54 protein-coding genes, 1 other RNA gene and 1 riboswitch (2 of these 56 cut by a window edge) are annotated in these 55,268 nt (G+C 71.1%); of the genes, 47 read left to right on the top strand and 8 right to left on the bottom strand.

Going from position 1 to position 55,268, the window contains the following annotated elements:
• The 18 genes from HNQ58_RS01890 to HNQ58_RS01975 all read left to right on the top strand — a co-directional run.
• Nucleotides 1-117 carry the end of a hypothetical protein gene (locus HNQ58_RS01890; RefSeq protein ID WP_183947085.1) on the top strand. Its footprint begins 873 nt before the window's first position, so only the last 117 of its 990 coding nucleotides appear in the window; its start codon lies off the left edge, out of view; its stop codon occupies nt 115-117.
• Between the two features lie 104 nt (nt 118-221).
• Nucleotides 222-674, top strand: a complete 453-nt coding sequence (locus HNQ58_RS01895; RefSeq protein WP_183947086.1) for a hypothetical protein — start codon at nt 222-224, stop codon at nt 672-674.
• A 250-nt stretch (nt 675-924) separates the two neighbouring features.
• Complete coding sequence (locus HNQ58_RS01900) at nt 925-1,692, top strand: hypothetical protein (protein WP_183947087.1); 768 nt, start codon at nt 925-927, stop codon at nt 1,690-1,692.
• Between the two features lie 201 nt (nt 1,693-1,893).
• Nucleotides 1,894-3,111: a type II secretion system protein XpsF gene (gene xpsF, locus HNQ58_RS01905; RefSeq protein WP_183947088.1), complete on the top strand. Its 1,218-nt coding sequence runs from the start codon at nt 1,894-1,896 to the stop codon at nt 3,109-3,111.
• 5 nt (nt 3,112-3,116) lie between these two features.
• A complete protein-coding gene (locus tag HNQ58_RS01910; RefSeq protein ID WP_246416826.1) occupies nt 3,117-3,557 on the top strand; it encodes a type II secretion system protein GspG in 441 nt (146 codons plus the stop codon).
• A 12-nt stretch (nt 3,558-3,569) separates the two neighbouring features.
• Complete coding sequence (xpsH, locus tag HNQ58_RS01915) at nt 3,570-4,025, top strand: type II secretion system protein XpsH (RefSeq protein ID WP_183947089.1); 456 nt, start codon at nt 3,570-3,572, stop codon at nt 4,023-4,025.
• Nucleotides 4,022-4,453, top strand: a complete 432-nt coding sequence (locus tag HNQ58_RS01920; RefSeq protein ID WP_183947090.1) for a prepilin-type N-terminal cleavage/methylation domain-containing protein — start codon at nt 4,022-4,024, stop codon at nt 4,451-4,453. Before xpsH ends, HNQ58_RS01920 begins: the two co-directional genes overlap by 4 nt.
• A gap of 5 nt (nt 4,454-4,458) precedes the next feature.
• Nucleotides 4,459-5,130, top strand: coding sequence for a prepilin-type N-terminal cleavage/methylation domain-containing protein (locus HNQ58_RS01925; RefSeq protein WP_183947091.1), 672 nt, complete (start codon nt 4,459-4,461; stop codon nt 5,128-5,130).
• A gap of 83 nt (nt 5,131-5,213) precedes the next feature.
• The gene (locus HNQ58_RS01930) at nt 5,214-6,113 is read left to right on the top strand and encodes a type II secretion system protein GspK (protein ID WP_183947092.1); all 900 of its coding nucleotides are present in this window, start codon (nt 5,214-5,216) and stop codon (nt 6,111-6,113) included.
• The gene (locus HNQ58_RS01935; RefSeq protein ID WP_183947093.1) at nt 6,113-7,246 is read left to right on the top strand and encodes a PilN domain-containing protein; all 1,134 of its coding nucleotides are present in this window, start codon (nt 6,113-6,115) and stop codon (nt 7,244-7,246) included. Before HNQ58_RS01930 ends, HNQ58_RS01935 begins: the two co-directional genes overlap by 1 nt.
• A complete protein-coding gene (gene gspM, locus HNQ58_RS01940) occupies nt 7,224-7,832 on the top strand; it encodes a type II secretion system protein GspM (protein WP_246416812.1) in 609 nt (202 codons plus the stop codon). Before HNQ58_RS01935 ends, gspM begins: the two co-directional genes overlap by 23 nt.
• A complete protein-coding gene (locus HNQ58_RS01945) occupies nt 7,829-8,554 on the top strand; it encodes a general secretion pathway protein GspN (protein WP_183947094.1) in 726 nt (241 codons plus the stop codon). The genes gspM and HNQ58_RS01945 overlap by 4 nt, the downstream gene beginning before the upstream one ends.
• A 7-nt stretch (nt 8,555-8,561) precedes the next feature.
• Nucleotides 8,562-10,700 (top strand): type II secretion system secretin GspD, encoded by a 2,139-nt coding sequence (gene gspD / locus HNQ58_RS01950; RefSeq protein ID WP_183947095.1) that lies wholly within the window; start codon nt 8,562-8,564, stop codon nt 10,698-10,700.
• A gap of 198 nt (nt 10,701-10,898) precedes the next feature.
• On the top strand, nt 10,899-11,660 hold the full coding sequence (locus HNQ58_RS01955) for an ABC transporter permease (RefSeq protein ID WP_183947096.1): 762 nt from the start codon (nt 10,899-10,901) through the stop codon (nt 11,658-11,660).
• On the top strand, nt 11,657-12,847 hold the full coding sequence (locus HNQ58_RS01960; protein ID WP_183947097.1) for an ATP-binding cassette domain-containing protein: 1,191 nt from the start codon (nt 11,657-11,659) through the stop codon (nt 12,845-12,847). Before HNQ58_RS01955 ends, HNQ58_RS01960 begins: the two co-directional genes overlap by 4 nt.
• The gene (locus tag HNQ58_RS01965; RefSeq protein WP_183947098.1) at nt 12,844-13,707 is read left to right on the top strand and encodes a glycosyltransferase; all 864 of its coding nucleotides are present in this window, start codon (nt 12,844-12,846) and stop codon (nt 13,705-13,707) included. The genes HNQ58_RS01960 and HNQ58_RS01965 overlap by 4 nt, the downstream gene beginning before the upstream one ends.
• Nucleotides 13,704-14,555, top strand: coding sequence for a class I SAM-dependent methyltransferase (locus HNQ58_RS01970; protein ID WP_183947099.1), 852 nt, complete (start codon nt 13,704-13,706; stop codon nt 14,553-14,555). Before HNQ58_RS01965 ends, HNQ58_RS01970 begins: the two co-directional genes overlap by 4 nt.
• Nucleotides 14,552-15,406, top strand: coding sequence for a glycosyltransferase (locus HNQ58_RS01975; RefSeq protein WP_183947100.1), 855 nt, complete (start codon nt 14,552-14,554; stop codon nt 15,404-15,406). The genes HNQ58_RS01970 and HNQ58_RS01975 overlap by 4 nt, the downstream gene beginning before the upstream one ends.
• 15 nt (nt 15,407-15,421) lie before the next feature.
• On the opposite strand, the gene pyrF is transcribed toward HNQ58_RS01975, so the two are convergent.
• Nucleotides 15,422-16,234 carry an orotidine-5'-phosphate decarboxylase gene (pyrF, locus tag HNQ58_RS01980; RefSeq protein ID WP_183947101.1) on the bottom strand — a complete coding sequence of 271 codons (813 nt, stop codon included), beginning with the start codon at nt 16,232-16,234 and terminating at the stop codon, nt 15,422-15,424.
• 95 nt (nt 16,235-16,329) lie between these two features.
• On the bottom strand, nt 16,330-17,991 hold the full coding sequence (gene ettA, locus HNQ58_RS01985) for an energy-dependent translational throttle protein EttA (RefSeq protein ID WP_183947102.1): 1,662 nt from the start codon (nt 17,989-17,991) through the stop codon (nt 16,330-16,332).
• Nucleotides 17,992-18,195: 204 nt separating this feature from the next.
• Between ettA and HNQ58_RS01990 the strand changes: the two genes are divergently transcribed.
• The 10 genes from HNQ58_RS01990 (at nt 18,196) to HNQ58_RS02035 (ending at nt 26,849) form a co-directional block, all read left to right on the top strand.
• Nucleotides 18,196-19,104 (top strand): DUF817 domain-containing protein, encoded by a 909-nt coding sequence (locus HNQ58_RS01990; protein WP_183947103.1) that lies wholly within the window; start codon nt 18,196-18,198, stop codon nt 19,102-19,104.
• A gap of 54 nt (nt 19,105-19,158) precedes the next feature.
• Nucleotides 19,159-20,427 (top strand): serine hydroxymethyltransferase, encoded by a 1,269-nt coding sequence (glyA, locus tag HNQ58_RS01995; RefSeq protein WP_183947104.1) that lies wholly within the window; start codon nt 19,159-19,161, stop codon nt 20,425-20,427.
• A gap of 21 nt (nt 20,428-20,448) precedes the next feature.
• Nucleotides 20,449-20,982 (top strand): transcriptional regulator NrdR, encoded by a 534-nt coding sequence (gene nrdR, locus HNQ58_RS02000; RefSeq protein ID WP_183947105.1) that lies wholly within the window; start codon nt 20,449-20,451, stop codon nt 20,980-20,982.
• Nucleotides 20,979-22,079: a bifunctional diaminohydroxyphosphoribosylaminopyrimidine deaminase/5-amino-6-(5-phosphoribosylamino)uracil reductase RibD gene (gene ribD, locus HNQ58_RS02005; RefSeq protein WP_183947106.1), complete on the top strand. Its 1,101-nt coding sequence runs from the start codon at nt 20,979-20,981 to the stop codon at nt 22,077-22,079. The genes nrdR and ribD overlap by 4 nt, the downstream gene beginning before the upstream one ends.
• Before the next feature lie 91 nt (nt 22,080-22,170).
• Nucleotides 22,171-22,320, top strand: a riboswitch (FMN riboswitch).
• Nucleotides 22,321-22,451: 131 nt separating this feature from the next.
• Nucleotides 22,452-23,078 carry a riboflavin synthase gene (locus HNQ58_RS02010; RefSeq protein ID WP_183947107.1) on the top strand — a complete coding sequence of 209 codons (627 nt, stop codon included), beginning with the start codon at nt 22,452-22,454 and terminating at the stop codon, nt 23,076-23,078.
• Between the two features lie 87 nt (nt 23,079-23,165).
• The gene (gene ribB / locus HNQ58_RS02015) at nt 23,166-24,269 is read left to right on the top strand and encodes a 3,4-dihydroxy-2-butanone-4-phosphate synthase (protein ID WP_183947108.1); all 1,104 of its coding nucleotides are present in this window, start codon (nt 23,166-23,168) and stop codon (nt 24,267-24,269) included.
• A 65-nt stretch (nt 24,270-24,334) separates the two neighbouring features.
• On the top strand, nt 24,335-24,808 hold the full coding sequence (gene ribH / locus HNQ58_RS02020) for a 6,7-dimethyl-8-ribityllumazine synthase (RefSeq protein ID WP_183947109.1): 474 nt from the start codon (nt 24,335-24,337) through the stop codon (nt 24,806-24,808).
• 7 nt (nt 24,809-24,815) lie between these two features.
• Nucleotides 24,816-25,277: a transcription antitermination factor NusB gene (gene nusB, locus HNQ58_RS02025; protein WP_183947110.1), complete on the top strand. Its 462-nt coding sequence runs from the start codon at nt 24,816-24,818 to the stop codon at nt 25,275-25,277.
• A gap of 10 nt (nt 25,278-25,287) precedes the next feature.
• Entirely contained in the window at nt 25,288-26,373 is a 1,086-nt protein-coding gene (gene thiL / locus HNQ58_RS02030) for a thiamine-phosphate kinase (RefSeq protein WP_343057134.1), read from the top strand.
• Complete coding sequence (locus tag HNQ58_RS02035; RefSeq protein WP_183947111.1) at nt 26,370-26,849, top strand: phosphatidylglycerophosphatase A family protein; 480 nt, start codon at nt 26,370-26,372, stop codon at nt 26,847-26,849. The genes thiL and HNQ58_RS02035 overlap by 4 nt, the downstream gene beginning before the upstream one ends.
• Before the next feature lie 23 nt (nt 26,850-26,872).
• Here HNQ58_RS02035 and HNQ58_RS02040 read toward each other — a convergent pair whose 3' ends face one another.
• The 5 genes from HNQ58_RS02040 to HNQ58_RS02060 form a co-directional block, all read right to left on the bottom strand.
• Nucleotides 26,873-27,460, bottom strand: a complete 588-nt coding sequence (locus tag HNQ58_RS02040; RefSeq protein ID WP_183947112.1) for a uracil-DNA glycosylase family protein — start codon at nt 27,458-27,460, stop codon at nt 26,873-26,875.
• 118 nt (nt 27,461-27,578) lie between these two features.
• Nucleotides 27,579-28,973 (bottom strand): FAD-linked oxidase C-terminal domain-containing protein, encoded by a 1,395-nt coding sequence (locus HNQ58_RS02045; protein ID WP_183947113.1) that lies wholly within the window; start codon nt 28,971-28,973, stop codon nt 27,579-27,581.
• Nucleotides 28,974-29,031: 58 nt separating this feature from the next.
• A complete protein-coding gene (locus HNQ58_RS02050) occupies nt 29,032-29,868 on the bottom strand; it encodes a UDP-2,3-diacylglucosamine diphosphatase (RefSeq protein WP_183947114.1) in 837 nt (278 codons plus the stop codon).
• 88 nt (nt 29,869-29,956) lie between these two features.
• The gene (locus HNQ58_RS02055) at nt 29,957-30,337 is read right to left on the bottom strand and encodes a YraN family protein (RefSeq protein WP_183947115.1); all 381 of its coding nucleotides are present in this window, start codon (nt 30,335-30,337) and stop codon (nt 29,957-29,959) included.
• The gene (locus HNQ58_RS02060; RefSeq protein ID WP_183947116.1) at nt 30,321-32,081 is read right to left on the bottom strand and encodes a penicillin-binding protein activator; all 1,761 of its coding nucleotides are present in this window, start codon (nt 32,079-32,081) and stop codon (nt 30,321-30,323) included. The genes HNQ58_RS02055 and HNQ58_RS02060 overlap by 17 nt, the downstream gene beginning before the upstream one ends.
• 63 nt (nt 32,082-32,144) lie before the next feature.
• Here HNQ58_RS02060 and rsmI point away from each other — a divergent pair, with 63 nt between their 5' ends.
• From rsmI to lpxC, 17 genes are all read left to right on the top strand, one after another.
• Nucleotides 32,145-32,993 (top strand): 16S rRNA (cytidine(1402)-2'-O)-methyltransferase, encoded by an 849-nt coding sequence (rsmI, locus tag HNQ58_RS02065; protein ID WP_183947117.1) that lies wholly within the window; start codon nt 32,145-32,147, stop codon nt 32,991-32,993.
• 261 nt (nt 32,994-33,254) lie between these two features.
• Nucleotides 33,255-33,610, top strand: an RNA gene (gene rnpB, locus HNQ58_RS02070) — RNase P RNA component class A.
• 514 nt (nt 33,611-34,124) lie between these two features.
• A complete protein-coding gene (gene mraZ / locus HNQ58_RS02075) occupies nt 34,125-34,571 on the top strand; it encodes a division/cell wall cluster transcriptional repressor MraZ (RefSeq protein WP_183947118.1) in 447 nt (148 codons plus the stop codon).
• Between the two features lie 19 nt (nt 34,572-34,590).
• Complete coding sequence (gene rsmH / locus HNQ58_RS02080; RefSeq protein WP_183947119.1) at nt 34,591-35,526, top strand: 16S rRNA (cytosine(1402)-N(4))-methyltransferase RsmH; 936 nt, start codon at nt 34,591-34,593, stop codon at nt 35,524-35,526.
• Nucleotides 35,523-35,792 (top strand): cell division protein FtsL, encoded by a 270-nt coding sequence (gene ftsL, locus HNQ58_RS02085; RefSeq protein WP_183947120.1) that lies wholly within the window; start codon nt 35,523-35,525, stop codon nt 35,790-35,792. The genes rsmH and ftsL overlap by 4 nt, the downstream gene beginning before the upstream one ends.
• Nucleotides 35,789-37,561 (top strand): peptidoglycan D,D-transpeptidase FtsI family protein, encoded by a 1,773-nt coding sequence (locus tag HNQ58_RS02090; RefSeq protein ID WP_183947121.1) that lies wholly within the window; start codon nt 35,789-35,791, stop codon nt 37,559-37,561. Before ftsL ends, HNQ58_RS02090 begins: the two co-directional genes overlap by 4 nt.
• Complete coding sequence (locus HNQ58_RS02095) at nt 37,558-39,030, top strand: UDP-N-acetylmuramoyl-L-alanyl-D-glutamate--2,6-diaminopimelate ligase (protein ID WP_183947122.1); 1,473 nt, start codon at nt 37,558-37,560, stop codon at nt 39,028-39,030. Before HNQ58_RS02090 ends, HNQ58_RS02095 begins: the two co-directional genes overlap by 4 nt.
• Complete coding sequence (locus HNQ58_RS02100) at nt 39,027-40,457, top strand: UDP-N-acetylmuramoyl-tripeptide--D-alanyl-D-alanine ligase (protein WP_183947123.1); 1,431 nt, start codon at nt 39,027-39,029, stop codon at nt 40,455-40,457. The genes HNQ58_RS02095 and HNQ58_RS02100 overlap by 4 nt, the downstream gene beginning before the upstream one ends.
• Entirely contained in the window at nt 40,447-41,532 is a 1,086-nt protein-coding gene (gene mraY / locus HNQ58_RS02105; protein ID WP_183947124.1) for a phospho-N-acetylmuramoyl-pentapeptide-transferase, read from the top strand. The genes HNQ58_RS02100 and mraY overlap by 11 nt, the downstream gene beginning before the upstream one ends.
• Nucleotides 41,533-41,534: 2 nt before the next feature.
• Entirely contained in the window at nt 41,535-42,827 is a 1,293-nt protein-coding gene (ftsW, locus tag HNQ58_RS02110) for a putative lipid II flippase FtsW (protein WP_343057135.1), read from the top strand.
• Nucleotides 42,824-43,906 (top strand): undecaprenyldiphospho-muramoylpentapeptide beta-N-acetylglucosaminyltransferase, encoded by a 1,083-nt coding sequence (murG, locus tag HNQ58_RS02115; protein ID WP_183947125.1) that lies wholly within the window; start codon nt 42,824-42,826, stop codon nt 43,904-43,906. Before ftsW ends, murG begins: the two co-directional genes overlap by 4 nt.
• Nucleotides 43,903-45,336 (top strand): UDP-N-acetylmuramate--L-alanine ligase, encoded by a 1,434-nt coding sequence (murC, locus tag HNQ58_RS02120; protein WP_183947126.1) that lies wholly within the window; start codon nt 43,903-43,905, stop codon nt 45,334-45,336. Before murG ends, murC begins: the two co-directional genes overlap by 4 nt.
• Complete coding sequence (locus HNQ58_RS02125; protein ID WP_183947127.1) at nt 45,333-46,289, top strand: D-alanine--D-alanine ligase; 957 nt, start codon at nt 45,333-45,335, stop codon at nt 46,287-46,289. The genes murC and HNQ58_RS02125 overlap by 4 nt, the downstream gene beginning before the upstream one ends.
• Entirely contained in the window at nt 46,286-47,188 is a 903-nt protein-coding gene (locus HNQ58_RS02130; RefSeq protein ID WP_183947128.1) for a cell division protein FtsQ/DivIB, read from the top strand. Before HNQ58_RS02125 ends, HNQ58_RS02130 begins: the two co-directional genes overlap by 4 nt.
• Entirely contained in the window at nt 47,185-48,420 is a 1,236-nt protein-coding gene (gene ftsA / locus HNQ58_RS02135; RefSeq protein ID WP_183947129.1) for a cell division protein FtsA, read from the top strand. The genes HNQ58_RS02130 and ftsA overlap by 4 nt, the downstream gene beginning before the upstream one ends.
• 162 nt (nt 48,421-48,582) lie before the next feature.
• Nucleotides 48,583-49,779 carry a cell division protein FtsZ gene (gene ftsZ / locus HNQ58_RS02140; RefSeq protein WP_183947130.1) on the top strand — a complete coding sequence of 399 codons (1,197 nt, stop codon included), beginning with the start codon at nt 48,583-48,585 and terminating at the stop codon, nt 49,777-49,779.
• A 279-nt stretch (nt 49,780-50,058) separates the two neighbouring features.
• Nucleotides 50,059-50,970, top strand: a complete 912-nt coding sequence (lpxC, locus tag HNQ58_RS02145) for a UDP-3-O-acyl-N-acetylglucosamine deacetylase (RefSeq protein ID WP_183947131.1) — start codon at nt 50,059-50,061, stop codon at nt 50,968-50,970.
• Between the two features lie 328 nt (nt 50,971-51,298).
• On the opposite strand, the gene HNQ58_RS02150 is transcribed toward lpxC, so the two are convergent.
• Entirely contained in the window at nt 51,299-51,775 is a 477-nt protein-coding gene (locus HNQ58_RS02150) for a DciA family protein (protein ID WP_183947132.1), read from the bottom strand.
• Between HNQ58_RS02150 and HNQ58_RS02155 the strand changes: the two genes are divergently transcribed.
• Both HNQ58_RS02155 and secA read left to right on the top strand, forming a co-directional pair.
• Nucleotides 51,762-52,676, top strand: coding sequence for a M23 family metallopeptidase (locus tag HNQ58_RS02155; protein WP_183947133.1), 915 nt, complete (start codon nt 51,762-51,764; stop codon nt 52,674-52,676). The two genes, HNQ58_RS02150 and HNQ58_RS02155, sit on opposite strands and share 14 nt — an antisense overlap.
• A gap of 399 nt (nt 52,677-53,075) precedes the next feature.
• Nucleotides 53,076-55,268, top strand: the 5' portion of a protein-coding gene (secA, locus tag HNQ58_RS02160; protein ID WP_183947134.1) for a preprotein translocase subunit SecA. Its footprint extends 537 nt past the window's final position; the window shows 2,193 of its 2,730 coding nt (coding positions 1-2,193); it begins with the start codon at nt 53,076-53,078; the stop codon falls past the right edge of the window.

The raw sequence follows: 55,268 nt of genomic DNA on the forward strand, positions 1-55,268 counted from the left end.
ACCAATATCCGTCAGCGCGAGCTGTCGGGCCGGCAGTTCGAGCTGATGCAGAAATACCTCGCGGCGCTGGATGCGCGGCTGGCGGAGCAAGGCATCCGGCTGGGTGGTGGGCGCTGAGACGAGGTGCCGGTCGGCGACTCGGAGCGCAGTCTTGACAATGCGGGGGGGGGGGGTAGCGTGCGCGGCGCACCCGATCCGGGTGCTTGGCATAAGGAGATGTCATGCTGCGTCGTACGCTTTTTTTCGTTGTGCTCGCGCTGTGCTCGCAGGACGCACTCCCCACCACGCTGCCCACGGTGACGGTGGTCGGGTATCGTGTCAGTGGCTGGACCACGCTGTGCGAAGGCTCCGGCTGCAATGCCTATTTCACGCCCTCGACCAGCGAACCGCTGCCGGGGGAGGCGTCGCTGGAGCCGGAGGACCCGGGTGCCGCCAGCGTCGAAATGGTTTGCAGTGGTGATGTAATCACGCGGGAGTCGCAGATGTGGTTGGCGTACAGGGCGATCATGTTGGTCCGATACGGGGCACGGGCTGCGAGGGAAGACCTCAACAACATCCACCGCGAGTTCCTGATCCTGTTCAGCAATGGCTCGATTGGGAGGTACCAGCGGTCGGATTCGGAATTTCGGAGCAGTCACGGGATGGACGAGATAGAGGCGCCGAACTGTGGGTGAAAAGATCATGAAACGCTCTGGCTGGCTGGCGGGGTTTGCGGCGTTGATGGTCGTGGCAGTAACGGTGTTCTATGTGTTGTGGCGGACGGAAGGGAGCCCTGCCCCGCCGAAAGCGAGTGGCGCGATCGACACGGACTTGCTGGCCCGGTCAGACTCGGTAACTGGGGCCATGCCAACTTCTGCGGCTGAGCGGGCAGAGCTTGGGTCCAGTCGGGATGGCAGGATATGGGAGGCGGTGGACAGCTCTACCATGGACAGACTTGATCGGGTCTGGCACACCAGTCAACTGGATTTCGATTTGTTGTTGCTCCGTGCGCAGGGTGGCGACACGCAAGCCATGGCCGCGGTAATTGCGCTCGCAGGGCGCTGTGGGCCGTTCTGGCCGATCCGTGGGGATCGATACCATGCGCGGCACGCTGTAGAACAAGCGGCAGTGGGGACTGCCGAGCGCGCAGCACGCGAGACGGCTGTCGAACTGCTCGCATCCTACTGCGATGTGCCGTATCCGCAAGGTGAGCTGTCTGAGGGTCGTATACCCAAGTTCTCGTCTGCGCTGCGGGAAAGAGCCGAACAGGGTGATTTGCTGGCCAGAGCGCATCATACGTTCGAGGAGGAGAGTGAAGCCGATGTGCTGGCGGTGCTGTCAGCGTCCCATGAGCCGTGGCTGATCGAGCGAGCTCTGCAAGCCTTCGCTGAGGGCAGAGGAGAGGTCGCAAGGCAACTGGATCGGGAGATTTTTCCTCCAGAGCTTTCCCTGCAGCGAAGCGAGGTCGAGCGCATCAAATGGATGGCGGCACGCTGGCGTGCCTGCGAGCTGGGCGCCGCCTGCGGGCCGAATCAGTACCACGAACTGAGCCAGTGCCTGTATCTGGGCAACTGCGGTCTGGGGATGGATGTCCGCACCTACATCCAGCAGCGCGAGCTGTCGGGCTGGCAGTTCGAGCTGATGCAGAAATACCTCGCGGCGCTGGATGCGCGGCTGGCGGAGCAGGGCATCCGGCTGGGTGGTGGGCGCTGAGACGAGGTGCCGGTCGGCGACTCGGAGCGTGGGGCTGACAACACAGCACGCGCGGCGCCATTCATTCGGTGTGCTTGGCATAGACAGATGCATTCTGCACGGCGGTACCGTGCCCTCTGAGCGGCTGCTGCCCCCGTCGAGTGCAGCTGCCCTCATGCTGAAATACAATCGCGCGGACATCCGCTGCCTCATCGGTGGTTCGTGCCCCTGTTCCGCTACAAAGCCCTGAGCACTGCCGGTGATGCGCTGGAAGGCCAGATGGAGGCGGACAGCGCCGAGGAGGTGATCGCCCGTCTGCAGGATGCCGGGCATCTGCCGGTGGAGGCGCGGCGGGCCGATGAGGTGGCCGAGACGGGGTCGCTGGCCTCGCTGTTCCGGCGCCAGGATCTGGATGCCAGGCAGGTGCTGCAGTTCACCCAGCAGCTGGCGACCCTGCTCGGCGCCGGCCAGCCGCTGGACCGTGCGCTCGGCATCCTGATGGACCTGCCCGAGTCGGCGCCGGCGCGACGGGTGCTGGCGCGGGTGCGCGAGGCGGTGCGCGGCGGCGCGCCGCTGTCGACGGCGCTGGAGCAGCAGCACGGCGTGTTCTCGCGGCTGTACGTGAACATGGTGCGCGCCGGCGAGGCCGGCGGCAGCCTGCACGAGACGCTGGCGCGGCTGGCCGACTACCTCGAACGCAGCCAGAGCCTGCGCGGACGGGTGATCAATGCGCTGATCTACCCCGCCATCCTGGTGGCGATGATCGGCCTGGCGCTGATGTTCCTGCTCGGCTACGTGGTGCCGCAGTTCGAGCTGATGTACCAGGGCCTGGACGCCGAACTGCCGCTGCTCACGCGCATCGTGCTGGCCTTCGGCGCGGCGGTGCGTGATTACTGGCTGCTGATGCTGGTCGCGCTGGCGGCGTTGGTGGTCTGGTTCGACCGCAAGCGCCGCGACCCGGCATTCCGGCACGCCCTGGATGGCTGGCTGTTGCGGCGGCGGCTGTTCGGCCCGCTGATCGCGCGACTGGAAACCGCGCGGCTGGCGCGCACGCTGGGCACGCTGGTGCGCAACGGCGTGCCGCTGCTGTCGGCGCTGGCGATCGCCCGCAACGTGCTCGGGAACCGGGTGCTGGCCGAGGCGGTCGAATCCGCCAGCGAGGCGGTCAAGACCGGCGGGGGGCTGGCGCATGCGCTCGCGGCGCATCCGGAGTTTCCGCGGCTGGCGCTGCAGATGATCCAGGTCGGCGAGGAGTCCGGCGAGCTGGACACGATGCTGATCAAGGTCGCCGATGCCTTCGACCAGGAGACGGCGCACGCCATCGAGCGCATGCTGTCCGCGCTGGTGCCCGCCCTGACCGTGCTGATGAGCGTGGTCGTGGGCCTGGTCATCCTCGCCATCCTCACGCCGCTCTACGATCTGACCACGACGATAGGTTGATGCCCATGCGTTCCACCGTTTCCCGTTTCACCGCCTCCCCGGCCGCCGCCCGCGCGCGCGGCATGAGCCTGATCGAGATCATCATCGTGATCGTGTTGATCGGCGCGGTGCTCACCTTCGTCGGCAGTCGCGTGCTCGGCGGCTCGGACCGGGCCAAGTTCAACCTCGCCAAGTCGCAGGTCGAGACGCTGGCGCGCAAGGTCGAGAACTTCGAGCTCGATGTCGGCCGCCTGCCGCGCCAGCTCGACGAGCTGGTGAGCAACCCCGGCGAGACCGGCTGGCTCGGGCCCTACGCCAGGGCTGAAGAGCTCAAGGACCCCTGGGGCAACCCGTTCGAATACAGCCCGACCGGCGGGCAGGGGGCGGCCCGCTTCACCCTGGTCAGCTATGGTGCCGACGGCAAGCCCGGCGGCGACAGCGTGAACCAGGACATCCGCTACGAGTAAGGGAGCGCCGCCATGGCCGCCCGTGCCGCGCGCGGCGTCTCGCTGATCGAGGTGCTGGTGGTGGTGGCGCTGGTCGCGGCACTGGCCGCCGGCCTGGCCGCCACGCTCGGCGGCGGCATGGCCGGCCTGCAGCTGCGCGGCACGGCGCGCGAGATGGCGGCGCAGATCAGGCACACCCGCGGCCTGGCCATCGTCCGCGGCGAGCCGCAGTTCTTCGAGATCGACGTGACCGAGCGCCGCTGGACCGCCCCGGACGGCAGGGGCGGCACCCTGCCGCACGCGCTCGAGTTGCGCGTGCTCGGCGCCGCCGAGGAGCAGATCGAGGACGACGTGGCGCGGATCCGCTTCTTCCCCGACGGCTCGTCCAGCGGCGGCGTGGTGCGGCTGCGCCGCGACGGCGCCGAGTGGCGCATCGATGTCGCCTGGCTCACCGGCGAGGTGCGCGTGCGGCGCGGGGAGGCGCCATGAGGCGGGCGCGCGGCTATACCCTGATCGAGGTGGTCGCCGCCTTCGCCCTGCTGGCGATGGGGCTGGGCCTGCTGCTGGGCATCCTCGGCGGCGGCGTCGGCCAGGCGCGTTGGTCGGCTGAGGCCAGCGAGGCGGCGCAACACGCACAGACGCTGCTCGACACCGTGGGCGTGGGCGCGCCGATCGAGCCCGGCAGCCTGGAGGGGGAGAGCGGGGATGGCCGTTTCCGCTGGACCCTGGCCGTCGAGGAATACGAGCACGAGTACGGCGACGAGGAGCAGGGCGTCGCGCCGGCCGGCGAGCCCGCGCGCGGCGTGCAGGTGCTGAAGCTCTACAAGGTCGAGCTGGCCATGCGCTGGGGGGCGGAAGGCCCGCGCGAGCGTGCGGTGTTCCGCACCCTCAGGCTGCGCCAGGTGGCGATGGAGTGACCGCCATGGCCCGCTCCCGCGGCTTCACCCTGATCGAGCTGCTGCTGGCGACCGCCATCCTGGCCACCGGGCTGGCGATCGCCTTCGCCGCCTTGCGCACCGCCGGCGCCACGGTGAGCAGCGCCGAGGCGATGATCGAGCGCACCGAGCGGGTGCGGATCGTGCAGCAGTTCCTGCGCCGGCAGTTCGGCAACGTGCTGCCGCTGGCGTTCGCGCGTGACGAGCGGACCGGGCAGGGCATCGTCTTCGAGGGCGGGCGCGACGGGCTGCGTTTCGTCGCACCGATGCCCGGCTACCTCTCACGCGGTGGTCCGCACCTGCAGTCGCTGCGCCTGGCGCCCGGCGCGGACGGCCAGCGGCTCGAGTTCGAGCATGTGCTGCTGGTCGGCGACGAACTGATCGAACCGGACGAGCCGCGGCCGCCGGTGGTGCTGCTGGACGGCATCGCCGAGGCGCGCTTCGCCTACCGCACGCTCGACGAGCGCGGCGAGCTGGCCGACTGGACCGACACGTGGGAAGACGCCGGTCAGTTGCCGCTGCTGGTGCGCATCGAGCTGCGTTTCACGGATGAGCGGATGCGTTGGGCGACGTTGGAGACGCCGCTGCCCCTGGGCTTCGGCCGGGTCGCCGCGCCGGCCGTGGTCGCGCCGCCACCGCGGCGGGGAGGACAGCGGTGATTTTTCACGCAGAGCGGGGATCGGGAAGCGGGAGCCAGCGCGTTGGCGTGGGCGGCGCGCGGATTGACGGCCGTGCCCGTGGCGTGCCCGGGCGATCACTCCGATCCCCGCCTCCCCACGACGGCATCGCCCTGGTCCTGGTCCTGTGGCTGCTCGCCCTGCTCACCGCACTGGTCGCCACCTTCGCGGTCACCGCGCGCAGCGAGCAGATGCAGGCGCGGCATCTGCGCTTCGGCATCGAGGCGCGCTACGCCGCGCTGGCGGGGATGGAGCTGGCGGTGGCGCGGATGATGGACCCGGACCCGCGGCGACGCTGGATACCCGATGGCCGCGAGTACCTCACCGTCTTCGAGGGCGCCGAGCTGCTGCTGCGGGTACAGGACGAGTCGGGCAAGCTCGACATCAACGTGGCCGATGACCTGAGCCTGGCGCGTTTCTTCGAGGCGATAGGGGAGGACAGCGAGCGTGCGCTGCGCCTGGCCGGCGCGATCGTCGACTGGCGCGACATGGACGATTTCGTCCACCTGCACGGCGCCGAAGGTCCGGAATATGCGGCCGCCGGTCTGCCCTACGGGCCGAAGAACCGCGCCTTCGATACGCTGGGCGAACTGCAGCAGGTACTGGGCATGGACTACGACACCTTCGAACGCGCCGCCCCTTACCTGACCGTGTTCACCGGCCGGCCGCCCGATCCGGCGCTGGCCGAGGGGCCGGTGCTCGCCGCCTACGGTTACCCGAACGAACTGATCGAAGCCTGGCTACAGACGCGCCAGGCCTGGTCGCCGGACAGCGGCGAGCCGCCGCCGTCGACGCCGGACGGGCAGCCTTACATGGTGTCGCCGGGGAGCGGCACGTATAGTATCGCCAGCCTGGCGACGCTCGCCGATGGCAGCCGGGCATCGACGCATGCCGTGGTGCGTGTCGGCAGCGCCGCTCCGCATGGCCCGCCGTACGCACTGCTGCACTGGCGCGAAGGGAACTGATGCCGCTCGCCGACACGCTCGCACTGCCGTTCGAACGCCTTCGCTCCCGCTACGCGCGCAGCCCGCTGTCGGGTTTCCTGCGCTGGTGGGGGCGCGAGCTGCTGGCCTGCGTGCCGGCCTCGTGGCAGCACTGGCTGCGCAGCGAGGAGCCGCGGCTGTGGCTGTCGCCGCAGGACGACGAGCTGCAGGTGGCGGCCTGGCACGACGGGGGGTGGCAGACCCTGGCCAGCGTGCCGCTGGGTGAGGCCGCCACGCTGCCCGGCCTGCTCGGCGAGGCCCGCGCCGAGCGCGCGTTCTGGCTGCTGCTGCCGGCCCGGCAGGTGCTGCGCCGCCCGCTGGTGCTGCCGCTGGCCGCCGGCCAGCGTCTGCGCGATGTGCTCGCGCACGAGATCGAGCGGCAGACGCCGTTCCGTGCCGACCAGGCGGTGTACGACTGGCGGCTGCGGCCGGACGCGGCCGGACAGGGCCAGTTGCAGGTCGAGCTGGTGGTGGCGCCCAAGGCGGCCTTCGATGCCGTGCTGGCGCGGTTGGGCCCGCTGGCCGCGCGGCTGGAAGGCGTCGACGCGGCCGATGCCGATGGCGTGCCGCTGGGCGTGAACCTGCTGCCCCCGGAGCGTCGGTTGCGGCGGCGCGATCCGGTGCGATGGATCGACCTGGCGCTGGTCGCTTTCACCGCCCTCGCGCTCGGCTACGCTCTCTGGCAGTCGCTGGAGAACCGTCGCGATGCCGTCGCCGCGCTGCAGGCCGAGGTCGAGGCGCGCCGCGTCGAGGCGCGCCGCGTGTCGGCGCTGCGCGAGCGGCTGGTCGACGCCGCCGAGGGCGCCAACTTCCTCGCCCGTACCCGCGCGCAGCGGCCGGCGATGATCGAGATCCTCGACGACCTCAGCCGCCGCCTGCCGGATGGTACCTGGCTGGAGCGTCTGAACGTGCAGGAGAACCGGCTGGTCCTGACCGGCTACAGCAACGAGGCCTCGGCCACGGTCGGCCGGCTGCAGGGCTCGCCCTGGCTGGCCTCGGCCGCGCTGGCCGGCAGCGTGCAGGCCGATCCGCGTACCGGGCGCGACCGCTTCACCCTGACCGCCGAGGTGGTCGCTGCAGCGGAGGTCGCCGATGGCGCTGCGCCTGCCCGCTGAGCGTTCACGCTGGGCCGCGCTGGGCCTGCTGGCCCTGGTCCTGGCGCTGCTGTACTTCGTCGGCCTGCACTGGTGGTGGACGGCACCGCAACTGGCTCTGCGCGCCGAGCTGGCCGAGCTGCGCGACCAGGAACTGCGGCTGCGCATGCACGCCGCCCAGGCGCCGCTGATCCAGCAGAAGCTGGCCGAGGTGCAGGCCTTCGAGGCCGGCAACCCCGGGTTCCTGCCCGAGGCCACCGTCGAGCTGGCCACCGCCGGGCTGGTGCAGCGGCTGGAAACCGTGGTCCAGCAGGTCAGCCCGACCCGCGAGCGTTGCCAGCTCACCGGCCGCACCCCCAGTGCGGCGCGCACGCAGGAGCGCTACCCGCGCGTGGTGGTGCAGGTGCGGCTGCGCTGCGGCATGGAGGAGTTCGTCGCCGTGCTGCACGCGCTGGAAAGCGGCCGGCCGGAGCTGTTCATCGACAACCTCGCCGTGCTGTCGCGTCGCAGCCTGCTCGCGCAGGGCGGCGCGGCGACCAGCGCACTCGACATCAGCTTCGACCTGTACGGTTACCTGCACGCGCGCCAGACGGGAGGGCAGCGATGATCGACCGCCTTCCGCCGCGCACCCTGCTGCTGGCCGTACTGGCCGGCTGGTCCTTCGTCGTCGCGCTCGCGGTGGCGACCGGGCTGGGCGGACGCTACACCTTGCACGATGACGATCCTTCGCTGGCGCCGCCGCTGCCGGAGCTGTCGCTGGCCGCCAGCGCGCAGCGTCTGGGCGGGCTGTCCGACTACGCCGAGGCGGCCGCCCGGCCGCTGTTCTCGCCCGATCGCCGGCCGGCGGCGGTGGTGATCGCCGACAGCGAGGGCGGCGACGCGCCGCTCAACGTCACCCTGACCAGTGTCGTGCTCACCGGCGACCTGTCCCTGGCGCTGCTGCGCGACAACGACAGCGGCCGCACCCTGCGCGCCAAGCTCGGTGAATCGCTGGAAGGCCACCCCGGTTGGCGCCTGACCGAGCTGCAGCCGCGCTTCGCGGTGCTCGAAGGTCCGACCGGCCGGATGAACGCCGAGCTGCGCGTGTTCGACGGCAGCGGCGGCGAGGCGCCGACCCAGGTCAGCCCGCCGGCGCAGTCGCAGGCCGCGCCGCGTGCGCCGACCGGCGCGATCGTCGCCGGTGCGCGCGGCAACGGCGGCCAGCCAGAAACGGCCGCGGCCGAGCAGACCCCGGAACAGCAGGCGGAAGCGATCCGTCAACGCATCGAGGCCCGCCGCGCGCAGCTGCGCGAGCAGGCGGCCCGCCGACAACAGCGACAGGAAGAGTGACGCGACCATGACCCTTCGACGCCGCATTGCGCTCGCCGCCCCGCTGGCCGCCCTCACTGCGCTGGCCGGCTGCGCCAGCGTGCCGCACCCGCAGATCCAGCGCGCCCCGGTGGTGATCCAGGGCGCCACGCCGGCCGATGACGGCCCGATCGACGCCGCCACCCCCGGCACGGCCGCCGGCGCGGCCACGCTCCGGCCCGGCACCGGCGAGCTGATCGACCGTGCCGCGGCGGCCGCCCCGCCTCCGGCCGTCTCCGCGGCCGGCGAGGCCACCTTCAACTTCGAGGGCGAGTCGCTGCACGCCGTGGTCAAGGCCATCCTCGGCGACCTGCTGCAGCACAACTACGTCATCGCCCCGGGCGTGCAGGGCACGGTGACGCTGGCCACGCCGCGGCCGGTCAGCCCGACCCAGGCGCTGGGCCTGCTGGAGATGGTGCTGGGCTGGAACAACGCGCGCATGGTCTGGGCCGACGGCCGTTACAACATCGTCGCCGACGACCGCGCCATCGCCGGCCAGCTGGCGCCGCGGGTCGGGCCGGCCAGCGCCGCGCGCGGCTACGAGCTGCGCGCGGTGCCGCTGCGCTTCATTTCCGCGGTGGAGATGGAGAAACTGCTCAAGCCCTATGCCCGCGAGCGCGCCGTGGTCAGCGTCGACACCGCGCGCAACCTGATCGTGCTGGCCGGCACCCGTGCCGAGCTGGAGAACTACCTGCGCACCGTCGAGGTGTTCGACGTCGACTGGCTGGCCGGCATGTCGGTCGGCATCTTTCCGCTGCAGTCGGCCGAGGCCGAGAAGGTGGTGCGGCAGCTGGAGACGCTGTTCGGTACCGACGGTGGCACGCCGCTGGCCGGCATGTTCCGCTTCATGCCGCTGGAGGGCATCAACGCGGTGCTGGTGATCACCCCGCAGCCCAAGTACCTGCGCGACATCGAGGAGTGGCTGGAGCGCATCGACCAGGGCGGGCAGGGCACGCGGCTGTACGTCTACGACGTGATGCATTCCAAGGCGGTGGACCTGGCCCAGCAGCTGTCCAGCGTGTTCGGTGGCAGCGCCGGTGGCGCGGCCCGCCGCACCGACCGCAGCCAGCTGGCACCGGGGCTGACCCCGCGCGAACTGACCACCATCGGCGAGGCGCAGCGCCCGGCCGCCCCCGCGGCGCCGGCGCGCGCCGGCGGCGAAGGCATCGCCCTGGGCGACACCGCCGACGTCTCGATCACCGCCATCGAGGAGAACAACTCGATCGTGGTGCGCGCCACGCCCTCGCAGTGGGAATCGATCCGCCGCACCATCGAGCGGCTCGACGTGATGCCGCTGCAGGTGCACATCGAGGCGCAGATCGTCGAGGTCAACCTCACCGGCGAACTGGCCTACGGCGTGAGCTGGTTCTTCGGCAACTCCATCGCCGGCGCGCCGGTGCGCGACCCGGCCGGCATCCGCGCCGAGGCACGGAACAGCACCGGCACCAAGGCTTTCGCCGGCAGCATCGCCGACGGCGGCTTCAACTGGCAGATCCTGCGCCCCAACTCGCTGGCGATCCTGGACGTGCTCGACTCGGTGACCGACGTGCGGGTGCTGTCGGCGCCGTCGGTGGTGGTGCGCAACAACGTCGAGGCGCAGCTCAGCTCCGGCACCAAGATCCCGGTCGCCAGCACCAGCTTCAACCCGATCAGCGGCGATCCTGGCACCGGCGGCGGCACCTTCGCCAACATCCAGTACCTGGACACCGGCGTGAACCTGAAGGTGACGCCGCGGGTGAGCCGCAACGGCATGGTGTTCATGCAGATCGACCAGTCGGTGAGCTCGCCCAGCGCCACCGGCCCGACCGTGCGCGAGAACGTCAGCGTCGATGACCGCTCGCTGGTCACCGAGGTGGCCGTGCAGAGCGGGGAAACCATCCTGATCGCCGGCCTGATCCGCGACGACGCCGCCAAAGGCAGCGCCGGCGTGCCCGGTCTGAGCCGGATCCCGGTGCTCGGCGGCCTGTTCGGCAGCCAGAGCCAGCGCAGCTCGCGGCAGGAGATCATCGTGCTGATCACGCCGACCGTCCTGAGCGATGCCCAGGATGCGCGCCGCCTCACCGACGAGTACGGGCGCCGCTTCCGCGCGCTGGAGCCGCTGCGTACAGACGGGAGCGGACAGCGCTGAGTTGCGGTGCCGCGGCGACCGGCGTCGCGACCGTGAGGCGAGACAACGACTGAAGAAGAAGGAATGGGGGAGAGGCTGGCCTCGACACGCCGACGCCTTCCCTGGTTTCTCCCTCCCGCGCACTCATTCCTCCGCACTTCCGGTCGCGGCTTGCGCTGCGCCTACAATGACCACCCGCGCCGTGCGCGCACTCTGCCCATGACCCACGCCCTCTTCCGCGAACTGCTGCGGCGCGAACTCGGCGAGCGCTACCAGGGCAGCCTGCTCGGCCCGCTCTGGGCCCTGCTGCTGCCGCTGGCGCAGCTGACGGTGCTGAGTCTGGTGTTCACCTTCCTGCTGCCGGCGCGGGCGCATGGCGGGCAGTGGCCGTATGCGGCCTTCCTCGCGCTCGGGCTGTGGCCGTGGCAGCTGTTCGCCAACCAGGTGCAGCGCGGTTGCACCGCGCTCACCGACAACGCCGCACTGATCGGCAAGGTGGCCTTGCCGCACGGCCTGTTCGTGCTGGCGCGTGCGGCCGGCGCAGCGCTGCCGGATCTGCTCGGCTTCATGCTGGTGCTGGCGGTGGTTGCCGCCTTCGGCCTGCCGCTCGCGCCCGCCGGGCTGCCGGTGGTGGTACTGGCACTGGCGGTGATCCTCGCTCTCGGCCTGGCCGCGGCTTTCGCGCTGTCGGCGCTGCAGGTGTTCCTGCGCGACACCGCGCAGGTCGCCGCGCAACTGGTGATGCTCGGCTTCTTCCTCAGTCCGGTGCTGTACGACCGCGCGCAGTTGCCGGCGCCGCTGGCGCGGGCGCTGGGCTTGAACCCGCTGGCGCCGCCGATCGAGGCGATCCGCATGGCGCTGGCCGGCGGCGAGGTGGCCTGGGCGGCGCTCGGCGCCTCGGCCGCCGCGGCCGTGGTCGCCCTGTGGCTCGCGCATGGCCTGTTCCGGCGCACCCGGCCACACGTCGAGGATTTCCTGTGAGCGTCGCGCCGCTGGTCGAGGTGGTCGGCCTGTGCAAGCGTTACCCGGTGGTCGGCCATCGCGGTGACCGCCTGCGCGCACTGTGGGACGTGCTGCGCGGCCGTCCGCCACGACGGGTGGCCACGGTGCTCGATCAGGTCAGCTTCGAGGTACGGCCCGGCGAGTCGCTGGCGATCATCGGCGAGAACGGGGCCGGCAAGTCCACCCTGCTCAAGCTCATCACCGGCGTGCTCACGCCTTCGTCAGGCATCGCGCGCACGCGCGGCCGGGTCGGCGCTCTGCTGGAGCTGGGCGCCGGCTTCCACCCCGAGTACAGCGGCCGCGAGAACGTGCGCATGGCGGCCGCGCTGTACGGCCTGCACGGTCGCGCGCTGGAGGAGAAGCTGCCCGAGATCGCGGCCTTCGCCGACCTCGGCGACTACCTCGACGAGCCGGTCAAGCACTACAGCTCGGGCATGGTGGTGCGGCTGGGCTTCGCGGTGATCGCCGCGGTGCGTCCCGAGCTGCTGATCACCGACGAGGTGCTGGCGGTCGGCGACGAGAGCTTCCAGAAAAAGTGCATCCGCTGGCTGGACGAGTATCTCGCCGGCGGCGGCACCCTGCTGCTGGTCTCGCACAGCATGTACCACGTGCAGAAGCTGTGCCGGCGTGCGTTGTGGCTGCACCGCGGGCGTGTCGAGGCCATCGGCGAGGTGTTCGACGTGACGCAACGCTACCTGGCCTGGCATGAGCGCCGTCAGGCGAAGGAAGCATCCCCGGGGATCGTCCGCGGCGACCTGGAGTATTCGATCCGCGCGCTGGCGCTCAACGGCGATGGCGGCGACGCGCCGCTGGCGTTGCGCTGCGGCGACGCGCTGGTGGTGGACGTGACGATGGGGTCGCGCGACGACCGCGCGCCGGCGTTGCTGGTCGGCATCGTCCGTGCCGACGGCACGCCGGTCTACGGCGTGTCCACCGACATGGACGGCGTGGCGGTGCGGCGCGGCGGCGTGGGCGAGTACCATGCGCGGCTGGTGTTCGATCCGCTCGACCTGTTGCCCGGCAGCTACCGGCTGCGCGCGCATCCGCTCGATCCCGAGGGGCTGCGTCTGTTCGACACCGCCGAACGCGCCATCGAGATCCGTGGCGAGTCGCGCGAACTGGGCTTGGTGCGGCTGCCGCACCGCTGGGAAAACCACACCGCGTGAACGCCGCCTTGCCCACCGTCGTCGTGCCCGTGTTCAACGCCGTCGCGGCGCTGGACGCCTGCCTGGCCGCGCTCGACCGCACCCTGCCGGCCGGCGCGAAGGTGCATGTCTGCGACGACGCCTCCACCGACCCGCGCGTGGCCGATGTGCTGGATGGCTGGCGCGCGCGCACCCGGCTCGATGCGCGCATCGTCCGCCGCGAATGCAACCTCGGCTTCACCGCCAACGTCAACCTCGCCTTCGCCGAGACCGCGCCCGACGACGTGGTGCTGCTCAACAGCGACACGCTGCCGACACGCGGCTGGCTGCAGCGGCTGGCCGAATGCGCGGCATCCGATCCGCGCATCGCCACCGCCACGCCGTGGTCGAACAACGCCGAGATCGCCAGTTTTCCGCGCTTCATCGAGCCCAACCCGGTGCCGGACGACCCGGACCGGATCGCCGACGCCGCGGCCAGTGCCGGCGCGCCGGAGTATCCCGAGCTCCCGACCGCCGTCGGGTTCTGCATGTACGTGCGCCGTGCGGCACTCGACCAGTGCGGCGCTTTCGACGCCGCCACCTTCGGCCGCGGCTACGGCGAGGAGAACGACTTCTCGCTGCGCGTGGCCGGCCTGGGCTGGCGCAACGTGCTGTGCGACAACGCCTACGTGGTGCACCTGGGCAACGCCAGCTTCGGGCCGCTGGGCGAGTGGCCGGGCGGCGAGAACCTGCGCCGGCTCAATGCCCGCTGGCCGGGCTACAACGAGCGCATCGCCCGCTACATCCTCGCCGACCCGCTGCGGCCGCTGCGCGACCGACTGCAACGCCGGCTCGATACCATGGATCATCCGGCCGGACAGCGCGATCTTTTCGACCCATGAACCACGACGACGCCCCGATCCTGCCCTTCACCGGCGAACGCTTCACGCCCGAATGCGTGCGCGAGATCGCCTATGAGCACTGGCACCGCTACGCCTTCGCGCGTCCGCTGGCCGCCGGCCGGCGTGTGCTCGACGCCGCCTGCGGCGAGGGTTACGGCAGCGCGCTGCTGGCGACCACCGCGCGCGACGTGCTCGGCGTCGACGTGGCGGACGAGGCGGTGGCGCATGCACGCCAGCGTTACGGCGATATCGCCAACCTGCGCTTCGAGCGGGGCGACGCGACCGCGCTGGACCACCTGCCAGACGCCACCTTCGACCTGATCGTCAGCTTCGAGACGCTGGAGCACGTGCAGGCGCAGGCGCGCATGCTCGACGGCTTCGTCCGGCTGCTGGCCGACGACGGCCTGCTGCTGGTGTCCACGCCCGACAAGCGCACCTACAGCGAGCTCACCGGCGAAGTGAACCCCTACCACGTGCGTGAGCTGTACCGCGACGAGTTCGAGGCGCTGCTCTCGGCGCGCTTCCCGGCGTACCGCCTGTACGGACAGAAGCTGCTGTTCCAGTCGGCGCTGTGGGCGCTGGATGGGCAAGGCGGCGGCGTCGATGCGGCGACCGCGCACGGCGAGCGTGTCGAGCCGGGGCTGGACTACGCGCCGCTGTACTACGTCGCCGTGTGCGCCAAGCGCCCCGGGGCGCTGCAGGGCCTGCCGGCGCTGTCGCTGTTCGGCGATGCCGGCGAGAGCGTGTATGCCGACTACCGCGACGAGGTGCGCCGCAACCGCGCCGCCGCCGCGCACATCGCCCATCTCGAAGCCGAGCTGGCGCGGCTGAAGGGTGAGACCAAATGACTGCGGCCATCGGTGTCGTCGTCGTCAGCCACTACAGCGAAGAGACGATCGAGGACTGTCTGCAGCGACTGCTTGCCGCCGAGGACGTGGCCGCGGTCGTGGTCGTGGACAACGGCTCTGGCGACGACACCCTGCCGATCGTGCGCCGCCTCGCCTCGCGCGATGCGCGCCTGCGCTTCATCGCCAATCCGCACAATCCGGGCTTCGCGGCGGCCTGCAACCAGGGCGCGGCGCAGCTCGATGCGCCGTGGCTGGCGTTCGTGAACCCCGACCTGCTGGTCACGCCGGACACGCTCGCCCGTCTGCGTCGCCTGGCCGAGACCGTACCCAACGCCGGTCTGCTCGGCGCCGATCTGGTGGACGAGGACGGCCGGCGCGACCTGTCGGCGCGGCGGCGCGACCCCGCCCTGCGCACCATGCTCGCCGGCCTGGGCCGGCGCGGGAGCGTGGCGGTGCCGGCCAACGACGCGCTCGACCTGCAGCCGGTGGATGCCGTCTCCGGGGCGCTGATGCTGCTGCCACGCGGCCTGTTCCTGCAGCTGCACGGCTTCGACGAGGGCTACCGGCTGCACGCCGAGGACCTGGACCTGTGCCGGCGCGTGCGCCAGGCCGGACACGGTGTGTTCGTCGCCAACCACGTGCGCGTGGTGCACATCCGCGGCGTGTCCAGCCGGCGCCGGCCGGTCTGGGTGGAGTGGCAGAAGCACCGCGGCATGTGGCGCTACTTCGGCAAGTTCGAGGGCGCCGGCGCGGGCGTCATCGCCCGCACGTTCGTGTTCGCCGCGCTGTGGGCGCACTTCCTGCTGGCCGCGCCGCGCGCGTGGCTGGCGGCGCGCCGCCAGCCATGCTAGGAGCGAAAAATCCGCTCAGCGGTGCCGGTTGATCTCGTCGCGCAATGCCTGTGCGGCGGCGCGGGCGGCATCGGCGAAGTCCGGGCCGTTGCCGGCGTAGAGGATCGCCCGCGAGGACGAGATCAGCAGGCCGGTGCCGTCGGCGGTGGCGCCGTGGCGCACCACCTCGCCGGCATCGCCGCCCTGCGCGCCCACGCCGGGGACGAGGAAAGGCACCTCGCCGACGAGCGTGCGCAGCTCGGCGAGCTGCCTGGGCCAGGTCGCGCCGACCACCAGCAGGCAGTTGCCGTGCGTGTTCCAGTCGCGGGCGATGGTGGCGGCGAGGTGCTGGTACAGCGGCTTGCCGCCGACGTCGAGATCCTGCAGGTCGGTCGCGCCCGGGTTGGAGGTGCGGCACAGGATCACCACGCCCTTGTCGGCGCGGTCGAGGAAGGGCTGCACCGAGTCGCGGCCCAGGTACGGATTCACCGTCACCGCGTCGGCGCGGTAACGCGCGAAGGCCTCGGCGACGTAATGCTGCGCGGTGCTGCCGATGTCGCCGCGCTTGGCGTCGAGGATCACCGGCACGCCGGGATGGTTGGCATGGATGTGCGCGATCAGCCGTTCGAGCGCGCCCTCCGCGCCGAGCGCGGCGAAGTGGGCGATCTGCGGCTTGAAGGCGCAGACCAGGTCGGCGGTGGCGTCGACGATGGCGCGACAGAAGCCGAACACCGCATCGGCGTCGCCGTGGAACCGCGCCGGGAACTTCGCCGGCTCCGGGTCCAGGCCCACGCACACCAGCGTGTTCGCGTCGTGCCAGCGGCGGCGCAACTGCTGCATGAAGCCCATCGCCAATCCCCCCATCGGTTTCAGCCACGGATCGACGCGGATGGGCGCGGGTCGGAAAGCAGGCAAGGATCCGCGTCCATCCGTGGCCAATTCCGCTACTTGAGCGCCTTGAAGCGGATGCGGTGCGGCCTGGCGCCTTCCTCGCCGAGCCGGCGCTTCTTGTCTTCCTCGTACTCGCGGTAGTTGCCCTGGAAGAACTCCACGTGCGAGTCGCCCTCGAAGGCGAGGATGTGCGTCGCGATGCGGTCGAGGAACCAGCGGTCGTGGCTGATCACCAGCACGCAGCCGGGGAACTCCAGCAGCGCGTCTTCCAGCGCGCGCAGGGTTTCCACGTCGAGGTCGTTGCTGGGCTCGTCGAGCAGCAGCACGTTGCCGCCCTGGAGCAGGGTCTTGGCCAGGTGCAGACGGCCGCGCTCGCCGCCGGACAGGGTGCCGACCAGCTTCTGCTGGTCCTGGCCCTTGAAGTTGAAGCGGCCGATGTAGGCGCGCGACTGGATCTCCACGCCGTTGATGTTGAGGATGTCGCTGCCGCCGGAAATTTCCTGGAAGACGTTGTGGTTGCCTTCCAGCTTGTCGCGGCTCTGGTCGACGTAGGCCAGTTTCACGGTCGGGCCGATCACGATCTCGCCCGAGTCCGGCTTCTCCTGGCCGGTGATCATCTTGAACAGGGTCGACTTGCCGGCGCCGTTGGGGCCGATGATGCCGACGATGGCGCCCGGCGGGATCACCAGGCTCAGGTCGTCGATCAGCAGACGGTCGCCGAAGCTCTTGCGGACGTTGCGGAACTCGATCACCGAGTTGCCCAGCCGCTCGCCCGGCGGGATGAAGATTTCGTTGGTCTCCTGGCGCTTCTGGTACTCGACCGACTGCAACTCCTCCAGCCGGGCCAGGCGCGCCTTGCCCTTGGAGCGGCCGCCCTTGGCGTTCTGCCGGGCCCACTCCAGCTCGCGGGCGATCGCCTTCTGGCGCGCCTTCTCCTGCATCTCCTCCTGCTTCAGGCGCTGTTCCTTCTGCACCAGCCACTCGGTGTAGTTGCCCTTCCAGGGGATGCCGCGGCCGCGGTCGAGTTCGAGGATCCACTCGGCGGCGTTGTCGAGGAAGTAGCGGTCGTGGGTGACCGCCACCACGGTGCCCGGGTAGCGCTGCAGGAACTGCTCCAGCCACTCCACCGACTCGGCGTCCAGGTGGTTGGTGGGCTCGTCGAGCAGCAGCATGTCGGGCTTGGACAGCAGCAGGCGGCACAGCGCCACGCGGCGCTTCTCGCCGCCGGACAGATGGCCGATCTTCGCGTCCCAGGGCGGCAGGCGCAGGGCGTCGGCGGCGACTTCGAGCTGCTGTTCGAGCATGTGCGCGTCGCCCGAGGCCAGGATCGCCTCCAGGCGCTCCTGCTCCTTGGCCAGGGCGTCGAAGTCGGCGCCTTCCTCGGCGTAGGCGGCGTAGACCTCCTCCAGCCGCTTCTGCGCCTGCAGGATCTCGCCCACGCCTTCCTCCACCGCCTCGCGCACGGTCTGCTCGGGGTCGAGCTGCGGCTCCTGCGGCAGGTAGCCGACCTTGATGCCCGGCTGCGGACGCGCCTCGCCGGTGAAGTCGGTGTCCACGCCGGCCATGATCCGCAGCACGGTGGACTTGCCGGCGCCGTTCAGGCCCAGCAGGCCGATCTTGGCGCCGGGGAAGAAGCTCAGCGAGATGTCCTTGAGGATCTGGCGCTTGGGCGGAACGGTCTTGCTGACACCGTTCATCGTGTAGATGTACTGCATGGATGCTCCGGTAGGGGGCGCGGGGCCGCCGGGCGCCGCGTGCAGGAGGTACGCGCGCTCGCAGGGCCTTGGGAAAGGGCGCGATTATCGCCGATCCGGGCCGTGGGCGTCACCCGCCGCGCCCGCCCGCCGGCGGCCACGCGGCGCCCGCATTCCGCCTTTTGCCGCGACGACACTGCGGCCGGGCCGAACCGGAGCGGGCGGATGGGTGGAGCGTCGGGCGGGCAGGTCGAGCCGGAGCGGGTCGCGGACGGTTGGCCGCGCCGCTGGCGTGCACGCGAACGCAGGCTCGCCAGCGCCGTGGCGGTGCGCGGGCGGCTCGCCGCCGGGTTCTACGAATTTCTCTGGTTCGGCCTCAAGCAGGCCTGGGCCAGCCTGTTCGGCGGCCTGCTGCTGGCGCTGATCCTGGCCAGCTGGCTGTGGTACCCGCGCGAGAGCTGGCTGAACCGCTACGACGCGCTCACCCTGGCCGCGTTCGCACTGCAGCTGGCGCTGCTGCGCAGCGGGCTGGAAACCGTGCAGGAGGCCCGCGTCATCTTCGTCTTCCATGCCGTGGGCACGGTGATGGAGGTGTTCAAGACGGCCGTCGGATCCTGGGCCTACCCGGAAGCCGCGGTGCTGCGCATCGGCGGGGTGCCGCTGTTCACCGGCTTCATGTACGCGGCGGTGGGCAGCTACATCGCCCGGGCCTGGCGCCTGTTCGACCTGCGCTACCAGGCACACCCGCCGCTGTGGCAGGCGCAACTGCTGGCGGTGCTGATCTATGCGAACTTCTTCGCCCACCACTTCCTGCCCGACCTCCGGCCGGCCCTGTTCCTGGCCGTGGGCTGGTGCTTCCGCCGTACCCTGGTGCGCTTGCGCGTGCGTGACCGGGACCGGCGCATGCCCTTGCTGGTGGGCTTCGCGCTGATCGCGCTGTTCATCTGGATCGCCGAAAACGTCGGCACCTTCGCGGGCGCCTGGGTCTATCCCCACCAGCAGCGGGGCTGGTCGTTGGTCGCGCCGGGCAAGCTGGGCGCCTGGTTCCTGCTGATGATCGTCAGTCATGCCCTGGTGGCCTCGCTGCACGGGGCGGCGCGGGGCGAGCCGGGCGGTTCGCGAACTGGCCGCTGATCCCGGGCCGCCGCTACACTTGACGGCCCCTGCCGCCACCCCGGAGCTCCCAGGATGTTTCCCCGTGACATGCGCATCGCCGGCTATGACGACGAGCTGGCCCAGGCCATCGCCGCCGAGCGCCGGCGCCAGGAAGACCACGTCGAGCTGATCGCCTCCGAGAACTACGCCAGCCCGCGCGTGCTGGAGGCCCAGGGGAGCGTGCTGACCAACAAGTACGCCGAAGGTTACCCCGGCAAGCGCTACTACGGCGGTTGCGACTACGTGGACGTCGCCGAGCAGCTCGCCATCGAGCGCGTCAGGCGGCTGTTCGACTGCGACTACGCGAACGTGCAGCCGCATTCGGGCTCGCAGGCCAATGCCGCGGTGTACTTCGCGCTGCTCGCGCCCGGCGACACCATCCTCGGCATGTCGCTCGCGCATGGCGGCCACCTCACCCATGGCGCCAAGGTCAACCTGTCGGGCAAGGTGTTCAATGCCGTGCAGTACGGCGTGAACGAGCACGGCCTGATCGACTACGACGAGATCGAACGCCTGGCGCTCGAGCACCGGCCGAAGATGATCGTCGCCGGCTTCTCCGCCTACTCGCAGGTGATGGACTGGGCCCGCTTCCGGGCCATCGCCGACAAGGTGGGCGCCTGGCTGTTCGTGGATATGGCGCACGTCGCCGGCCTGATCGCCGCCGGCGTCTACCCGAGCCCGCTCCCGCACGCGCACGTGGTCACCTCGACCACCCACAAGACGCTGCGCGGCCCGCGCGGCGGCATCATCCTGGCCAGCCGCGCCGGCATGGGCGAGGCGGCTGCGGAGATCGAGAAGAAGCTGCAGTCGCTGGTGTTCCCGGGCACCCAGGGCGGCCCGCTGATGCACGTGATCGCCGCCAAGGCGGTGGCCTTCAAGGAGGCGCTGGAGCCGGAGTTCAAGGCCTACCAGCGGCAGGTGGTGAAGAACGCGCAGACGATGGCCAAAGCCTTGATGGCGCGCGGCTACAGGATCGTCTCCGGCGGCACCGAGAACCACCTGTTCCTGGTCGACCTGATCGGCAGGGAACTCACCGGCAAGGATGCCGAGGCCGCGCTCGGTCGCGCCCACATCACGGTCAACAAGAATGCCGTGCCCAACGACCCGCGCTCGCCCTTCGTCACCTCCGGCCTGCGCATCGGCACCCCGGCGGTCACCACACGCGGTTATGGCGAAAAGGAGTGCGCCGACCTCGCCGACTGGATCGCCGACGTGCTCGACGCCCCGGCCGACGAGGCCGTCATCGCCCGCGTGCGTGAGCAGGTGACGGCGCAGTGCCGCGCATTTCCCGTCTACGGATGATGGCGCGCTTCCGGCTGTGAAATGCACTGCCCCTTCTGCCAGCACGACGACACCCGCGTGATCGACTCGCGCGTTTCCGAGGATGGCGCCAGCATCCGCCGCCGGCGCGAGTGCCCGGCCTGCGGCGAGCGTTTCTCGACGGTGGAGACGGCCGAGCTGAAGCTGCCGGCGGTGGTGAAGAACGACGGCCGCCGCGAGGTGTTCGACGAGTGCAAGCTGCGGGTGAGCTTCGACCGCGCGCTGCAGAAGCGGCCGGTGTCGGCCGACCGGATCGACGACGCGGTGCGCGCGGTGGTGCGCGAGCTGCGCCTGTCCGGCGAGCGCGAGCTGCCGTCGCTGCGGATCGGCGAACTGGTGATGCGCGAGCTCAAGAAGCTCGACCAGGTGGCCTACGTGCGCTTCGCCTCGGTGTACCGCCGCTTCGAGGACGTGCAGGCCTTCCGTGAGGAGATCGAGCGGCTGGAGCGCGACCTGCCGGCGCTGGAGGGGTTGCAGTTGCCGCTGCTCGGCGAGAGCGACAAGCCCGCCGGCAAGGGCGACGGAAAAAAGAAATGAGCGCCGGTTTCTCCGCCGTCGATCACCGCCACATGGCGCGCGCGCTGCGGTTGGCCGAGCGTGGTGCCTGGACCACCAAGCCCAATCCGATGGTCGGCTGCGTGATCGCCCACGGCGAGCAGGTGGTGGGCGAGGGCTGGCACGTGCGCGCCGGCGAGCCGCACGCCGAAGTGCATGCGCTGGCGCAGGCCGGCGAGCGCGCCCGCGGCGCCACCGCCTACGTCACCCTCGAGCCCTGCGGTCTGCACGGACGCACGCCGCCCTGCGCCGATGCGCTGATCGCCGCCGGCATCGTGCGCGTGGTGGTGGCGGCCGACGACCATTCGCAGCGCGCTGGCCAGGGCCTGCAGAAGCTCACCGCCGCCGGCGTGGCGGTCGAGACCGGGCTGATGCAGGCGCAGGCGCGTCAGCTCAACCGCGGCTTCTTCTCCCGCATCGAACGCGCCCGGCCGTGGCTGCGGCTGAAGCTGGCGATGAGCCTGGACGGCCGCACTGCGCTGGAGAGCGGCGAGAGCTTCTGGATCAGCTCCGACGCCTCGCGCGCCGACGTGCAGCGCTGGCGCGCGCGCAGTGGCGCCATCCTGACCGGCCTGTCCACCGTACTCACCGACGACCCGCGTCTGACCGTGCGGCTCGAAGGCGACGACATGGATGCCGATTTCGTGCCGCCGCTGCGCGTGGTGCTCGACACCCGCGGCCGGTTGCCGTCGACCGCGCGCCTGCTCACCGACGGCGCCGCGCCGACCCTGCTGGTGCATGCCGACGACGTGGTGCCGGCCTATGACGACGGTGTCAACGCCTTCCCGGCGCGCCGTTTGGGCGCCGGGCTGGACCTGGCGGCTGTGATGGCGCAGCTGGCCCAGCGCGAGATCAACGAGGTGCAGGTCGAGGCCGGCGCCACCCTCAGCGGCGCACTGCTGGCCGCGGGGCTGGTCGACGAGGTGCTGCTGTACGTCGCGCCGATCCTGCTCGGCGAGCGTGGCCGGCCGCTGTTCGGCGGCGTCACCCCGGCGGCGATGAGCGACCGGTTCGGCTTCCGCCTGCTCGACTGTCGCCATATCGGTCCGGACCTGCGGCTGATCCTGCAGCCGGCCTGAGCCTGCTGTCCTACACGCGGCTCTGCCGCCGTGACCGTGGGCTTGTGCTAGCCTTCTGCTCCCCGGCCCGGCTTGCCGGCCGGGGCAATCACGACGTCTTCAGGGCGGGGTGGAAGTCCCCACCGGCGGTAGGCACCGGCGACGGTGCGAGCCCGCGAGCGCCTGTGGTCACGCCGCAGGGTCAGCAGATCCGGTCGAATGCCGGAGCCGACGGTCACAGTCCGGAGGAGAGAAGACGCCAGCCGCCCGCGTGCCGCATGGCGCGCGCGCCGCCGCGTCCCTGAAGCGGTTCTTCGTCTGCGAGGAAACGTTTCATGCGCCATCGCCAGTTTCTCCCGTGCCGCTCCCTCGCCCGTCGCGAGGGGCGCTGACATGTTCACCGGCATCGTGCAGGCGGTCGGCCGTGTCGCCGCCGTGGAGCCGCGCGGCGGCGATGTGCGCCTGGTCATCGACAGCGTCGACTTGGGTCTCGACGACGTCGCCCTGGGCGACAGCATCGCCGTGGCCGGCGTCTGCCTGACCGCGATCGAGCTCGACGGCCCGTGCTTCGCCGCCGACGTGTCGCTGGAAACACTCGACCGCACCACGCTCGGCGCGCTGCATGCCGGCGACGCGGTCAATCTGGAGAAGGCGCTGCGGCTGGCCGACCGGCTTGGCGGGCACCTGGTGTCCGGTCACGTCGATGGCATTGGCCGCGTGCTCGACGTGCGCGATGACGCCCGCTCGCAGCGCTGGATCTTCGAAGCGCCGCCCGCGCTGGCGCGCTACATCGCCGCCAAGGGTTCGATCTGCATCGACGGCACCAGCCTGACCGTCAACGAGGTCGAGGGCAGCCGCTTCGGCGTCAACCTGATCCCGCACACCGTCCAGCGCACCACCTTCGGCTTCCGCCGGCCCGGCGACGCGGTGAATCTGGAGGTGGACATGGTGGCGCGGTATGTCGAGCGGCTGCTGGCTGCAGAGGCCGGAAATCGGAAACCGGAAACCGGCAGCCGGTAGGGCCAGGCCGCCAGCTCCCGATCCCGCTTTTCCCATTTCCGATTTTCCATTCCCGATTTCCGTACCCACCTGTTCCGAAGGCTCACGATGTCGTTCTCACCCATCCCCGAACTGCTCGAAGAGATCCGCGCCGGCCGCATGGTGGTCATCGTCGACGACGAGGACCGCGAGAACGAGGGCGACCTGATCATGGCCGCCGAGCTGGTTCGCCCGGCCGACATCAATTTCATGGTCACCCACGCGCGCGGCCTGGTCTGCCTGGCGCTGACGAAGGAGCGCTGCCGCCAGCTCGCACTGCCGCCGATGGTGCGCGACAACCGCTCGCCCTACCACACCAACTTCACCGTTTCGATCGAGGCCGCCGAGGGCGTCACCACCGGCATCTCCGCCTACGACCGCGCCCACACCATCCGCACCGCGGTGCGGCCGGACGCCAAGCCCGAGGACCTGACCCAGCCCGGCCACATCTTTCCGCTGATGGCCCAGCCCGGCGGCGTGCTCAACCGCGCCGGTCATACCGAGGCGGCGGTGGATCTGGCCCTGCTGGCGGGACTGGAACCGGCAGGGGTGCTGGTCGAGATCCTCAACGCCGATGGCTCGATGGCGCGGCGGCCGGAGCTGGAAGCCTTCGCCCGCGAGCACGGCCTGAAGATCGGCTCGATCGAGGACCTGATCCGCTACCGGCTGGAAACCGAGCACACCGTCGAGCGCGTCGACGCGCGTGAAATCGACACCGCCTACGGTCCGTTCCACCTGTACACCTATCGCGACCGCATCGCCCGCGACATCCACTTCGCGCTGGTGCGTGGCGCGCCGCGCGGCGACGCCCCGACGCTGGTGCGCGTCCACGTCAAGAACCCGCTCTCGGACGTGCTGCACTGGCAGCGCCCGGATTTCGGCGTGCCGGTCACCGAGGTGCTGCGCGAGATCGCCGCGGTCGGCGAGGGCGTGCTGGTGGTGCTGTCCGACCAGGCCGGTCCCGAGTCGCTGCTGGCGCGCCTGCGCCAGCACCCCGAGCCGGAGGCCGAACGCGGACGTGTCGCCGAATGGCGGCGCAACGGTGCCGGCGCGCAGATCCTGGCCGACCTCGGCCTCAGACGGCTGCGGGTGATCGGTGCCCCGCGCCGGCAGATCGGCCTGGCCGGCTACGGGCTGGAGGTGGTGGAGTTCGTGGAGGTCGGGACGGGGTGAAGCCGGGACCCGGTCCCGGACCCCGAATCGGCTAAACTGACCCACCCGTTTCAGACCGCCACCCCATGGCCCATTACGAAGGCGACCTGCGCCTGCCCGCCGGCGCGCGGCTGGCGATCGTCGCCAGCCGCTGGAACCCGCGCATCGTCGACACGCTGGTCGAGGGCGCGCGGCAGGCTTTCGCCGACCACGGCGTACCCGCCGAGGCGCTCGATGTGGTGCGCGTGCCGGGCGCCTGGGAGATCCCGCTGGCGGCGGCGCGGCTGGCCGCGGCGGGCAGGCACCAGGCCCTGGTCGCGCTGGGCTGCGTGGTGCGTGGCGACACCCGCCATTACGAGCACGTCGCCGACCGCTGCGCCGAGGGCCTGATGCGGGTGGCGCTGGACTTCCGCCTGCCGGTCGCCAATGGCGTGCTGGCGGTGGAGCGCCACGAGGACGCCGAAGCGCGCGCCGGCGGCGCGCACGGCAACAAGGGCGAGGAGGCGGCCCTGGCCGCGCTGGAAATGCTCAACCTGCTGCACCGGATCCGGATCGAGTGAGATCGCCATGAAGCATCGTCGTCCCGACGGCATCGACCCTGCCGCCCGCTCCCGCGCCCGCCGGCGCGCGCTGCAGGCGATCTACGCCTGGCAGATTTCGCACACCCCCATCGCCCGCGTGCTCGAGCAGTTCGCCCACGAGCAGGACATGGAAGTGGCCGACGTCGAGTACTTCGAGGATCTGGTGCGTGGCGTCGAGCGGCACATGGACGCGCTCGACCAGGCGCTGGCCAAGTACATCGACCGTGGTATCGACCAGGTCGATCCGGTCGAGCGCGGCGTGCTGCGCATCGCCGCCTACGAGTTGCTGCACCGCCCGGACGTGCCATACCGGGTGGTGATCAACGAGGCGATCGAGACCACCAAGCGCTTCGGTGCCGATCACGGTCACAGCTACGTCAACGGCGTGCTCGACAAGGCCGCCGCCGACTGGCGCGCGGCCGAAGTGCAGGCTGCGCGGCGCGGTTGAGCGATCCGCCGTGGTCGGCGAGTTCGACCTGATCGCCCGCATCCGCGCCCGCGCCGGCGCGCGCGATGACGTGATGCTGGGCATCGGCGACGACGCCGCACTGCTGGCGCCGCGGAGCGGCGAGCTGCTCGCCGTCGCCACCGACACGCTCAACGCCGGCATCCATTTTCCGCACGACACCCCGCCTGCCGATCTCGGCTGGAAGGCGCTCGCGGTCAACCTCAGCGATCTGGCCGCGATGGCCGCCGAACCGGCCTGGTGTGCGCTGTCGCTGTCGCTGCCCGAATCCGATGCGGCCTGGCTCGATGCCTTTCTCGACGGCTTCCTCGATCTCGCGGATCGGCACGGCGTGTCCCTGGTCGGCGGCGACACCACTCGCGGCCCGCTCTCGGTGTGCGTCACCGTGCATGGCTTCGTCCCCGCCGGCATGGCGCTGCGCCGCGATGCCGCACGCGAAGGCGACGACCTGTGGATCACCGGCACGCCCGGCGATGCCGCCGCCGCGCTCACCTTGCTCGGCCACCTGCCCGACAGTCCGCATGCGCGCCCTTCTCCCACCGGGAGCGGGGGCGGGGCGAGGGTTCGGCAGCCCGCGCACGCTTCGCGCGCGCTGCCTGCCGACGGCGCAGGCAATGCGCGTGTCGCGGATGCCGAAGTGCGGCATCGCCTGCGCACCCGCCTCGACCGCCCCACGCCGCGCGTCGCCGCCGGACTGGCCCTGCGCGGCCTCGCCCACGCCTGCATCGACGTGTCCGACGGCCTGCTCGCCGATCTCGGCCACATGCTGCGCGCCAGCGGTGTCGGCGCGGCGGTCGAGATCGCCCGCCTGCCGTGTTCGCCGGCGCTGGCGGCGTCGTTCAAGGGGCCGGCGCGCTGGCGCTTGCAGCTCGCCGGCGGCGACGATTACGAGCTGCTGTTCAGCGCGCCGCCGCACCGGCGCGAGGCCATCGCGGCCGCGCTGGCGGCGGCCGCCACCCCGGCCGCGGTCATCGGCCGCATCGTGGCCGGCGAAGGCATTGCCGTGCGCGACCCGCAGGGGCGGCCGTGGACGCCGCCGCGACGCGGTTACGAGCATTTCACGGGAGACGAGGGATGAGCTTTCCGCCGCAGCGCGTGCGCAGGAGCGTCGCGTTCTGGATCGCTTCCGGCGCCGGCGCCGGCCTGGCGCCATTCGCCGCCGGCACTTTCGGCAGCCTGGCTGCGCTGATTCCCTGGCTGCTGCTGCGCGAGTTGCCGCTGTGGGGCTATGCGCTGGCCGTCTGCGCCGTGTTCGTGCTCGGCGCCTGGGCCGCGCAGCGGGTGATCGCCGACATGCGCGAGGAGGATCCGGGCGTGGTGGTCATCGACGAGTTCGTCGGCCTGTGGATCGCCCTGCTCGCCGCGCCGCGCGGCTGGGGCTGGATCGCGCTGGGCTTCGCGCTGTTCCGCCTGTTCGACATCTGGAAGCCGTGGCCGGTGTCCTGGGCCGACCAGCGCATCAAGGGCGGCTTCGGCACCATGCTCGACGACGCGATCGCGGGCCTGTACGCGCTGGCCACGTTGCAGTTGCTGATGCTGCTCTTGCGCGGCTGACGCCGCGCCTGCGGCATCGCGGGTCAGCGACCGGGCGGGAACAGCGCCCGGATCCGCTCGCGCAACGCCGGCAGCACCTCGGCCTCGAACCACGGATTCTGCTTGAACCAGCCCACGTTGCGCGGGCTGGGGTGCGGCAACGGGAAGTAGCGCGGCGCGTAGTCGGCCCAGGCCCGCACGGTGTCGGTCAGCGTGCCCCTGCGCCGTGCGCCGAGGAAGAAATCCTGCGCGTAGTGGCCGATCAGCAGGATCAGCTCGATGTTCGTCAGCAGCGGGATCAGCTGCGGGTGCCAGGTCTGCCGGCACTCCGGCCGTGGCGGCAGGTCGCCGGAACTGCCCTTGCCGGGATAGCAGAAGCCCATCGGCACGATCGCCACCTGCGATTGGTCATAGAAGCGCTCGCGCTCCATCCGCAGCCACTCGCGCAGACGCATGCCGCTGGCGTCGTTCCAGGGGATGCCCGACTCGTGCACGCGGATGCCGGGCGCCTGCCCGACCACCAGCAACCGCGCCGTCGCCGAGGCGCGCAGCACCGGCTTGGGGCCGAGCGGCAACTGCGCCTCGCACAGCCGGCAGGCGCGGATTTCCTTGAGCAGTCCGTCCAGGGGCATGGTCAGAAGCAACAGCACTCACGGAGAAGAGGAAGAAAAGCGGAGAAGGGCGGAGAAAGCAAATTTTTACCGTCTCCGTGTCCTCCCGCCCTTCTCCGCTGTGCTCCGTGAGTGCTGTTCAAACGTCTTCCGGCAACAGCTTCCCCGGGTTGAGGATGCCGTCGGGGTCGAACTGGGCTTTCACCGCGCGCATCAGCGCCAGCGTCTGCGGTGTGACGGCGCGGGCGAGGAAGTCGCGCTTGAGCAGGCCGATGCCGTGCTCGCCGGAGAGGGTACCGTCGAGCGCCAGCACGGCATCGAAGACGCGGCCCAGCGCGGCTTGCGCGCGTTGCGACTGCGCGACGTCGGCCGGATCGTGGAGGATGTTGACGTGCAGGTTGCCGTTGCCGGCGTGGCCGAAGCAGACGATCGGCAGATCCTGCTCGCGGGCGATGGCCTGCACGGCATCCACCAGCGCCGGGATGCGCGACACCGGCACCACCACGTCCTCGTTGATCTTGCCCGGCGCCAGCGTGCGCAAGGCGGGCGACAGCGCCTTGCGCGCCGCCCACAGGCGCTCGCCCGCGGCCTGGTCTGGCGCGGCGTCGAGTGCGACCAGCCCCGGTCCCTGCGCGGCGCGCGACAATGCGGCGACGGCATGCTCCAGCGTGGCCGCGTCGCCATCGGCCTGGATCATCAGCAGCGCACCGGCGGCGGGAATGTCCGCACCACCGACCTCGCGCGCCAGCCGCACGCAGTCGCCGTCCATGAACTCCAGCATCGACGGCGCGACCGGCTGCGCCATCAGCCGCGCCACCGCGGCGGCGGCGCTGCCGACGTCGGCGTAGAGCGCACGCAATGCGCGCCGCAGCGGCGGCAGCGGGGTGAGCTTCAGCGTGGCCTCGACGACCAGCGCCAGCGTGCCCTCCGAGCCGATCAGGAAGCGGGTGAAGTCGTAGCCGGTGCTGGCCTTGGTGGTGGGCGTGCCGCAGCGGACCAGCTCGCCGGCGCCGGTGACGGCGGCCAGCGCGAGCACGTTGTCGCGGGTGGCGCCGTACTTCACCGCGTGCGGCCCGCCGGCGTTGCAGGCGATGTTGCCGCCGACGGTGCAGAACGGCGCGCTGGTGGGGTCGGGCGGCCAGAAGAAGCCGTGCTCGCCGGCGGCGCGTTGCAGGTCGCCGTTGAGCACGCCCGGCTCGACCACGGCCAGGCGGTCGTCCGGCGCGATGCGCAGGATCCGGTCCATGCGCTCGAAACTCACCACCAGCCCGCCGGCGACCGGCACCGACGCACCGGTGGTGTTGGTGCCGCGGCCACGCGCCACGATCGGCATGCCGTGGCGACGGCAGGCGCGGACCAGCTCGACCACCTGCACGGCCTCGGTCGGCAGCGCCACCGCTGCCGGCATCGCCTGCCGGCGCGAATTGTCGTAGCCGTAGGTGAGCCGCTCGGCCGGGTCGGTCAGCAGGCCGTCGTCACCGAGCAGGTCGGCGAGCGCGCGGGCGAGGGCGGGCGGGAGGAGGTCATGGCTCACGTGGCGATGATAGCCGCGTCGTGACCCTCCCCGCGTCTCGGCGGGGCGGCGCGTGCGGCTACAGCGGACGTACGCCGCGTGCCAACGAGGCGAAGGCCAGTGCCGCGACCGGCGATGGCAGCACGGTGTCGGCGGAGGCCTGGGCCAAGGCGGTGCGGTGCTCGCTCCAGTGCAGCAGTTCGAGCACACCGGCGGCATCCTCGACCAGCGCGGTGCAGTGCTCGACCCAGTCGCCGTCGTTGCAATACAGCACACCGTCGATCATGCGGATGCCGCCGTAGTGGATATGTCCGCAGATGTGGCTGTCGAGTCCCTCGGCGGCGGCGCGGGCGGCAGCGCTGTGCTCGTAACGGCGGATGTACTCCAGCGCCTTGCCGATGTGCGACTTGGCGATGATCGGTAGCGGCAGGTAGGGCAGGCGCAGTCGGCGGCGCAGGCGGTTGAGGGCACGGTTGGTCCAGCAGATGAACCGGCGCGCCGCCTCGCCGACGCTGTACAGCCAGCGCTTGCCGTAGTCTTCGGGGTCGTACTCGTCGCCGTGACTGACGCGGTAGCGGCGGCCGTCGGCACCGACGTGCAGCGCGTCCAGCCGTACCACGATGCCGCCGACCGACTGCCCGGCCAGGCCGCGCAGCGGTGCGTCGTGGTTGCCGGGGATGAAGATCACGCGGGTGCCGTCGCCGGCTTTGCGGAGCAGCTCGCCGAGCACTGCGCTGTGCTCGGGGTGCCAGTACGGTCGCCGCGCCAGCGCTTCCAGGTCGATGATGTCGCCGACCAGATAGAGGAACTCGCTGTGCGTCGAGCGCAGGAAGTCCAGCAGGTAGCCCGACTTGCAGTCCGGCGTCCCCAGGTGCACATCGGAGATGAAGATGCTGCGGAAGCGGAGGGTGCTCATGCGGCTCGCCCGTGCCTTGCCCGCTGTGGAAGGCTGGGACGCGCGCATCACCGCGGCGTGACAGCGCGGTTGCGCAGCGATGACGGCGTCAGAGGTCGTCGAGGCTGAAGGCGTTGCGCACCCAGTCGATGCGTGGTGCGTCGGCGCTGCCGGACACGGCGACCACGTCGAAGCGGCAGGGCCGCCGGGCCAGCGGCGGCCGTGCGGCGAGGAAGGCCTGCGCGGCCAGCGCGATGCGGCGGCGCTTGCGCGCATCGACCGAGGCCAGGCCGCCGCCGAAGCCGCCGCCGCGCCGGTAGCGCACTTCGACGAAGACCACGGTGGCGCCGTCGGCCATCACCAGGTCGAGTTCGCCGAAGCGGCAGTGGGCGTTGGTGGCGAGCATGCGCAGCCCGTGCCGTTCCAGCGTGGCGCGGGCGAGATCCTCCCAGGCCGCGCCATCGGCGCGGCGGTCACTGGAGCTCGGCATCCGGGGTCAGCGCGCCGTCGAGCGCCGGACGCGGGCGGCCGCCGCTGAACACGCCCCAGGCCGGGATGCGCAGCACGTTGCCGAAGGCGTCCAGCCGCAGCTCGCCGGTGGCGCCGTTGATCCAGGCGCCGGACTGGCGGCCGAGGTGCTCCAGGTAGCCGGCGAGCCGGTAGGCGTCCAGGCCGAAGGCGAACAGCCGCGCGCCGCCGCCGCGGGCGCTGGCGAGCCGGCGGCCGGTGCGCGCCGGGTCGGGCAGGTCGGCGCGGCTGCCAAGCAGCCAGGGATGTTCGGGGAACTCGATGCCGTCCAGGTCGCGGTCCAGACGCGGGTCGCCGCTGCCCTGCAGGATCTGCGAGGTGGCGATCAGCGGCCGGCCGGCGAAGCCGGCGATGGCCAGCTGCGGCACCAGCAGGCGCGCCTGCGGGCCGCGCAGGGCGAGGAAGACCGCATCGTGCCGGCCCTCGCCGCCGCCGGCCGCCGCCAGCGCGGCGCGCAGCACCGGCGCGTAGTCCAGCGTGCCCTCGGCGATGCGGGCTTCGGTCAGGATTTCGCCGCCGCGCGCGCGGAAATGCTCGCGGAAGGCGTCCAGGCTGCGCTGCGCGCTGTCGTCGCCGGCGCTGACCACCACCACCCGCAGCAGCCCGCGCCGCAGCATGCGTTCGGCGGCGGCCACGCCCTCGTCCTCGGGCGACAGCGCGAAGCTGGCGCTGCCGGGCGGCGGCGGCAGCGCGACGCGATTGAGCGCCAGCACCGGCGCGGCCAGTTCGCCCTGCGAGAACAGCGCCTGCACCTCGTCGCGCGAGAGCGGACCGAGGATCTGGTCGGCGCCGTCGGCCAGCGCGAGCTGGTAGGCGTCGATGGCGCCCTGTGCGGTGCCGGCGGTGTCGTACAGACGCAGCTCGGGCCGCCGCCGCGATTCACCGAAGTGGGCGGTCAGCGCGCCGTCGCGCACCGAGGCGCCGGCGCCGGCGAGCGGCCCGGACAGCGGCACCAGCAGCGCCAGCTTCAGCGGCGGGCGGTAGCCGTCGGGTTCGGCCGGCGGGCGAGCCACGCTCGGTGCGGCGAGGTCGGCGCGGTCGTAGGCGCGCGGCAGCGGCAGACCGCGCGCGGTCAGGGCGCGGCCGGCGAAGGCGTACAGCGGATCGCCGGCCGGCAGCGCGGCGCTGGCGCGGGCCAGGTCGCGGTCGCCCAGCCGGGCGAGTTCGCGTTCGATCCGGCGCTGGTTGGCCTGGCGTTCGCCGGCCGGCAGCAAAGCGTCGAGGCGGGCGAGTTCGCCGGCGGCAGCGAAGTGCTCGCCCTGCTGCGACAGCGCCTCGGCGCGCAGCCGGTGCCAGCGCGGCCGCAGTGCGTGCGGGAAGCGGGCGACGCTCTCGCCTAGCAGCGCGCGCGCCGCCTCCGGCTGGCGGTCGGCGAGGGCGAGCTCGGCGCGCAGCAGGTCGTGCAGCGCGAGCTCGTCGTCGGCGAGCCGGCGCGGGCCGATGCCGTCGATGAGAACGCGCGCGCGCTCGAGTTCGCCGGCCTCGCGCCAGGCGTCGGCGGCGCGCAGCAGCAGCGGGTAGCGGGCGTGGCCGCGCAGTCCGGCGGCGAGCTGCTCGTAGGCGCGGGCGGCGTCGGCGTGACGGCCCTCGGCGAGCAGGCGGTCGGCCGCGCGCTCCTCCTGCGAGATCTCGCGCGTGACCTGGACGCTGGCGCAGCCGGCGGCGAGCAGGACGAGCAGGCCGAGCGCGGCGGGACGGAAGTTCATGGGGAGCGGCTTCCTTGCAGGGAACCGCTAAGATCATACCTTCGTCTCGGAAGGACATCGGCGATGGGCGCAATTCGGGCAGGCACGCTGTACGTCGTGGCCACGCCGATCGGCAACCTGGGCGATATCACCCAGCGCGCGCTGGAGGTGCTGCGCGGCGTCGACGCGGTCTGCGCCGAGGACACCCGCCACAGCCGCCAGCTGCTCGCCCACTACGGCATCGAGCGGCCGCTGGTCGCGCTGCACGAGCACAACGAGGCCGAGCTCGCCGAGCGGGTGGTGGCGCGGCTGCAGGCCGGCGAGGCGCTGGCGCTGGTGTCGGACGCCGGCACGCCGCTGGTCAGCGATCCCGGCTTCCGGCTGGTGCGCGCGGCGCGTGCGGCCGGGGTCGCGGTCAGCCCGATCCCCGGCGCCTGCGCGGCGATCGCCGCCCTGTCGGTGGCGGGGCTGCCGAGCGACCGCTTCTGCTTCGAGGGCTTCCTGCCGGCCAAGGCGGCGGCGCGGCGCGAGCGGTTGGCCCGGCTCGCCGGCGAGCCGCGCACGCTGGTGTTCTACGAGAGCGCGCACCGCATCGAGGAATCGCTGGCGGATTTCGTCGCCGCCTTCGGCGGCGAACGCCGCGCAGTGCTGGCGCGCGAGCTGACCAAGCTGTTCGAGACCATGCTCGACGGCAGCCTGCAGTCGCTGCTCGAACGCGTGCAGCACGACGCCAATCAGCGCAAGGGCGAGTTCGTGCTGCTGGTCGAAGGCATCGGCGAGGATGCCGACGCGAGGCTGATCGAAGGCCGGCGCCTGTACGCGAAGCTGGCCGAACACCTGCCGCCCTCGCAGGCCGCGCGCCTGGCGGCGGACATCAGCGGCGCCCCGCGCAAGGCGCTCTACGGCCGCGATGCGGCCGATGGGAATCGGTAATCGGGAGGCGGGAGTCGGTAGAGCGTTCCGGTGGCCGAGGCGCTCCCGGAAGCCCGGACTGTTCCGGTTTTCGATCGAGCCGGCGGCAGCCGGTCATGTTGCAACAACATGCCCGCGATGCCGCATGCTGCAGACAGCCGCATTCAGTGAAGGGGGCGCCGCGGCAGCGGCGGGGATTCGGAGGCAACGGAACGCGGGGGGCAAGGTTTTCGCAGAAAACCTTTGGGTGATTCGACGGCGAAGCCGTAGAATCACCCCCGCGGAGTCGACCAGACAGTCGCGACGCATCTTCGGATGCGCCGAGGAAAGTCCGGGCTCCACAGGGCACGGTGCCAGGTAACGCCTGGGCGGCGCGAGCCGACGGAAAGTGCAACAGAGAGCAGACCGCCGAACGGCTCCCCCGGGAGCGCGTGGCAAGGGTGAAACGGTGCGGTAAGAGCGCACCGCGAGTCCGGCAACGGACCGGCACGGCAAACCCCACCGGGAGCAAGACCAAATAGGGGCGTCATGGTGTGGCCCGCACCGCGCCCGGGTAGGTCGCTGGAGCCTTGCGGCGACGCAAGGCCGAGAGGAATGACTGTCCACGACAGAACCCGGCTTATCGGTCGGCTCCGCCCTTTCCTGCGGGCCTGAAGCGCCCGCCGGAAAGGGGCGGGCGGAGAGGGCGCCGCGCGCCACGCGACGCTTCCCGTCTCGCTTTGCATCCCCGCATCCGCGGCCCGCGGCCGCCGCGGGGCCGGTGGCGCGCGCCGGCGTCGCGGCCAAGGACTTTCCCGCAGCCGGACGACTTCCCGTGTTGCCATCTCGCCGGGACCGATCGGCGCCCGTCCCGATCGGGCGCAGCGCGAGGGCGCTTGCCTTGCGCAGTCCGGCGCGTTCCTCGTCCGTCGGCGACCTGGGCGGGCGGGCGGGGAGCCTTTCGGCTGCCACCGCTTGCGTGCAGGGCGTGAAATCATTTTTCGCGCCAAATCATGGCATCCCGAACTGTTCTTGAACCAGTCTCTCAAGATTGGCGCAAGGCGTTGATGCGCCAAGGGAAATTTCCCTCATTCACTGCTTGACACCCCCCATGGGCAGGTCTAATGTGGGCTCCTGAGGGAATTTCGGGGATTTCGTGGGGTTCAGTGGGTGATGTTCCAGGGCGAAACCGCCATCACGATCGACGACAAGGGCCGGCTGGCGATTCCCGTCGCCTACCGGGACCTGGTCGCGCGCGAGTGCGGCAATCGTCTGGTGATCACCTACAACCCTTACGAGCACGGCTGCCTCTGGCTCTACCCGCAGGCCGAGTGGGAGAAGGTGCGCGACCAGGTCGTCGCCCTGCCCACCGCCAAGCGCGTGCACCGCAACCTCCAGCTCAAGCTGGTCGGTGCGGCCACGCCGGTGGAGCCGGACGGCAACGGCCGCATCCTCCTGCCCGCCAGTCACCGTCACGCCGCCGGCATCGAGAAGAAGGCGGTGCTGCTGGGCATGGGCAGCAAGTTCGAGTTGTGGAGCGAGCAGGCGCACCTCGCGCAGATCCGTCTGACCATCGGGGAAGACGAGATCAGCGAGGACATGCTCGAGCTGCGGTTGTAAGGGTGGGGGCCGGGTGCGCATGACGGCGCAGACCCCGAGCCATCTCCCGGTGATGTATGCGCAGACCCTGGACGGTCTGCGGGTGCGCAGGGACGGCCGGTATCTGGACGGGACGTTCGGACGTGGCGGGCACGCGGCCGGCGTGCTGGAGCGGTTGGGTCCGACGGGGCGGTTGTTGCTGATGGACAAGGACCCCGAAGCGATCGCCGAGGCCGAACGCCGGTTCGGCGGCGATCCGCGGGTGGCGATCCGGCAGGGCAGTTTCGCCGCGCTGGCGGAGTGGGAGGAGACGGCGGCCGGGCTGGATGGCGTGCTGTTCGATCTCGGCGTGTCCTCGCCGCAGCTGGACGAGGCGCGGCGCGGATTCAGCTTCCGCCAGGACGGCCCGCTGGACATGCGGATGGACCCCGGGAGCGGGGAGTGCGCCGCCGAATGGCTGGCGCGGGCGAGTGAGCGGGAGATCGCGGACGTGCTGTGGAAGTTTGGCGAGGAGCGGATGAGCCGGCGCATCGCGCGGGCCATCGTCGCCCGCCGTGGCGAGCGTCCGCTCACCAGCACCGGCGAGCTGGCCGAGCTGGTCGCCGGCGTGGTCGGTCGCGGCGACGGCGATCGTCATCCGGCCACACGCACATTCCAGGCGATCCGCATCCACGTCAACCGCGAGCTGGAGGATGTCGAGCGCGGGCTCGCCGCCGCCCATGCGCGCCTGAAGCCGGGCGGTCGCCTCGCCGTCATCAGCTTCCATTCGCTGGAAGACCGCCTCGTCAAGCAGTTCATCGCCCGCCACGCCAAGGCGCCGCCGGCCAACCGCCGGCTGCCCGAGGTGCGCGCCTTCGTGCCGACGCTGAAGATCGTCGGCGATGCCATCCGCGCCGACGCGGCCGAGCTGGCTGCCAACCCGCGCGCCCGCAGCGCGGTATTGCGCGTGGCGGAAAAACTGGAGGCCGCCGCATGAGCGCGCGCCTCTTCCTGTTCGCCCTGCTGCTGGCCGCCACGCTGGCCTCGGCCATCGCCGTGGTGCACACCCGTCACGAGCATCGCCAGCGCTTCGTCGAGCTCAGCCGGCTGGAGCGCGAGCGCGACGAGCTGAACATCGAGTTCGGCCGCCTGCAGCTGGAGCAGGCGACCTGGGCCGAGACCAACCGCATCGAGCAGATCGCCCGCGCGCGTCTGGGCATGCAGGCGCCGCAGGGCAAGTCGCTGGTGGTGGTGAAACCATGAAGCCGCGCACGCGCCCGTTCGACATCCGCGCCCGGCTCTGGGCGGTGGGCGGCTTCCTCGGCCTGGCGGGCCTGGCGCTGGTGGCGCGGGCGGTCGACCTGCAACTGCTCAACAACGATTTCTACCAGCAACAGGGCGATGCGCGCTTCCTGCGCGAGATCCCGATCCCGGTGTCGCGCGGCACCATCTTCGACCGCAACGGCGAGCCGCTGGCGATCTCCTCGCCGGTGGAGTCGATCTGGGCCAACCCCAAGGAGCTGCTGGCGCATCCCGACCGCCTGCCGCAGCTGGCCGGCGCGCTCAACATGCCGCTGGAGCCGCTGACCCAGCGCATCGCACAGCGCGCCGACCGCGAGTTCGTCTACCTGCGCCGGCACATGAATCCCGACCAGGCCGAGCGCATCATCGACCTCGGCATCCCGGGCGTGTACTCGCAGCGCGAATTCCGGCGCTTCTACCCGCTCGGCGAGGTGATGGCGCACGTGCTCGGCTTCACCAACATCGACGACCGCGGCCAGGAGGGCCTGGAGCTGGCCTTCGACGACTGGCTGACCGGCAAGCCCGGCGCCAAGCGGGTGATCCGCGACCGTCGCGGCCGCATCGTCGAGAACGTCGATCTGGTGCGTGCCGCCGAACCCGGCCGCGATCTGGTGCTGAGCCTCGACCGCCGCATCCAGTATCTGGCCTACCGCGAGCTGAAGGCCGCGCTGCTGGAACACCGCGCCGCCGCCGGCAGCGTGGTGATACTGGACGTGCCGACCGGCGAGGTGCTCGCCATGGTCAACGCGCCCTCGTACAACCCCAACGCGCGCGAGTCGGCCGAGCCGGGCAGCCAGCGCAACCGCGCCGTCACCGACGTGTTCGAGCCGGGCTCGGTGATCAAGGCCTTCACCGTCGCCGCGGCGCTGGAGAGCGGCAAGTTCACGCCGGCGTCGAGCTTCGACACCAGCCCGGGCTACATGCCGCTGGCGCGCCATGTGATCCGCGACGTGCGCAACTTCGGTGTGGTCGACATGACCCGCCTGCTCACCAAGAGCTCCAACATCGCCTCGACCAAGATCGCGCTGGAGCTGAGCAACGAGCAGTTCTACGAGGTGCTGCGCAAGTTCGGCTTCGGCGACGCCACCGGGGCCGGCTTCCCCGGCGAGTCCTCGGGCGTGCTGCCGACCCCGCGCAGCTGGGGCATCCTGGAGAAGGCGACCATCTCCTACGGCTACGGCCTGTCGATGACGCCGCTGCAGATCGCCCAGGCCTACGCGGCGCTCGGCAACGCCGGCGTGCTGATGCCGCCGACCTTCGTCAAGGGCGCCCAGGCGCCGGGCCGCCAGGCGGTGAGCCCGCAGGTGGCGCGCACCGTGGTCGGGATGCTGGAAACCGTCACCGGCCCGGAGGGCACCGCCCAGCGCGCGCGGGTGCAGGGCTACCGGGTCGCCGGCAAGTCCGGCACCTCGCGCAAGGCCAGCGTCGGCGGTTACCAGAAGCGTTACCTCAGCCTGTTCGCCGGCCTGGTGCCGGCAAGCAATCCGCGCCTGGCGATGGTCGTGATCATCGACGACCCGCAGGGGCGCGACTACTACGGCGGCCTGGTCGCCGCACCGGTGTTCGCCCGGGTGATGGACGGTGCGCTGCGTCTGCTCGACGTGCCGCCCGATCAGGCCGAGCAGTGGTACGTGGCGCTGCCGCCGGCGCCGCCACCGGAGATGTCGGCCGAGCTGCCGGCCGACATCGAGCCGCTGCCGGAATTCGTGGGAGGCGCCGGGCCGGAATGAGCCGCCGTACGCTCGCCGAACTGCTGCAGGGCCTGGCGGACACGCCGGGCCTGGATCGTGTCACGGTCACCGGCCTGAGCCTGGACAGCCGTGCCATACGCCCGGGCGATGCCTTCGTCGCGCTGCCCGGCGGCAGCACGCATGGCCTGCGCTTCGCCGACACCGCGCGTGCCGCCGGCGCCGCCGCGATCGTGTACGAGCCGCCGGTGCCGGCGGACATGGTGGTGCCGGCCGACGCCATCGGGGTGCCCGGCCTGCGCGCCGCGCTCGGCGGCATCGCCGACCGCTTCCACGGCGCGCCCTCGGCGGCGCTGACGGTGGTCGGCGTCACCGGCACCAACGGCAAGACTTCCACCGTGCAGCTGCTGGCGCAGGCTTTCACGCTGGCCGGTCACGTCGCCGGCAGCATCGGCACCCTCGGTGCCGGTCTGCACGGCCGCATCGCGGCGGGCGAGCGCACCACGCCGGACGTGATCGCCGTGCATCGCCTGCTCGCCGAGCTGCGTGACGCCGGGGCGACCCACGTGGCGATGGAGGTGTCCTCGCACGCGCTCGATCAGGGCCGGGTGGACGGCGTGCGTTTCGCCGTCGCGGCCTTCACCAACCTCACTCGCGATCACCTCGACTACCACGGCGACATGGCGTCCTACGGCGCGGCCAAGGCACGGCTGTTCCAGTGGCCGGGACTGCGCGCGGCGGTGGTCAACCTCGACGACGACTTCGGCCGTCGCCTGCATGCCGGCCTGCCGGCCGGGCTGCGGCGGGTCGGCCTGAGCTCGCGCGGCGCCGAGGCTGCGCTGCGCGCCGAGCAGGTCCGGCTCACGCCGGCCGGAATCGCCTTCGAGCTGGTGCAGGGCGACGAGCGCATGCGCATCGACTCGCCGCTGCTCGGCCGCTTCAACGTCGACAACCTGCTCGCCGTGGCCGGTGTGCTGCTGGCGCTGGACTGGCCGCTGGCGAAGATCGCCGGCGTGCTGCCGCGCCTGCAGCCGGTGGCCGGACGGATGAACCGCCTCGGCGGCGACGGCGTGCGGCCGCTGGTGGTGGTCGACTACGCGCACACCCCGGACGCGCTGGAGCAGGCGTTGAGCAGCCTGCGCGCGCACGCGCGCGGCCTGCTGGTGTGCGTGTTCGGCTGCGGCGGCGAGCGCGACCGCGGCAAGCGGCCGCAGATGGCGGCGATCGCCGAAGCCCATGCCGACCGGGTGATCGTCACCGACGACAACCCGCGCGGCGAAGACGGCGACGCCATCGTCGCCGAGATCCTGGCCGGCTTCGCCCGCCGCGACGCGGTGGCGGTCGAGCGCGACCGCGGTCGCGCCATTGCCCGCGCCGTGGCCGAGGCCGGGCCTGACGACATCGTGCTGATCGCCGGCAAGGGTCACGAGTCTTACCAGGAAGTGCGCGGCGTGAGGCATCCCTTCGACGATCTCGAGGTGGCCCGGCGGGCCCTGGAGGCGGTGACATGAGGCCCGTGCAGCTGTCGCAGGTCGCTGCCTGGTGCGAGGCCCGCCTGATCGGCGCCGACGGCGGGATCGCCGCGGTGTCCACCGACACCCGCACGCTCGCGCCCGGCAGCCTGTATGTCGCCCTGCGCGGCGAGCGCTTCGACGGTCACGACTTCTGCGTCGAGGCCGCGGCCCGCGGCGCCGCCGCCCTGCTGGTCGGTCGCCGGGTCGAGGTGGCGCTGCCGCAGCTGGTCTGTGGCGACACGCTGCGGGCGCTGGGCCGGCTGGCGGCCGCCGTGCAGGCCGGCCGCCCGGCGAAAGTGATCGCCATCACCGGCAGCAACGGCAAGACTTCGGTCAAGACCCTGCTGCACGGCATCCTGGCGCAGGCGGGCAAGGCCTACGCCAACCCGGGCAACCGCAACAACGAGATCGGCCTGCCGCTGGCGGTGCTCGACGCGCCCGAGGACGCCGATTACGCGATCTACGAGATGGGCGCCGGCAAGCCCGGCGACATCGCCTACCTGACCGGCATCGCCCGCCCGCACGTGTCGCTGGTCAACAACATCGCGCCGGCGCACCTGGAGCGCATGGGCACCCTGCTGCGCGTGGCCGAGACCAAGGGCGCGATCTACGAGGCCTTGCCGGCCGACGGCGTGGCGGTGATCAATGCCGACGATGCCTTCGCGCCGTACTTCGTCGAGCGTGCGGCGGGGCGGCGCGTGCTGCGCTTCGGGCTGGAAGGCGATGCCGAGGTGACCGCGCACGACCTGCTGCTCGGCACCGACCGCTCCCGATTCGAACTGGTCGCTCCGGCGGGGCGCTGCGAGGTGGTCCTGCCGCTGCCCGGCCGTCACAGCGTGATGAACGCGCTCGCCGCCGCCGCGCTGGCGCTGGCGGCCGGCGCCTCGCTGGAAGCGGTCCGTGCGGGGCTGCAGGAGGCCAGGCCGGTGCCAGGGCGGCAGACGATGCATGCCTTGTCCGAGCACCTGATGCTGATCGACGACAGCTACAACGCCAATCCGGGTTCGGTCGCCGCCGCCATCGACACCCTGGCCGCCGCCGGCGACGAGAGCTGGCTGGTGCTCGGCGACATGGCCGAACTGGGCGAGGGCGCCGAACTGCTGCACGCCGACATCGGCGGCCGTGCGCGCCGCGCCGGCATCGCCCGGCTGTTCACGGTCGGCGCGCTCAGCCGCGCCGCCAGCCGCGCCTACGGCAGCGGCGCGATGCATTTCGACGACCGCAACGCACTGGTCGCGGCCTTGCGGATGGCGCTGGAGGCCAGTGCGCCGGGACGGCGCGTGCGCTGCCTGGTCAAGGGTTCGCGCTCGAGCGCGATGGACGAGGTGGTCGCGTCCCTGCTCGCCGCATACCGCGGCGAGGCGGCGCCACGGGAAGCGCCACAGGAAGCGCCACAGGAAAAGGGGAGCGGGCATGCTGCTTGAACTGGCCGAGTGGCTGAAAGGCCTGGACCGCATCTTCGCGCTGTTCGGCTACATCACCTTCCGCGGCATCCTCAGCGCGCTGACGGCCATGGGCCTGTCGCTGTGGCTGGGGCCGCGGCTGATCCGCTACCTGGCCTCGCTCAAGAGCGGCGGCCAGCCGATCCGCAGCGACGGCCCGCAGACGCACTTCTCCAAGGCCGGCACGCCGACCATGGGCGGCGCGCTGATCCTGCTCTCGGTGGTGTTGTCGACCCTGCTGTGGGCCGATCTCGGCAACCGCTACGTGTGGGTGACGCTGGCGGTGCTGGTCGCCTTCGGCGCGATCGGCTGGCTGGACGACTGGATCAAGATCGTCCGCCGCGACCCCAACGGCCTGAAGTCGCGCTGGAAGTACGCATTGCAGTCGCTGTGCGGTTTCGCCGCCGCGCTGTTCCTGTTCTGGACCGCCGACACCCCGGCGGCGACCACCTTCTACGTGCCGCTGTTCAAGGACGTGGCGATCCCGCTCGGGGGCTTCTTCGTCGTGGTCGCCTATTTCTGGATCGTCGGCTTCTCCAACGCGGTCAACCTCACCGACGGCCTGGACGGGCTGGCGATCATGCCGACCGTGCTGGTGGCCGGCGCGCTGGGCGTGTTCGCCTACGCCTCCGGTCACGCGGTGTTCGCCCAGTACCTGCAGATCCCGCAGGTGCCGGGCGCCGGCGAGCTGGTGATCGTCTGCGCCGCCATCGCCGGCGCGGGCCTGGGCTTCCTGTGGTTCAACACCTATCCGGCGATGGTGTTCATGGGTGACATCGGTGCGCTGGCGCTGGGCGCCGCGCTCGGCGTGATGGCGGTCATCGTCCGCCAGGAGCTCATCCTCGTCGTGATGGGCGGCATCTTCGTCATCGAGACGCTGTCGGTGATGGCGCAGGTCGCTTCGTTCAAGCTCACCGGCCGGCGCATCTTCCGGATGGCGCCGATCCACCACCACTTCGAGCTCAAGGGCTGGCCCGAGCCGCGCGTGATCGTCCGCTTCTGGATCATCTCGGTGATGCTCGTGCTGGTCGGGCTCGCCACCCTCAAGGTGCGCTGACCGTGCTCGTCTTCCCCGGCCAGTATGCGGAACGCCCACGGGACACCCAGGCCCAGCGCCTGGACGCGATCCCCGGCCACTACGACCGCGTCGTGTTCGGCGCGGCACTGGCGCTGGCCTGCATCGGCCTGGTGATGGTGGCATCCAGTTCGATCGCCATCGCCGAGGGCCTCAACGTCGGTCCGTTCCATTTCCTCGCCCGCCATGCGCTGTTCCTGACCGGTGGCCTGGTCCTCGGTCTGGTGCTGGCGCGCACCGAGCTCAAGCTGGTCGAGAAGCATGCCCCGATGCTGCTGATCTTCTGCTTCGTGCTGCTGCTGCTGGTCTTCGTGCCGGGGCTGGGGCACACCGTCAACGGGGCACGGCGCTGGATCCGGCTGGGCATCTCCAACTTCCAGGTCGTCGAAGCGGTCAAGCTGCTGCTGATCGTGTGGATGGCCAGCTACCTCAAGCGCTACCACAACACCGTGCACGTCGGCTGGCGCACCATGTTCAAGCCGTTGCTGGTGGCCGCCCTGCTGGTCGGTCTGCTGCTGGCGCAGCCGGACTTCGGCTCGGCCCTGCTGATCTGCGCCATCGTCGGCGGCATGCTCTGGCTGGGCGGCGCCAGCATCCCCAAGCTGGTGCTGCCGGCGATGGCGGCGCTGCCGGTGCTGGCCTGGGTGGCGATGAGCGAGTCCTACCGCGTGCGCCGCCTGACCTCGTTCATGAACCCCTGGGAGGATCCGTTCAAGGACGGCTTCCAGCTCACCCAGGCGCTGATCGCCATCGGCCGCGGCGAGTGGTTCGGGGTCGGCCTGGGCGGCAGCGTGCAGAAGCTGTTCTATCTGCCCGAGGCGCACACCGATTTCATTCTTTCGGTGATCGGCGAGGAGCTCGGCTTCGTCGGCGTGATGACGGTGATTGCGCTGTTTGCCGTGCTTGCCGGCAGGGCATTCCGGATCGGCCTGCGCGCGGTCGAGATGCGCCGCCTGTTCTCCGGCTTCTGCGCCTTCGGGGTGGGGCTGTGGATCAGTCTGCAGGCCTTCGTCTCGATCGGCGTGAATTTCGGCCTTCTGCCGACCAAGGGCCTGACCCTGCCGCTGATTTCCTCGGGCGGCTCGAGCGTGCTGATGACCTGTGCGGCGATCGGCCTGCTGCTGCGGGTGAGCTACGAACTCGACCGCGCCACCCGCCAGGTCGCCCGCGCGCGCGAGGAGCTGGCAGCCGAGGACGATTCCGATGGCGGCGGCGTGAGTCACGCCGACGCACGCGGGCGCCGTCGCGTCGAGCCGACCCTGGGGGAGGCCGCATGAGCGCCCCGCATCCGGTCGTGATTCTCGCCGGCGGCACCGGCGGCCACATCTTCCCGGGCCTGGCCGTGGCGCAGGCGCTGCGCGAGCGCGCCGTCCCGGTGCTCTGGGTGGGCGCTCACGGCGGCATGGAGACGCGGCTGGTGCCGGCGGCCGGCTTCGCCATCGAGACCATCGCCATCGGCGCATTGCGCGGCAAGGGCATGCTGACCCTGCTGCTGGCGCCGCTGCGCGTGCTGCGCGCGGTGGCGCAGGCCTGGTCGCTGCTGCGCCGTCACCGGCCGCGCGCGGTGATCAGCTTCGGCGGCTTCGTCGCCGGACCCGGTGGCCTGGCCGCCTGGCTGCAGCGGCGGCCGCTGCTGGTGCACGAGCAGAACCGCGCGCCGGGCCTGACCAACCGCGTGCTCGCGCGCATCGCGCAACGGGTGCTGTGCGGTTTCCCGGACAGTTTCGGCGGCATCAACACCGAGACGGTCGGCAACCCGGTACGCGCCGAGATCGCCGTGGTGCCACCGCCGGCGCAGCGCTTCGCCGGGCGCGAGGGTGCGCTGCGACTGCTGGTGCTCGGCGGCAGCCAGGGCGCGCGCGCGCTCAATGTGGCGCTGCCGAAGGCGCTGGCCGCACTGCGCCACCAACTCGAAGTGCAGGTCCGCCACCAGTGCGGTCAGGCCCTGCATGCAGAAGCCGAGCGTGCCTATGCCGAGGCCGGCGTGGCCGCTTCGGTGGAACCCTTCATCGACGACATGGCGGAGGCCTACGGCTGGGCCGATCTGGTCGTCTGCCGCGCCGGTGCGCTGACCCTGGCCGAGTTGTGCGCCGCCGGGGTGGGCAGTGTGCTGGTGCCGTTCCCGCAGGCGGTGGACGACCACCAGACCCGCAATGCCGAATACCTGGTCGAACGTGGCGCCGCCCGCCTGGTACCGCAGGCCGATGACCTCGCCGAGCGATTGACCGCGAACCTGCGCGAACTGCTCGCCGACCGCGCCGCGCTGCTGGCGATGGCACAGGCGGCGCGCGCGCTGGCCATGCCGGAGGCCGCCCAGCGGGTGGCCGAGGCCTGTCTGGAGGAGGCCACGGCATGATCCGTCGTCTCAGCCAGTCCGGCGACCTGGCGCAGGCCTTCCCGCGCGTGCATTTCATCGGCATTGGCGGCGTCGGCATGAGCGGCATCGCCGAGGTCATGGTCACGCTCGGCTACCGGGTGTCCGGCTCGGACATGGCCGACAGCGCCACCACGCGCCGGCTCGGCGAGCTGGGCGCGACCATCCACCGCGGCCACGCCGCCGCCAACGTGCTGGGGGCCGATGTGGTGGTGGTGTCCAGCGCGATCCGGCCGGACAACCCCGAACTGCTGGAGGCACGCGCGCAGCGCATTCCCGTCGTGCCGCGCGCCGAGATGCTGGCCGAGCTGATGCGTTTCCGTCGCGGCATCGCGGTGGCCGGCACGCACGGCAAGACCACCACCACCTCGCTCATCGCCAGCGTGCTCTCCGAGGGCGGGCTGGACCCGACCTTCGTCATCGGCGGCAAGCTGCTCTCGGCCGGCGCCAACGCGCGCCTGGGCAGCGGCACCTGGCTGGTGGCCGAGGCCGACGAGAGCGACGGCAGCTTCCTGCGCCTGAATCCGCTGGTGGCGGTGGTCACCAACATCGACGCCGACCACCTGGAGAACTACGACGGCGACTTCGCCAGGGTGCAGGCGGCGTTCTCCGAGTTCCTGCACCGGCTGCCGTTCTACGGCCTGGCCGTGCTCTGCGTGGACGACCCGGAAGTGGCCGCGCTGGCGGCCGAGATGCCGCGCCACGTGATGCGCTACGGCTTCGATCCGTCGGCCGAGGTGCGCGCCGAGGACGTGACGCAGCAGGGCGGACGGATGCACTTCACCCTGTGTCTGCCCGAAGGCGTGCGTCAGCCGGTGACGCTGAACCTGCCCGGCCGCCACAACGTGCAGAACGCCCTGGCCGCCGCGGCGGTGGGCTGGCAGCTCGGCGTGGCGCCGGCCGCCATCGCCCGCGCGCTGGAGGCGTTCCATGGCGTCGGTCGGCGCTTCAACCTGCTCGGCGAACTCGACTTCGGTCGCGGCAAGGCGCTGCTGGTCGACGACTACGGTCACCATCCGGTGGAGCTGCAGGCAGTGTTCGATGCCGCCCGCGGCGGCTGGCCGCAGCGGCGGCTGGTGGTGGCGTTCCAGCCGCACCGCTACACCCGCACCCGCGACCTGCTCGACGAATTCGCCGCCGTGCTCTCCAGCGCCGACGCGCTGGTGCTGACCGAGGTCTACCCGGCCGGGGAGGCGCCGATCGCGGGCGCCGACGGCAAGGCGCTGGCGCGCGCGATCCGCGCCCGCGGCCGCATCGATCCGGTGCTGGTCAATGCGGCCAGAGACATCCCGTCCGTGCTGCCGGACGTGCTGCGCGACGGCGACCTGCTGGTGGTGATGGGCGCCGGCGACATCGGCCAGGTCGCGCAGTCGCTGGCGAGCGCGGGCATCGAAGGAGCGAGGAAGGAATGAGCGGTCTGCCCGCCTTGCGCATCATCGACCCGAAGGGCTTCGGCCGCGTCGCCGTGTTGATGGGCGGCAGCTCGTCCGAGCGCGAGGTGTCGCTCGACTCCGGCCGCAACGTGCTTCAGGCGCTGCGCGCGCGCGGCATCGACGCTGTGCCGGTGGACGGCGTGCCGGCGCTGATCCAGGCGCTGCTGGACAGGCGTTTCGACCGTGTGTTCAACGTGCTGCACGGCAGCCATGGCGGTGGCGAGGACGGCGTGCTGCAAGGGCTGCTCGATGCGTTCGGCGTGCCCTATACCGGCTCCGGCGTGCTCGGCTCGGCGCTGAGCATGGACAAGATCCGTACCAAGCAGGTGTGGCTGGCGCTGGGCCTGCCGACGCCCCGCTACGTGCGCTTGGCGCCGGGTGGGGACGTGCAGGCGGCGGCGCGCGCACTCGGCCTGCCGGTGATCGTCAAGCCGGCCTGCGAGGGCTCCAGCGTCGGCATCAGCCGCGTGTTCGACGAGGCCGGCCTCGACGCCGCCGTCGCACTGGCGGCGCGCTACCCGGGCGAGTTGCTGATGGAGCAGCTCATCGTCGGCGAGGAATACACGGTCGGCATCCTCGGCGAGACCGCGCTGCCGAGCATCCGCATCGTCCCGGCCGGCGAGTATTACGACTACCACGCCAAGTACGTGGCCGAGGACACGCAGTATCTGTGCCCTGGCCTGACCGGCGAGGACGAGCAGGCCATGCGCGCGCTGGCCTTGCAGGCCTTCATCGCCGTCGGTTGCAGCGGCTGGGGCCGGGTCGATGTGATGCGCGACCGCGACGGCGGCAACTGGCTGCTGGAGGTGAACACCGCACCGGGCATGACCAGCCACTCGCTGGTGCCCAAGGCCGCGCGCGCGCTTGGCGTGTCTTTCGAGGAGCTGTGCTGGCGGGTGCTGGAGACCTCTCTCGGGGAGGGCGGGCCATGAACGCCGGCGTCCGGCTCACCGCCTGGATCGTGGCGCTGCTGATGCTGGCGCTGCCGATCGTCGCCGTGCTCAACGGCTGGATCGCTTCCGAGCGCTGGCCGATGCGGCGGCTGCAGGTCACCGGCGAGTTCCGCCAGGTCGATGCCGAGCAGGTCCGCGACACGGTCGTGCCGCACCTTGGCAGCGGTTTCTTCGCCGTGCGGCTGGACGAGGTGCGCGCGGCGGTCGCGGCCCTGCCGTGGGTCGAGCGGGTCGAGGTGCGCAAGCGCTGGCCGGACGTGCTGGAGGTGGCCCTGGTCGAGCACCGCGCCTATGCGCGCTGGGGCGAGGACCGGCTGCTGTCCGACCGTGGCGTGCTGTTCGCCGCCAGCGGCCGTGGCCTGGAGCGCCTTCCCGTGTTCGACGGCCCGGATGGGCGCGTGCGCGAAGTGGTCGCGTTGTTCAACCAGGCGCGCACGCTGTTCGCCGGTACCGGACTGGCCGTGCACGGCGTGCGGGTGAGCGCGCGCGGCAGCTGGAGCCTGAGCCTGAGCGACGGCACCGAGATCGTGCTCGGCCGCACCGACACCGAGGCGCGGCTCGCCCGCTTCGTCCGCCTGCTGCCGCAGTTGCTGGCCGCCGAGCAGCGGCGGCTGGTGCGCGCCGACCTGCGCTACACGAACGGATTCGCTCTGGTGTGGGGTGAGGCCGGAGCCCGGGACCCCGGGCCCGGGGCGCCGGGAAGTGCCGGCAAGGCCAGCCATCTCCACCAGGGCGTGGCCTGTTGTTCCGGCGCGACACCGTGGATGCCGGCCCGAGCAGGCGCTGCTGGTCTCGCAGTGGCGCCGGCGCCCGGCTTTTCCGGGTCCCGGCGCCCGATTTCCGATTTCCGATTTCCCATTTCCGGCTCCGACACATGAACCGCAAAGGCGACAAGTCCCTGATCGTCGGCCTCGACATCGGCACCTCCAAGGTGGTGGCGCTGGTGGGCGAGTATTCACCCGGCAATCCGATCGAGGTGATCGGCATCGGCTCGCACGAGTCGCGCGGCATGCGCCGCGGCGTGGTGGTGGACATCGAGTCCACCGTGCAGTCGATCCAGCGCGCCATCGAGGAGGCCGAGCTGATGGCCGGCTGCGAGATCCGCTCGGTCTACGCCAGCCTGTCCGGCAGCCACACCCAGTGCCGCAACTCGCCGGGCATCGTGCCGGTGGCTGGCGGCGAGGTCACCTACGCCGACCTCGACCGCGTGCTGGAGGCCGCCAAGGCGGTCGCGGTGCCGGCCGACCAGAAGATCCTGCACGCCATCCCGCAGGAGTACATCGTCGACAACTCGCAGGAGGGCATCCGCAACCCGGTCGGCATGTCCGGCGTGCGGCTGGAGGTGCGCGCACACCTGGTCACCTGCGCGCAGTCGGCGGCGCAGAACATCTCCAAGTGCGTGCAGCGCTGCGGCCTGCAGGTGGACGACCTGATCCTGTCCTCGCTGGCCTCCAGCACCGCCGTGCTCACCGCCGACGAGAAGGAACTGGGCGTGGTGCTGGTCGACATGGGCGCCGGGACCACCGACATCGCGGTGTTCGTGCAGGGCGCGATCCGCCACAGCGCCTCGCTGCCGATCGCCGGCGACCAGGTCACCAACGACATCGCCCACCTGCTGCGCACGCCCACGCCCGAAGCCGAGCAGATCAAGGTCCGCTACGCCTGCGCGCTGGCGCAGCTGGCGACCGCGGAGGAAAGCATCCAGGTGCCCTCGGTCGGCGACCGTCCGCCGCGCCGCCTCGCGCGGCAGGCCCTGGCCGAGGCGGTGCAGAACCGCTACGAGGAGATCTTCGAGATGGTGCAGGCCGAGCTGCGCCGTTCCGGCTTCGAGGAGCTGGTGCGCGCAGGCCTGGTGCTCACCGGCGGCGCCGCCAAGATGGAAGGCGTCGTCGAGCTGGCCGAGGAAATGCTGCACATGCCGGTGCGCGTGGGTATCCCGCAGCACGTCACCGGACTGGGGGAAGTGGTGGGCAACCCGGTGCACGCCACCGGTGTCGGCCTGCTGCTGTGGGGGTCGCAGAGCGAGCACCCGCGCCGCCCGGCGATGCCGAGCGGCAAGGTGGGCACGTTCTGGTCGAAGCTGCGGAATTGGTATCGGGGGGAGTTTTGACGTGAGGACAGTGAGCGGCGAGCCGTCGGCGGTGAGCGGTGGGAAGGCGGCCGTGCCTTTTGCGCGCACCGCTCACCGCTGACCGTTCACACGCGCTGGGGATCTGTGGAAGCAAGCGGCACAACAACAAGGCAACGAGCAATACCTACGGAGGACGAGGAAATGGCACAGTTCGAACTGATCGAGAAGGTGGCGCCGAACGCCGTGATCAAGGTGATCGGCGTGGGTGGCGGCGGTGGCAACGCGGTCGCGCACATGGTCAACAGCAACATCGAGGGCGTCGAGTTCATCACCGCCAACACCGACGCGCAGGCGATCCGCAACTGCGGCGCCAAACTGCAGCTGCAGCTCGGCGGCAACGTCACCAAGGGCCTGGGCGCCGGCGCCAATCCGGAGGTCGGCCGTCAGGCCGCGCTGGAAGACCGCGAGCGCATCGTCGAGGCGCTGGAAGGCGCCGACATGGTGTTCATCACCGCCGGCATGGGCGGCGGCACCGGCACCGGCGCGGCGCCGGTGGTGGCGCAGCTGGCCAAGGAGATGGGCATCCTGACGGTGGCGGTGGTCACCAAGCCGTTCCCGTTCGAGGGCCGCCGGCGCATGCAGGTCGCGCTCAAGGGCATCGAGGAGCTCAGCCAGCACTGCGACTCGCTGATCACGGTGCCGAACGAGAAGCTGATCACCGTGCTCGGCCGCGACGCGACGATGATCCAGGCCTTCCGCGCCGCCAACGACGTGCTGCAGGGCGCGGTGCAGGGCATCGCCGACCTGATCGTGCGCCCGGGCCTGATCAACGTCGACTTCGCCGACGTGCGCACGGTGATGAGCGAGATGGGCATGGCGATGATGGGCACCGGCACCGCGCGCGGTGACGACCGCGCGATGGCCGCCGCCGAGGCGGCGATCAGCAATCCGCTGCTCGACGACGTCAACCTCGCCGGCGCCAACGGCATCCTGGTCAACATCACCGCCGGCCCGGACTTCACGATGCGCGAGTTCGACGAGGTCGGCCGCACCATCGAGGAGTTCGCCAGCGAGGACGCCACCGTGGTGATCGGCACCGTGCTCGACCCGGACATGGCCGACGAGGTCCGCGTCACCGTGGTCGCCACCGGCCTCAACCGCGCCGCCGCCCGCCAGCCGCTGCGCAACGAGAAGGAGCATGTCCGCCCGGTCAGGCTGGTCCGTACCGGCACCAGCGGCACGGTCGATCTCGACGCGATGGCCGGCGTGGGCGTGGCGCCCCCGGCGCTGGGGCTGCGTGGTGGCCGCGCGGAGGCGGCGGCGCCGGCCACTGCCGAGCTGCCGGCCGACCACAGCTACCTGGACATCCCCGCGTTCCTGCGCCGCCAGGCCGACTGACCGGCCGCCGGCCGGCCGTCCCCGGACGGGAAGGCCGGCGGCTTGCGCCCCGCGATCCTCCGCGCGGGGCGCAAGCCGTGTTGCGCTCCATTCAGACAGGGAGGTGCTCCGCGCGGCGAGCGCGGGCGAATGGACCATATTCGGCCGGGATTGTTTCGCCAGTGCGACAATCCCGGGCCTTTTTGGATTGTCTGCTCAAACCGCTGTGATACTCTTCGCTGGTTTATGGCCGTGGTTCATGGCCGTGCCACGCCCCGAGAGAGAGCGCCAGCTCCGATGATGATCAAACAGCGCACGCTCAAGAACGTGATCCGCGCCACCGGCGTCGGCATCCATTCCGGCGAAAAAGTCTTCATGACCCTGCGTCCGGCCGCGCCGGACACCGGCATCGTGTTCCGCCGCGTCGACCTCAGTCCGCCGGTCGAGCTGCCGGCCTGCGCCGAGCGCGTCGGCGAGACCAGCATGTCGACCACCCTGGTCTACGACGGGGTCAAGGTCGCCACCATCGAGCACCTGCTCTCGGCGCTGGCGGGCCTGGGCATCGACAACTGCTACATCGACCTGACCGCGCCGGAAGTGCCGATCATGGACGGCTCGGCCGGTCCCTACGTGTTCCTGATCCAGTCCGCCGGCATCGAGGAGCAGGCCGCGCCCAAGCGCTTCATCCGCATCAAGAAGCGGGTGATCGTCGAGGACGGCGACAAGTGGGCGCGCTTCGAGCCCTTCGACGGCTTCAAGGTCGGCTTCACCATCGACTTCAAGCATCCGGTGTTCACGGCCGCGACCTCCAGCGCCGAGATCGACTTCTCCACCACCTCCTTCGTCAAGGAGGTCAGCCGCGCCCGCACCTTCGGTTTCATGAAGGACATCGAGATGCTGCGCGAGCGCAATCTCGTGCTGGGCGGCAGCATGGACAACGCCATCGTGCTGGACGACTACCGCGTGCTCAACCAGGACGGCCTGCGCTACGAGGACGAATTCGTCCGCCACAAGATCCTGGACGCGATCGGCGACCTGTACCTGCTCGGCCGCAGCCTGGTCGGCGCCTTCTACGGCTACAAGTCCGGCCACTACCTCAACAACCAGCTGCTGCGCGCGCTGCTGGCCGATCGTTCGGCCTGGGAAGAGGTCACCTACAAGGACGACGCCTCCGCGCCGATCTCCTACGCGCATCCGGCCCAGGCCGTCTGAGCGCCCGGGAAGCCTCGCCCGCCTGCTGCGATCGCCTGCTGCGATCGCCGCCACCACGAACGCCCGGCGATGGTCTCGCGACGGCCGGCGGGCCTTCCACCGGCTCCTGGGCGCGTGCCCGCCGGGACGGCGGTCCCGTTTCCGGGGCTTTCCCGCCGCCGTGTCAAGTCTTCAATCGTTAAATCCTGCCCCCGGGACGCCGGTCCCGTTTCCGGGCGTTTTCCGCCCGCTGCACTTCCATCGGGCCATCAAATACGGTAAACGTACGGCCTTCGGTTCACCGGCCACCTTGGGTGGCTGGCCGGACCCAGGCCCGGAAGGCCGCATTCTAAGGAACGGACGCCAAGGCGATCAGCCTGGCCCGGAGTTCCGGGTCCTTGATGGTTTCGGCGGCCGCCCGCAGCGCATCGCGTGCGGCCCGCGAAAGGGGCAAGCGCGGTGCCGCATCCGGGGGAACGGGCTGCATCGTCGCCACTTTCAACACTAGTTCGCGCGCCGGAAGGCCCGCGGCACGTGCCGCTTCCAGCAGGTCGTCGGCATGCAGTCGCAGCTTGGCCTTCCAGACGGGCGAACCGACGAGAAAGACGAGCGTGCCGTCGCGCACATTGCCCAGCCGGCAATGGTCGGCGAGTGCGGACGGCAGGCAGTGGCGCAGTTGGCGGTCGAGCGCATCCAGCATCAGGGCACGCTCGACCACCCGGCCCAGACCGGCATCCTTGACCGCGGCGAGCGGGTCCTGGAATCCGGACTGGGGCGAGGCGCCTGGATGACGAGGAGCGGATCGGTTCGGCATGAATGTCATCATCGTAGCGAAATTCCTGAAATCACCTAAGAAGTTTTCCCTGCAGGATCCGCGCACGCTCGCCCTGCTCGGCGCGGCGCTCGGGCTGCTCCTGACGCTCGGCTTCCTCGCCGGCTTCGCGCTGCGCGGGGCCAACGGGGCGGCGCTGGCCGAAGTCAAACGCCTGCAGCAGCAGGTGGCCGCGCAGAAGATCGAGCTTGACGAGGCGCGCGACAGCGCCCAGCGCGAAATCAACGCGATGGCGGCGCGACTGGGTGAACTGCAGGCCCAGGCCACCCGCCTCAACGCCCTCGGCGAGCGCCTGACCCGGCTCGGCAAGCTCGACGACGGCGAGTTCAGTTTCCACGACCTGCCGGGCATCGGCGGCGCCGAGGCCAGCGAGCCGATCGTCGATGCCAGTCTCACCGCGCGGCTGGACAGCGTGGCCGCCGAACTCGACCTGGCCAGCAACCAGCTGGTGTTGCTGGAGGCGCTGCTGATCGACCGCGACCTCGACGCCAGCCTGATGCCCTCCGGCCTGCCGGTGCGCAGCGGCTACGCCTCCTCGCACTTCGGCAACCGGCTCGATCCGTTCACCGGTTTCAGCCAGTTCCACCGCGGCATCGACTTCAACGGCCCGGCCGGCGCCGACGTGCTGGCGGTGGCCGACGGCGTGGTGATCTTCTCCGGCCGCGACGGCAACTACGGCAACCTGGTCGACATCGACCACGGCAACGGCTACATGACCCGCTACGCCCACAACAGCCGGAACCTGGTGCAGGTCGGCGAACGCGTCCGTGCCGGCCAGGTCATCGCCAAGATGGGGCGCACCGGACGGGCCACCGGCAACCACGTGCACTTCGAGGTCTGGCAGAACGGCCGGCCGGTGAACCCGCGGCAATACCTCAACCGCGCGCGCGGTTGAGGTGTTGCCGCGGGGCGTTCCCTTGACTCGAAGGGGCTCTTCCCGACACTTCGCAGGCCGTCGTGACGCATGGCGCCCGCATGGCCCACGCTCGCCCCGACGGCGGGGCCTGTGGCGGGTGCCTGTGGGAGCCGCCCTGGCGGTGATGGCCCGCCCGCAGTGCCTGCGATCGCGGCCATGGCCGCTGCCACGGCGATGCCCGGCGTGTGGGCCGGCCGTTTCGCCGGGTCGGGCGAATGACGGCGCTGAAAACTTCGCCGCGCCCCGCGGCCGCGTCCGGCCGGCCCTTGAAGCACACGACCTCGTCCCCACGTTAAACTACCGGTCTTGGCCGCGGTATGCGGCCTTTTCGCTTGCGCGCGCGATCGGCGCACCCTCGTACCGTCAACCGGTTATCCCATGCTCAACAGCCTCCTGACCCGCATCTTCGGCAGCCGCAACGAGCGCCTGCTCAAACAGCTCCAGAAGACCGTCGCGAAGATCAATGCGCTCGAGCCGCAGATGCAGGCCCTCGACGACGAGGCCCTCAAGGCCAAGACCGCCGAGTTCAAGCAGCGCCATGCCGACGGCGAGAGCCTGGACGCGCTGCTGCCCGAGGCCTTCGCCGTTTGCCGCGAGGCCGCGCGCCGCGTGCTCGGCATGCGCCACTACGATGTGCAGCTGATCGGCGGCATGGTGCTGCACGCGGGCAAGATCGCCGAGATGCGCACCGGCGAGGGCAAGACCCTGGTCGCGACCCTGCCGGTGTACCTCAACGCCATCGCCGGCAAGGGCGTGCACGTGGTCACCGTCAACGATTACCTGGCCAAGCGCGACGCCGCCTGGATGGGCAGGCTCTACAACTGGCTGGGCCTGTCGGTCGGCGTGGTCTACCCGGGCATGCCGCACGGCGACAAGTTCGAGGCCTACGCGGCCGACATCACCTACGGCACCAACAACGAATTCGGCTTCGACTACCTGCGCGACAACATGGCGCTGCGCAAGGAGGACCGCTTCCAGCGCGGCCTCAACTTCGCCATCGTCGACGAGGTCGACTCGATCCTGATCGACGAGGCGCGCACGCCGCTGATCATCTCCGGCCCGGCCGACGAGTCGCCCGAGCTGTACGTCAAGGTCAACCGCATCGTCCCCCACCTGACCCGGCAGGCGACCGAGGAAGGCGAGGGCGACTACTGGGTCGACGAGAAGCAGAAGCAGGTCCACCTGTCCGAGCAGGGCATGGAGAACGCCGAGCGCCTGCTGCGCGAGGCCGGCATCATCCGCGACGACGAGAATCTCTACGACGCACAGAACATCGCCGTCGTCCATCACCTCAACGCCGCCCTGCGCGCCCACGCCATCTACCAGCGAGACGTGGACTACATCGTGCGCGACGGCGAGGTGATCATCGTCGACGAGTTCACCGGCCGCACCCTGCCGGGGCGGCGCTGGTCCGACGGCCTGCACCAGGCGGTCGAAGCCAAGGAGGGCGTGCCGATCCAGCGCGAGAACCAGACGCTGGCGAGCATCACCTTCCAGAACTACTTCCGCATGTACGCCAAGCTGGCCGGCATGACCGGCACGGCGGACACCGAGGCCTACGAGTTCCAGAGCATCTACGGCCTGGAGGTGGTCGTCATCCCGACCAACAAGCCGATGATCCGTCAGGACCATCCGGACCTGGTCTTCCTCGGCAAGATGGCCAAGTTCAAGGCCGTCGTGCGGGACATCAAGGACTGCTACCAGCGCCGGCAGCCGGTGCTGGTCGGCACCACCTCGATCGAGACCTCCGAGCTGCTCTCGCGCATCCTCAAGGACGAGGGCATCCCGCACGAAGTGCTCAACGCCAAGCAGCACGAGCGCGAAGCGCACATCGTCGCCCAGGCCGGCCGGCCGGGCGCGGTCACCATCGCCACCAACATGGCCGGCCGCGGCACCGACATCGTGCTCGGCGGCTCGCTCGAGGCCGAACTGGCCGCACTCGGCGAGGATGCGACGGAGGCCGACAGGCAGCGCATCCGCGAGGACTGGCAGCGGCGCCATGACGAGGTCATCGCCGCCGGCGGCCTGCACATCATCGGTACCGAGCGCCACGAATCCCGCCGCATCGACAACCAGCTGCGTGGCCGCTCCGGCCGCCAGGGCGATCCCGGCTCCTCGCGCTTCTACCTGTCGCTGGAAGACAACCTGATGCGCATCTTCGCCTCCGACTGGGTGCAGAAGGCGATGCGGATGATGGGCATGAAGGAAGACGACGTGATCGAGGATCGCCTCGTCAGCCGTCAGATCGAGAAGGCCCAGCGCAAGGTCGAGGCGCACAATTTCGACATCCGCAAGCACCTGCTCGACTTCGACGACGTCGCCAACGACCAGCGCAAGGTCATCTACCAGCAGCGCAACGAGCTGCTGGAAGCCGAGTCGGTGAAGGACTCCATCGACGGCATCCGCCACGACGTGTTCTGGGACCTGGCCCGCCGCTACGTGCCGGAAGGCTCGGTCGACGAGCAGTGGGACGTGCCGGGCCTGGAGCGCGCCATGGCCGACGAGTACGGCATCCAGATCGACCTGCAGACCGCGCTGAAGGAGCACGAAGAACTCGACGCGGACGGCATC

It is taken from the genome of Rehaibacterium terrae (assembly GCF_014202935.1).
Classification (GTDB): domain Bacteria; phylum Pseudomonadota; class Gammaproteobacteria; order Xanthomonadales; family Xanthomonadaceae; genus Rehaibacterium; species Rehaibacterium terrae.

Excerpts from the sequence above, each read along its gene's own strand:
- HNQ58_RS01990 (WP_183947103.1), top strand. The coding sequence starts at position 18,196 with ATGGGTGGAGCGTCGGGCGGGCAGGTCGAGCCGGAGCGGGTCGCGGAC.
- HNQ58_RS02155 (WP_183947133.1), top strand. The coding sequence starts at position 51,762 with ATGAATGTCATCATCGTAGCGAAATTCCTGAAATCACCTAAGAAGTTT.
- pyrF (WP_183947101.1), bottom strand. The coding sequence starts at position 16,234 with ATGGGCTTCATGCAGCAGTTGCGCCGCCGCTGGCACGACGCGAACACG.
- HNQ58_RS02130 (WP_183947128.1), top strand. The coding sequence starts at position 46,286 with ATGAACGCCGGCGTCCGGCTCACCGCCTGGATCGTGGCGCTGCTGATG.
- HNQ58_RS02055 (WP_183947115.1), bottom strand. The coding sequence starts at position 30,337 with ATGCCGAGCTCCAGTGACCGCCGCGCCGATGGCGCGGCCTGGGAGGAT.
- rsmH (WP_183947119.1), top strand. The coding sequence starts at position 34,591 with ATGACGGCGCAGACCCCGAGCCATCTCCCGGTGATGTATGCGCAGACC.
- HNQ58_RS02150 (WP_183947132.1), bottom strand. The coding sequence starts at position 51,775 with ATGATGACATTCATGCCGAACCGATCCGCTCCTCGTCATCCAGGCGCC.
- murC (WP_183947126.1), top strand. The coding sequence starts at position 43,903 with ATGATCCGTCGTCTCAGCCAGTCCGGCGACCTGGCGCAGGCCTTCCCG.
- gspD (WP_183947095.1), top strand. The coding sequence starts at position 8,562 with ATGACCCTTCGACGCCGCATTGCGCTCGCCGCCCCGCTGGCCGCCCTC.
- HNQ58_RS01910 (WP_246416826.1), top strand. The coding sequence starts at position 3,117 with ATGCGTTCCACCGTTTCCCGTTTCACCGCCTCCCCGGCCGCCGCCCGC.
- gspM (WP_246416812.1), top strand. The coding sequence starts at position 7,224 with ATGGCGCTGCGCCTGCCCGCTGAGCGTTCACGCTGGGCCGCGCTGGGC.
- HNQ58_RS01925 (WP_183947091.1), top strand. The coding sequence starts at position 4,459 with ATGGCCCGCTCCCGCGGCTTCACCCTGATCGAGCTGCTGCTGGCGACC.
- HNQ58_RS01895 (WP_183947086.1), top strand. The coding sequence starts at position 222 with ATGCTGCGTCGTACGCTTTTTTTCGTTGTGCTCGCGCTGTGCTCGCAG.
- mraY (WP_183947124.1), top strand. The coding sequence starts at position 40,447 with ATGCTGCTTGAACTGGCCGAGTGGCTGAAAGGCCTGGACCGCATCTTC.
- HNQ58_RS02090 (WP_183947121.1), top strand. The coding sequence starts at position 35,789 with ATGAAGCCGCGCACGCGCCCGTTCGACATCCGCGCCCGGCTCTGGGCG.
- HNQ58_RS02095 (WP_183947122.1), top strand. The coding sequence starts at position 37,558 with ATGAGCCGCCGTACGCTCGCCGAACTGCTGCAGGGCCTGGCGGACACG.
- HNQ58_RS02125 (WP_183947127.1), top strand. The coding sequence starts at position 45,333 with ATGAGCGGTCTGCCCGCCTTGCGCATCATCGACCCGAAGGGCTTCGGC.
- HNQ58_RS02060 (WP_183947116.1), bottom strand. The coding sequence starts at position 32,081 with ATGAACTTCCGTCCCGCCGCGCTCGGCCTGCTCGTCCTGCTCGCCGCC.
- ftsA (WP_183947129.1), top strand. The coding sequence starts at position 47,185 with ATGAACCGCAAAGGCGACAAGTCCCTGATCGTCGGCCTCGACATCGGC.
- HNQ58_RS02035 (WP_183947111.1), top strand. The coding sequence starts at position 26,370 with ATGAGCTTTCCGCCGCAGCGCGTGCGCAGGAGCGTCGCGTTCTGGATC.
- HNQ58_RS01900 (WP_183947087.1), top strand. The coding sequence starts at position 925 with ATGGACAGACTTGATCGGGTCTGGCACACCAGTCAACTGGATTTCGAT.
- glyA (WP_183947104.1), top strand. The coding sequence starts at position 19,159 with ATGTTTCCCCGTGACATGCGCATCGCCGGCTATGACGACGAGCTGGCC.
- HNQ58_RS02010 (WP_183947107.1), top strand. The coding sequence starts at position 22,452 with ATGTTCACCGGCATCGTGCAGGCGGTCGGCCGTGTCGCCGCCGTGGAG.
- HNQ58_RS02040 (WP_183947112.1), bottom strand. The coding sequence starts at position 27,460 with ATGCCCCTGGACGGACTGCTCAAGGAAATCCGCGCCTGCCGGCTGTGC.
- rsmI (WP_183947117.1), top strand. The coding sequence starts at position 32,145 with ATGGGCGCAATTCGGGCAGGCACGCTGTACGTCGTGGCCACGCCGATC.
- HNQ58_RS01955 (WP_183947096.1), top strand. The coding sequence starts at position 10,899 with ATGACCCACGCCCTCTTCCGCGAACTGCTGCGGCGCGAACTCGGCGAG.
- HNQ58_RS01970 (WP_183947099.1), top strand. The coding sequence starts at position 13,704 with ATGAACCACGACGACGCCCCGATCCTGCCCTTCACCGGCGAACGCTTC.
- lpxC (WP_183947131.1), top strand. The coding sequence starts at position 50,059 with ATGATCAAACAGCGCACGCTCAAGAACGTGATCCGCGCCACCGGCGTC.
- ribH (WP_183947109.1), top strand. The coding sequence starts at position 24,335 with ATGGCCCATTACGAAGGCGACCTGCGCCTGCCCGCCGGCGCGCGGCTG.
- ribD (WP_183947106.1), top strand. The coding sequence starts at position 20,979 with ATGAGCGCCGGTTTCTCCGCCGTCGATCACCGCCACATGGCGCGCGCG.
- mraZ (WP_183947118.1), top strand. The coding sequence starts at position 34,125 with ATGTTCCAGGGCGAAACCGCCATCACGATCGACGACAAGGGCCGGCTG.
- xpsH (WP_183947089.1), top strand. The coding sequence starts at position 3,570 with ATGGCCGCCCGTGCCGCGCGCGGCGTCTCGCTGATCGAGGTGCTGGTG.
- HNQ58_RS01975 (WP_183947100.1), top strand. The coding sequence starts at position 14,552 with ATGACTGCGGCCATCGGTGTCGTCGTCGTCAGCCACTACAGCGAAGAG.
- nusB (WP_183947110.1), top strand. The coding sequence starts at position 24,816 with ATGAAGCATCGTCGTCCCGACGGCATCGACCCTGCCGCCCGCTCCCGC.
- murG (WP_183947125.1), top strand. The coding sequence starts at position 42,824 with ATGAGCGCCCCGCATCCGGTCGTGATTCTCGCCGGCGGCACCGGCGGC.
- ftsL (WP_183947120.1), top strand. The coding sequence starts at position 35,523 with ATGAGCGCGCGCCTCTTCCTGTTCGCCCTGCTGCTGGCCGCCACGCTG.
- HNQ58_RS01920 (WP_183947090.1), top strand. The coding sequence starts at position 4,022 with ATGAGGCGGGCGCGCGGCTATACCCTGATCGAGGTGGTCGCCGCCTTC.
- HNQ58_RS02100 (WP_183947123.1), top strand. The coding sequence starts at position 39,027 with ATGAGGCCCGTGCAGCTGTCGCAGGTCGCTGCCTGGTGCGAGGCCCGC.
- nrdR (WP_183947105.1), top strand. The coding sequence starts at position 20,449 with ATGCACTGCCCCTTCTGCCAGCACGACGACACCCGCGTGATCGACTCG.
- ettA (WP_183947102.1), bottom strand. The coding sequence starts at position 17,991 with ATGCAGTACATCTACACGATGAACGGTGTCAGCAAGACCGTTCCGCCC.
- HNQ58_RS01935 (WP_183947093.1), top strand. The coding sequence starts at position 6,113 with ATGCCGCTCGCCGACACGCTCGCACTGCCGTTCGAACGCCTTCGCTCC.
- ftsZ (WP_183947130.1), top strand. The coding sequence starts at position 48,583 with ATGGCACAGTTCGAACTGATCGAGAAGGTGGCGCCGAACGCCGTGATC.
- HNQ58_RS01945 (WP_183947094.1), top strand. The coding sequence starts at position 7,829 with ATGATCGACCGCCTTCCGCCGCGCACCCTGCTGCTGGCCGTACTGGCC.
- HNQ58_RS02050 (WP_183947114.1), bottom strand. The coding sequence starts at position 29,868 with ATGAGCACCCTCCGCTTCCGCAGCATCTTCATCTCCGATGTGCACCTG.
- ribB (WP_183947108.1), top strand. The coding sequence starts at position 23,166 with ATGTCGTTCTCACCCATCCCCGAACTGCTCGAAGAGATCCGCGCCGGC.